Source organism: Xylanibacter oryzae DSM 17970 (assembly GCF_000585355.1).
GTDB lineage: Bacteria > Bacteroidota > Bacteroidia > Bacteroidales > Bacteroidaceae > Prevotella > Prevotella oryzae.
In genome coordinates this window covers 3,225,816-3,283,486 of sequence record NZ_KK073873.1, presented here as the reverse complement: position 1 = coordinate 3,283,486, position 57,671 = coordinate 3,225,816, and the positions used below count along the sequence as shown (strand labels likewise).

Sequence of the window (57,671 nt, the reverse complement as noted above, 5' to 3'; positions counted from 1 at the left end):
TACATACGAATATAGATTGATTGACAGCAGTCTGCAAGAGTCATAAGGACATAGAGGAATTTCACCACAAGGGTTTGTACTTACTGTGCGGAAACCAAGATCAGCATAACAGTCAGGCAGGCTCTCACGAATAATTGTATCCCAAAACAGGACACCAGGCTCTGCGCTCTTCCATGCGTTATGCACAATTTTCTGCCATAATGTCTTAGCTGATATACTTTTCTTAATAAGCGGATTCTTGCCATTCGTAGGGAATTGCTGTATATAAGGTTTGTCTTCTACTGCATCGCGCATAAATTCGTCATCAAGTTTTACAGACACATTCGCTCCTGTAACCTTGCCTTCGGTCATCTTTGCGTCAATAAAAGCCTCACTGTCAGGGTGCTTTATGCTAACCGACAACATCAATGCGCCACGTCTGCCATCCTGGGCTACCTCACGGGTACTATTGCTGTATCTCTCCATAAACGGAACAAGACCTGTAGACGTAAGAGCCGAATTATTTACAGGTGAACCTTTTGGACGTATGTGAGACAAATCATGACCTACACCTCCACGTCTTTTCATCAACTGTACCTGTTCTTCGTCAATACGCAGAATAGCACCATAAGAATCTGCATCACCATCAAGACCGATAACAAAGCAGTTAGACAATGAAGCCACCTGATGATTATTACCTATACCAGTCATCGGACTTCCTGCCGGAACAATATAGCGGAAATGATCTAGCAGATCAAAGACATCCTGTGCTGACAAAGGATTCTTGTATTTTTTCTCTATACGAGCTATCTCATTAGCTATACGCCAGTGCATATCTACAGGACTCTTCTCGTAGATATTGCCCAAACCGTCTTTCATGGCATACTTGTTTACCCACACCCGGGCAGCAAGTTCATCACCGCCAAAATAATCTAATGAAGCCTCGAAAGCCTCATCAAACTTGTATGTCTTTAAATTTTCCATTATGCTTACTATATTAGAATTGTGGATGCAAATATACAATCTTTTTATGGAAACGCATAATCATTTCTGGTATATTTTATCTTTAATTTTCTAATAAAAGTTTCCCAAAACGGATAACTTTTTCATAAATAGCTCAATAGAAGTTTCCATTAAAGAGTAACTTACTACTACTTGAAATGTTCCTTTACAAAATTCATCGACTGTTCTACGATGTCGTCAATCTGTTTTTGAGTTAAGCCTGGAAAAGCATGTACTGCGCCTCTTAATACATACATATCATAAGGTATGCCCATTCGTTGAAGCACTTTCTTCAACTCATATGATTCACCAATCGGTACAAGTTTATCCTTATCTCCATGCTGAATTAATGTCGGTACTGCATACCATCCGGCCATATTTACAGGAGAGTAGCGTGTACAATAGTCATCATGAAAAATTTTCATCATCAGCTGTCGCTCATTATATAATCCGGGCAAAGCAATTCGGGCTATACCTAACCCAAGAGGTGTTAGATCTGTCATAAAGAGACTGTTTAGATTAGCAGGGCCGAAATTATCCATAACAAACCGTATACGGGTGGAGTCGGTAGGCTGATATCCAACCACCATAGACAAATGTGCGCCTGCCGAAGTGCCCCATAATCCTATTTTATTACCGTCGAAGTTATATTTTGCAGCATTGCGTCTCACCCATTTCACTGCATCACGGCAGTCGGCCAGTTCTTCATCAAAAGTACTGTTTACACCGTCAGCCAATCGATAATTTATAGACACGACAGCGCAATGTTCATTTATCAAAGCATTGCATAGTGCCATACGATACGAATTTCTTATCTCATTTTTATTACCATGTATCCAACTGCCACCATGTATGAAGACCACCACCGGTTTCAGTCGTGCGCTGTCATCACGATTAGTATATATGTCAAGTCTGATTGCAGTATCTGCAACCATCTTATACGCAACATCATTTTCTAAAACTGTAGTCTCTGACATTTGCACATTGATCTTTTTCGAAAGAGTAGCTTTCCCGGTAGCACAAGATGTCAACATCACTACCGATATCAGGACAATTAATAAATGCTTTATCTTCATATTCTTTGATTATCTTATTAAAGTCTGCAAATATAGCAAATTATTTTAAGAAAGCCGGATAATAATATTGTATACGCAAATTTTGCACGTACGTTTTTTGCTGTACGCAGATATGCTAATTAATAGATGTTAATAATAGTACGACCGAATGGATTTTTGTAATATATTTGCCATATACTTTATAAAACCGAAAATAATCTCACTTTTTCGTAGGGTATTTGCTATCTGACCTATCTTATCAATAGAGAGGAAAAACAAAGTTAAACCAAAAAAGTTAAGGTCATGAAAACATTTATCAGTAGAGCAATCGGTATTCTGCTTTTCACAATGATAGCAGGTACGCTTACATCAAGCGCTCAGACGGATGACTATTTTACAGTAAGTGGAATAGTAAAAAGTCAGTCTAACAAGAAGGCTGTGGAATTTGCCAATGTATCTGTCAACGGTACTAATATAGGTACTGTTACAAATGAGGACGGAGAATTCACTCTTAAAATTAAGAAATCTACAAAGGCCAACGCCATCGTAGTTTCGCTAATAGGATATTCAAACAGTTGGATGAATATAGGTGAAGAAAACATCGACAATGCTGTAATATGGCTCAAACCAAAGCAGAATCTTCTAGACGAAGTTGTAGTTGAAGCTTCTGTATCACGTAATATTGTAGCACAGGCCATCCGCAACATTGACAAAAATTATGGAACTACACCAACACTTCTGACTGGATTTTACAGGGAGACAGCTCGTAAAGGCAATCATTATATCAATATATCTGAGGCTGTAGTACACATGTTTAAGACAGGATATAATGTACGCAATGCCAACAGCGACCGTGTGCAGGTTATAAAAGGTCGCAAACTGCTCAGCGAAAAAGCCAGCGATACCCTTGCAGTGAGACTAATCGGCGGCCCTAATATGTCAGCATATATGGATGTGGTTAAAAATCCTGATGGATTTCTTGACGAGAGCACACTCAACTACTATAGTTTTATGATGGAGAAACCTGTATATATAGATCATCGTATACAATATGTAATATCATTCAAGCCTATGGTTAATCTTGAATATGCATTGTTTGAAGGTAAATTGTATATCGACAAGGAGAGTCTAGCAGTAACCAGAGCTGAGTTGTCACTTGATATGAGTGATAAGAATAAGGTTACTCAAACCATTCTGAAGAAAAAACCTTTCGGACTCGTATTCAAGCCACAAGAACTTACTTTCCTTATCAATTACGAGGAGCGTAATGGTAAGATGTGTCTCAGTTACATGCGCAATGAGGTCAAATTCAAATGCAACTGGAAGAAAAGACTATTCCATACCAGCTACGGTGTAGTATCCGAAATGGTGGTAACAGACAAGGATGACAATAATGTTGAGAAAATACCATACAGAGAGTCATTCAAAGAAGACGACTCGTTCACTGATAAAGTTAAGGCTTTCTATGATGAAGATTTTTGGGGAAACTACAATATACTGGCCCCGACAGAATCACTCGACAAGGCTGTAACCAAGTTGAAAAAACAACATAAAGACATGAACAACTGACCACTACATTATGCTGAGCGATATACTCTTACTCACAAAAATAAAGAATAGCGACATAGCGGCATTCAAAGAGGTGTTTGACAAATACTACGCACCTCTTTGTATGTATGCTTCCTGCATCCTGAAAGACAAAAATGATGCCGAAGAAATAGTGCAGGAACTATTCTATGTGATATGGAAGAATCGCAGTTCTTTGCCTGTACTACATTCACTTGGCGGCTATCTGTATAATGCAGTACGAAACCAATCAATACAGTATGCTGAGCACCATAATGTAGTAAACAGATATAATGCTTCAGAAAAGAACAATCAAAGTGATGATGACAGTTCGCCCAACCCTCAACAGCAGATGGAAATAAGCGAACTCGAAGGTTTGGTAAAAGAGACTTTGGCTAAATTACCCGATAGATGCAGGCAGATATTCGTCATGCAGCGTACAGAGGGTAAGAAATACAAAGAGATAGCTGAGACTCTACAAATATCTGTCAAAACAGTGGAAGCCGACATCACAAAGACACTTAAGACTCTAAAAGCAGAAATAGAAACATATTTTAATTCGTAAATAATGATGAACAAAGAAAAATATCAAAATAAGACCGGAGCGGCTTGGAATAAGTTGTATGACAGACTTGACCGGGACGGGCTGCTAGTGGAGCATAAACACAAAGCGCGAACTGTGAGTATGGTGGTTTGGAGTGCAGTAGCTGTAGCTGCAGTGGTTCTGTTGGTGGTCATGATACCATGGCAGATTTCAAATAAGACAGGCAGAGCCGACAAACTTTTATCTCAGTATAACGGCGACAGTCGGACAGCGTTGGTAAAGACACTTGAGGATAATTCTACCGTATATATTTCGGGTAATTCAACATTGAGATATCCAACACATTTTACAAGTAATGCGCGTAAAGTAGAACTCGATGGAGAAGCTCTTTTTGATGTCACTCATCATAAATACCATCCGTTTATTATCAATACAAAGGATATGATAATACAAGTTCTGGGAACATGCTTCAATGTAAAATGCAATAGAAACGGAGCTTTTGAACTGGGCGTTTATCGGGGATTGGTGAAAGTTACCGACAAGAAAAATGGTAGCATAGCACTTGTCAAGGCTGGCGAGATGGTGCGACTTGAGAAGAATGAACTGTACAGATACAAATTGACAGACAACAAGGATATGAAAAAATACAATAGCAATATACGGTTCAAAGATGAAAAGTTGTGTAACATTCTAAAAGCAATAAATACGATAAATGATGGCAAGGAAATAAAAGCATCAGAAGAAGCTCAGAATCGCAGGCTCACAGTAGCATTTGCGAATGACAGTCCCAATACGATGGCTATGCTTCTGAGCGAGGCTTTACATCTACAATATATCGAATATGGAAAAGTGATACTTATAAAGTAAAAACAGCATAAATTATGAGATTAGCTGGTCATAGACTTATCCTCACGGCTATAATACTATTGATGACAAACTGCATCATGGTTATGGCACAGCATAATAATCAGATTTTGCACATCGCGAAATCGAAAGGGAAGGTGTATGAACTGCTTGAAATGCTAACTAGGAAGACTAACAAAATGTTTATTTATGACAGTAATGTTATAAATAATGAGAAGAAGGCCAAAATAAGTCGCGGTGATTATACCTTGAAGCAGGCGGTAGAAACAATCATCGGTGAAAACGGAATTGAATTAAAAGAAATAGGTGATCATATACTTATCAATAGGCATATAGATAGGAACAAACCTGAGGCAGTAAAAATCCATGCCGGTTATACGGTACTCGAAGGAAATATAATAGACATGGCGACGCGAAAACCTTTAGCCAATGCATCAGTCAGCATTAAAGGCACATCTATAGGTAGCGTGGCAAATAGCAATGGGGATTACAGATTGTCTATACCCGACTCGTTGAGTCATCAGACTATAAAATTCTCACATATAGGGTTTCAGACAAAAGAAGTGGCGATTGAAGTATTAAAGCAACAGAAATGTACAATAGAATTGCAAGAATATATCACTACGCTGCAAGAGATTGTGATAAGGATGACAAACCCATTGCAACTGCTGAAGGAAATGCGGAGACGAATGAAGCTGAATTATCCTCAGACGCCTTACCGCGAAACCACATTCTATAGAGAAGGTGTAGATAATAACGACCGGTTTGTTAGATTAAGCGAAGGTGTATTCAATATCTATAAGCCGCAATACTTATCACATGAGACAGAACAAGTAAAACTACTTAAAAAACGCAATATTTCTCTGGAAAATAATAAGGACTCTATAGTAGCAAAGATTAAGGCGGGGATAGAAGCATGCATGATGCTTGATATAATAAAAAGTTCGCCCGACTTTATGGAACTGCCCAACAACGACTATAATTACTTTTCGACAGGAGTTACTACTATTGACAACCGAACTGCAAACACAATATATTTTGAGCAAAAACATAACATAACCGATCCTCTATGTTGCGGAGAACTGTACGTTGATGCTGATAACTACGCATTACTAGGTGCCAAATTTGAAATCAACCCACGGTATGTGGAGTCAGCAACAGATATTTTTGTACAAAGAAAGAGCAAATATATAAGCATAACTCCTCAAAAGATATCTTATAATGTATCTTACAAGCAGATAGGCGACCGTTATTATGTCAATTACGTAAGAGGTGATTTGAACTTTAAAGTAAAGAAAAAACACAAACTTTTTGGAACTTCGCATATACACATTTGGTTTGAGATGGCTACATGCAATATAGATACCGTCAATGTCGCAAAATATAATAAGGACGAATTGATTTCAAAGACTAATATCTTTAATGATACCAACTATGTGTATGATGCTGATTTTTGGGAGAACATGAATGTAATCCCTATGGAAAATAATATCAGCGAGTCGATAGGGAAAATAGCACTTAAAGTAGAAGAAATGCTAGGCCAGTAAAAGCATTGACATTCTCAAATATAGCTTCCACAGCTTACTGCATCTAAATTTATTCACAAAAGTTCATTCAATAACATTATACTTTATTTTTATAAAATATTTTATTAACTTTGTAGCCAATGTAAATAAGAGAATTTTATAGCAAATAGAAATATATAATAGAAAGACTTTTAGAGAAAACTCATGCAAGAATCAAACATCATAATATATAAGACCTCAACTGGTAATATCAGCGTACAAGTGCAGTACGAAGACGGAACATTTTGGCTTACGCAAAAGCGAATAGCTGAATTGTTTGGTGTGGATGTTCGTACAGTAAACGAGCATTTGAAAAATATTTACTTACAAAAAGAATTAGATAAATCCGTAACTATCCGGAAAATCCGGATAGTTCAAAAAGAAGGTAATAGGCAGGTTTCTAGAGAATTAGATTTTTATCATCTTGACGCAATTATTGCAGTAGGCTATCGTGTAAACAGTTATCAAGCAACACAGTTCAGAATATGGGCAACCAATACATTGCGTGAATTTATCATCAAAGGATTCGTTTTAGATGATGAACGATTGAAAAACGGACAGGCGTTCGGAAAAGATTATTTTGATGAACTATTGGAGCGTATTCGAGAAATACGGGCAAGTGAACGGCGGTTCTATCAGAAGATAACAGACATTTATGCACTGTCTTCTGACTATGACAAGAATTCACCGATAACAAAAGATTTCTTCACTACTGTGCAGAACAAACTGCATTGGGCGATAACAGGTAAGACCGCAGCAGAAATAATCTATACCTCTGCTGATGCAACAAAACTATATATGGGACTAACTACATGGAAGCAAGCTCCTGACAGAAAAATATTGAAATCGGACGTTACTGTAGCAAAAAACTATTTGAGTAAGGCACATGTGGAAACCCTCAACCGTCTAGTCTCTGCATATTTGGATTTGGCAGAAGATCGTGCAAAAAGAAACACATTGACCACCATGCAGCAATGGGTTGATTTTTTGGATCGTTTTCTAGAACTGTCTGATTATCCTATATTGGCTGATAACGGTAAAGTCACAGCTTTGGAAGCAAAGTTAAAGGCGGAACAAGAATACGAGGTTTTCCGAAAAACACAAGACGATAATTATTTATCTGATTTTGACAAGGAGATTAAAAAGCTAAAGCCATGATAAAACCCACCGCTTCTAAAACAGAAATTTTACTATCAAACAGTTTTTAGAGTCAGGTTACTAATATATGCATTATACATAGCACGTTAGAATGATAATCATATACAATATTCTTTTGAGAATGTTGTAATAAAGAATATATTACGGGATCAGAATAAATGGTATTAATGCTTAAGACTACGCAAACTATAGATTAATTAAATTATGAAATACTTTCAAAATAATATTTTCTGTCTAACTCTATTACTGCTTTCATCGATAACAGTATATGCAAAAGACAGCAATGACATTGCGGCTCTGAGCCAATGGCACGCAGGTGATATAGTATCAATGGAGGGCGTAAACCATTTTGGCATCAATCGCTGTTTCAGCAGCAATTTGATCAGTGATGCAATCTACAAAAGAATCTATAATAAGTCGTATAAGAGTAATTGTACTATACCAAGAAGCAGTCTGAGATATATCAAAGTGCTACATTACACGCTGTCGGGACAGATTCGTATAGGTGAACTGATATGTAACAAAACTATTGCCGCCGACTTGGTCGGAATTTTCAGAGATCTGTTTGCTGCACATTATCCTATAGAGAGAATGATACTCATTGATGAATATCATGCAGATGATGAGCTATCGATGTCACACAACAATACTTCATGCTTCAATTTTCGTGCCATGACAGGTGGAAAAAGTTTATCTAAGCATGCCAAAGGATTAGCAATAGATATAAATCCGCTTTACAACCCATATGTAAAGGTGAGCCATAACGGCATATTCGTGAAGCCGAAGAACGGAAAAGCCTATGCTGACAGATTTCGGAACTTCAGTTATAAGATAGACCGCAAAGACCTATGTTATCGACTTTTCATCAAACACGGATTTCGTTGGGGAGGTGCTTGGCGGAGTCATCAAGATTATCAGCATTTTGAAAAGTAACAATATGCCGTAAATTAATAATCAGCTGATGGTGGTAACAGAAAAACGGAATGTAGAACCGCATCCGGGTTCTGACTCCACTCCTATCCTGCCGCCTAACTTTTCTACTATAGATTTGCATATCGGCAGGCCTAATCCTAAGCCCTGAGAGAACTGGTCTAGTTTTTCGAACTTACCAAATATTTTTTTCTGGTCTTCTGCGGCTATACCTATGCCGGTATCAGTTACTGATACATTAAGAATATCGCCGTCTATATTATAGTCTACTGTTATGGTGCCTGTGGGTGTAAACTTGTCGGCATTTATTATCAACCCTTTTAGTACTCGTCTCAAGCTGTTTAGGTCTAAGCATACATACTGCGGTTCGTGTACATTTACTTTCAATTCTACGCCTGCATGTATATAACCTTGCAGGCTTTCTGTTAGATCGTGCATCAGCGAGCTGACATCAAACTCTATTGGGGATGTGAGGTATTCACCACATTCAAGAGAGGCCATCAGGAGCATATTGTCTATCATATGTACCAGCAGTTCGGTATTCTGATGTATGATACCAACAAAGAGGTCATGCTCTTCAGTGGTTATATCTGTATCCAATAGCTGCATAAATCCTACTATCGAATTGAGAGGCGTACGTATCTCATGATTCATATTGTGCAGAAAGGCATTCTTTATGCCTCCTGCATGCTCCGTTTCTAATGACTTCTCTTTTATTCTCATGATATTTTATTTTAAAAGCATCATGCCGTAATTTATGACCGCTGTAATCTCACGACCACAGGTGACAACACGAATTGTCTCCACCGAGAACTGATTAATCGCCACTGCGAGATAATAGGAATGGGAAGGAATCGAGTCGACCCATATCTATTTCTTCGTTCATCATAATTACATACATGATGCTTGTTATATATTCTCTACAATCGTATAATGATAGAAACTTGGAAATGATTTTGTTCATTAAATTATCACATTCAATAGATTAAAATGCCAAGACTGCTCTAACATAGTTGTTGTAAGCCTTACCATCGTTGTGCAAACTAACGCTCGAACTGTCGAAGAAGAAGCTTATAGCGTTACTACTACTACTCTCACTAGCTGACCAAAAAAAATAGGCACTAGATCCCGGAGTTATTTGATTTCCACCGGCTACTGATAATTTTGTGTTCAATGAAGTAAAATATGTTCCATCTAAACTCTGTATCATATATGCGCCAAGAGTTGTAGTATTGATCTGGCTTGACTTTATGGTTGTTTTCTGTGCATCTGTAAAGACACCTAAATTTGCAGCCACATCCCACCAATCGCCTACGCTTGGAAGATACCAGCCGCTGTTTGCAAAAGACTTTGTTGTTCCATCACTATAATTACGGCAATAATAATAAGCATAGTTTGTGGATGTATTGGCCATACTCTTGTCTATTGTACCTACATAACCACTAGCGATATCTTCGTAAGCCGTCTTTAATGTTGTACTCCATGTTGAGGGATTAATAGATGTAGCGGGATTTGACCAACTAGAATAAATACCTCCATTAGCATTTTTAAGAGCCAAAACCTTGCCATGCCTGTAACCATTTGTGTACTGTTCAGTTGTCAATTCCTTAGAATAAATAACACCAACTATCTGCCCTGATTTAAATGTTGTACCGGATGTCCCGTCTGAATAAAGATAGTTTCCTACAATAGCATCACCTGTATAGATATCAGTTCTTGTAGTGTATGGAGAATACGTTACCCTCGCATCATTTGTTCCGCTACCAGATACTGATATATTGCAGTTATAGTCATAGCCACGATAAATATTAAAATCCGTACAGTCTATAACAGGTATTGCAGCACTTGTTACGCCACCTAGATGTATACGATAGGTTGATTTCCAACCTGTTCCCCAGCCTGTATCTCTTTTTGCATTTATCAATATATAAGAAGCACCGGATGGGGCATTGGCGCTTATTCGCTGTTCTGCGGCTGTTATTGAACTATTCTTACCCGCAATATTCTCAAGTACATAATAAGGCCCTGCAGTAACTACGCTACCCGCAGAGGCTGATGTTGTAACAGAATTATAATTTATACCGCTGTAACCTGTAGTTGGATTACTTGAACTACCCGGTGCGATAAAGCATTCATTAGGGACGTTACACAGCTGATAATCGGTTATTGTTATATCACTTGATGGAGTTATCGTAAATGTGTATCTGCTGTAAATACGTTTAACTAATACAGACTGCGTTGCTGTTGAATTTGTTATTGTCACGTTTGGTGTCTCACCATACATTATACTTAATGTTGATGCAGGATCTGCTACAGGTGTCGTAACCTTTGCTCTCAACTCGGTAAGGGTACTTATACCGTCAAGATATGAACCACTGCCTGTATTTGCTACAGCACATATTGTACAGCCGTTACTAACCCTTACAGGCAAAGTAACAGAAGTTGGACTTGTCAAGGTATAGGCGCTGCCTACAAGATTACCCTGACCATCAAATACAAGTATATTGACATTATCTATGGCATCACTTATGGCTCGTGTTACTATTGTAGGGCTTTGCTTACTTATATTTACGGTTAGCGATACCTGATCAGCTGGCATCTCTGACATATCTACAGTACTGCATGATGATAATAATATCATTGACAGAACCGATAAATATGTTATTAGGATTCTTGCTTTACTTCGCTTACTTACTATATTAAGTGATTCCTTCATCTATATTATTTTCCTATTATGTGATTATGTTATGGGATTACTATACTCCGCGCATATTCATTCCATGGGATAACACTCATTGAGATTTCTTTACGGCCACAGTCTAATATTATTACTTTATTGTCACCTGAGTTTAGAGATACATAGTTACCATCCTTATCACGATCAGTACTCCATATCAAGGTTCCAGTTGTAGGATTAGAGGCTCGGGTATCTGACTTGCCTGCATTGGAGGTTTTATAGACTGATACTGTTACATGCTCGCCTGTCTTGTTGGGGAACGAACGGACATCTTCTGTTACAAGCTGATTGTTGCTATCAAACGCAGACTGTGGACTGTAATCTATTGAATCACCCGTAATCTGACCGGTAAAGGTCATCATACTGCGAAAGCCTGAAATGACGACACTATAAGAGCCATATCCAAAGGTTTCCTTGAGCTGGCGTACAACCACTCTTAATGTTACAGGCTTGTTAAGCATTACGATGCTGGCCTGGGTTGTATTATTTCCCTGCTGGCCTGAAGTATAGTTGTATACTCCATAATAGAGGGATGAGGGCAGGATGTATTTGCCTGTGACTGAGTCCAATTTTACACCGGCCGACATCAGGCCTATATCATCGCCCTCTGACGGGGTATGCATCACGACACTGTCCCTCGCTGAAGTGCCGATCGTTACAAGTGATACCGAGCCCAGACGACTGTCGTAGCTCAGCAGATAGTTGCCATCAGGTTCGGAGGTTACGATACGGTCAAATTTACCATTTATGAATAGATATGCCTTTAGGTTACCACTTAATGCTGTGGGAAGCGGTCTGCCTATACTGTCTCTTGCTGATACACTTACTGAGCATTGTACACAGTTCGAGAAATTCTCGTCTATGCAAGATGTCATTGTAAATAGCAGAACAAGCCAGAACAGCTGTAACTCTTTGCAATACCTTAACTTCATAATCATAATCACTTGATTGTCTATAACTATTTTATTACTACAGTCTGGGTATTGACGGTCCAGTCTGTAACGGTTAATGTTACGGTTGCTGTAGCAGGGGTTATATTCTGGGATGGATCGGTAACACCGCGGCCCTTTAGAGAAACACTCAAAGAATAGATGTTATTGGCTTTTACCACGTCATTGTCTGTCGTTATTGTTTCTTGAGACATCGCAGCATCATTTATTATTATTGGATAATAGAGTATCGTACCCGTATCAGTACCACTTGTCTTGAAACGTCCCTTTATTACTAATTTGGTAGGACTTGTTGCGGAATGTGGAAATACATAGAAGTAATATGGAGTAGTAGATGTCAGGTATGGTGATGTCGATAAGGTAAGGGCACCACTGCTCAGGTATGCATAATTGTTTAAACTGGAATTTATGGCTCCTGTAGCATCTGTCTGTTCACATTTGCCTACTGTTCCTGATTCTGTAAGAGTGGATGACTGACTTGGAGTGCCACCATAGCTGCAGATATCATTGACATTGTACATAAATATTTCATTTACAGCAAATGATGCACTGGGATATGCACTTGATGTAAAATCAGATGTCAATGAATTAAGGTCTATACGGGCTACAAGGCGGCCAAGGGGAACGGTTACGCTGGATGCATTTGAAGTAGCAAAAGAGGCAAAACAATTATCTACCTCACCCGCCATGGGCAGTCCTGTCATTGCCTGAGAGTTTGTTGTGTTACGGGCTGTATTTGACTGACCATTTGTGCTTGTGGTATAGCTTAGATCAGCTGTCAAGGCTTTGAAAGCATTCATGGATGCACAGCCAGAAAAGGCTGTTTTATCACCGGTTGTGTTTATCGTGTTAGCCGCTACAAGTATATTACGAGACTGGGTGGTGGTGGAGATTGAAGTCTCCGACTGGGTGTCTATTGTTACCTTTCCCTGGTTACCATCGAACAGGCCTACATAAAATGCAGCAACCTTACCCTCACCGGTTCCATAAGTAGCGGAACTTGTCGGCATTGCCGAGGTTGAAGAGGCACGGGTTTGCAAACCCAAGCTCAAGTTAACGATAGCGGGGTTACCGCTGGATGTTTTCTCTTCTGTATCAGAAGAGGTGCAGGATGACATCATCAAAAATGACATCAGAACTCCAATAATTAAATAATTCTTATTCATAGTCTCTTGTTTTTATAATTAATTCTTTTATGATATATTTGCTATAATATTTATTGCAGATCAGAAAGCAATAATGGGGCGCACATAGTAAGTATCTGTCTTATTCAGGGTTCCATACAATCCTAAATTTCCATTACTGTCAAATCTCGCATTATATGCCAAATTTGTATTATACTCAGATGAACACCAATAAAATTGGTTCGTTGCTGAAAACGCGTCATATATACCACTACCAGCTTTAGCCATGTATGTATTTATAGCATTAGCACAAGCTACTGATTGACTTAGCCAATAAATATAGCCACTTGTCCTATAGTCTGTAAAAGACGTTGACATTCCTCCCAAATTTATACATATCTGATACCACTGACCAATACTTGGAAGGAACCAACCACTTGTTCCACTAGGAGCAGGAACTGTTGACTTAAAAGATGTGGCCGCTGCATATGCGGCAGGGTATGTACTATTATTTATCAGACTTGTATATGTAAGACCATCATAATCTGTAATGTTCAATGTGGTACTTGCTGCACCTGTTGGAGTACCTGTTTGCGGCCCCCATGCAAGACTTGCACCCGCATTTTTCAAAGCCATGGCATAACCTTGATAATTTTTTGCCCTATCTGATATACTTGGAGTTATACTGAATACGATTGCGACAGGTGTCTTACCTGAAATAAGAGAAACGCTGTATGTACCATCTGAATATAAGATATCACCTATCCTTGGACCTAGATATTCAGGAACGGTTGCACTCGTATAACCGGCTACACTCGTAGTTACGGTAACATTGGTCGGTGTAAGTTCATCGGAGACATTTGCTACACCTGTACCATTTAAAGTTACAGACAGGCCATAAGTTGTATTCGGACTTATCTTTGAATCACCCGTACCGGGTGTTACTGTTGATACAATATTGCCACTTAAATTACTGTTCACTGTTATTGGATAATAAGTAGTGTATGTGCTGCCACTATTTGTCTTGAAGGTTCCCTTAATAACCAGTTTCGTAGGATTAGTACTGCCATGAGGGAATACATAGAAATAGTATGGACCGCTGTAAGTACTTATTGTACCACTGCCCATATATAAGGTATTGGCATTGGCACCTGTATTCTCTCCGCTTACATTACCCGAAACTGTCTGTGTACTCCAATTCGTAAGCTGGTTGCTTGCATTATACATAAAGACTTCTGTAGGCGTAAAGCTGCAACCTGTATATGAACCACTGAAGGTCTGGGCAAGACTTGTCAGTGCAACGCGCGCTACCATACGGGTAAGAGATACAGTTGGATTAAGGACTGTACCAGAAGACCAGTTAAGTGACTGCACTGCTGACATCATCGGCAAAGATTTCATGTTCTGAGAGTTTGCTGTAGTTACACCTGTCTTGCTCTTACCATCTATAGATGTGGTATAGCCCAAATCCTGTGACACTGCATAGAAATCATTAATGGTGTATTTACCCGAAAAGGCACCCTGGGGTACATTGGCAAATACAAGCATCTGGGTAGCATCCTTGCGGGTTGCTATAGTCTCAGTGGAACCAATGGCATAATCATACTCATGAAGGGTAACAAGATTGCCTGATGAATTGAACAGTGCTGCACATATATGATTTAGATAACCCTCATTCGTTCCAGCTGTTCCACCATTATCGGCAGGAAGTGTACCGTTCGCCCTTGTTGTATTACCGGTACTGTCTGACTTATTGGAGGACAGAGCCAGATGGATCAAGGAAGACTCCGAAAAGTCTGCACCGGAGAAAAACGTTTCTGATGAACAAGAGATAAAAAATAAGCATGAAACAACAAGCGGGACAACAGTTTTGAGTGCAAAAATACGGGCACGAAAATAGCTGCCTAAATAGGCTAAAAATGACGAGAAAAAGAAAATTGACCAATTTTTTGAAGATATAAAATATATCTTCTTCAAAAATTTTAAGAGTCTATATAAATTGTGTGTGTGTGTGTGTGTGTGTGTGTGTGTGTGTTAGCAAAATTATTCAACTTTGCAAACATATTAACATATTTAACACAATATTTTATCATAACCTTTAACTGCTTATTTTTGTAATTTCAAAGGTAATTTTAATTTATACTTGAAACAAGTTTTTATCTTGATAAATTAATAAAATACGTAATTTAGATTAACAATATGGAAATAATGAACAACAATAAAACAAAAAACAGGTTTAAAGTAGCATCATTCCACACTTTAAAGCATCTCCATAACTGCTGAAATAGGAAGCTTACCATATCATTGAACTTTACAACATAAGTTTTTTCTAAAAAACCTTCACGGCATCTATAATGTTCTTATATGCAGCTATTTAAGCGTGAAGGTAGCCTTTTTTCCTACGCATTTCCTTCACACTACAGAACACATTAACATTTGTAAATTAATAATCAAGTAATCAAAACAGTAAATTACTTTTCGAAAAAACAAAGGTTGATCAAATAAATAACGTGAAGGAAATGCGTAGGAAAAAAGGTTTCCTTCACGCCCAAATTACTTAAAATCAAGATATTAAGTGAAAACGTGAAGGATTTTAGAGAAAAACTCTCTCTAAACAATAAAAAATTAATGAATTTACCCTTTATTTTCAAAAGCTATGCTCCGAATATGCTAAAGCTATGCTTTGATACTACCGGAGCTATGCCTTGATAGTGTAAAAACTATGCTCCAGCTGCGTAGGAACAGACTCATTTTAATAATATAAAGGTAAGGACAGGAGCATCAAAACGAAAAGGTATACAAAAGAACACTTTTTCTTGTTCGAAATAGTTTATTTTCGTAATTTTGCACGCGACAAACAAATTGAAACTATTATGAAATCGATAAATGAAAGAAGAAGTATACGCAAATACTCAAATAAAGAGGTAAGTGAAGATTTGCTAAACAGACTTCTTACTGAAGCAGAAAGAACTCAGTCAATGGGTAATCTACAACTATATAGCGTTGTTGTAACCAGATCTGAAGAGGGCAAGTCTGCTCTTGCTCCTGCGCATTTTAACCAGCCAATGGTTAAAGGTGCTCCTGTCGTAATAACTATATGTGCCGATTTCCACCGAACATCTGTTTGGTGCGAAAGTCGTAAAGCAGTACCAGGTTATAACAACTTCCTTTCGTTTATGAATGCGGCAACTGATGCCCTACTCTATACTCAGACGTTTTGTAATCTAGCTGACGAGGAAGGATTGGGGTATTGTTTCTTAGGAACAACCATATATTGCCCGCAGATGATAATTGACGCATTACATCTACCAAAACTTGTAATGCCTGTAGCCACTATAACCTTGGGATGGCCTGACGAGAATCCTCCACTATCAGACAAGTTACCACTTGCATCTGTAATACATCATGAAACTTACAAGGAATATACCGGTGATGATATTGACCGTTACTACTATGAAAAAGAGAATATGAAAGAGAATCTTGAGTTCCTTAAAATTAATAACAAGGAAACTCTTGCACAGATATTTACGGATATTAGATATACGAAAAAAGATAATGAAACTATGTCTGCCGGTTTTATGGAGGCGTTGAAGAATCAAGGTTTCATCTAGACCAGAAGACTACTACTATCTGTTTTCATATTCACTAATGCTTATTGATGGCAAACAAAACAAATATAGAACAAACAAAAAAGGAATTTCTTAATTGAAATTCCTTTTTTTATTTCTTGTATAGTAATTAATCCATCACAATTGGTTTGTACTTTGGTACAAGAACCTTCATGAACAACCATGCTACGAGATAAGCAAAAGCACATACTCCGAACATGATAGCATATGCTGTAGATACATCACCATTGTTGGTTGCACGGTAAAAATCCTCTAGGCGACCTGCAGTAATCTGAACAAAGACACCACCAAGACCACCAGCTGCCGCACCAATACCTGTAACAGAACCAACTGCCTTCTTAGGGAACATATCAGATACTGTAGTAAACAGATTGGCTGAGAATGCCTGATGAGCTGCACCGGCAATACTTATAACAGCTACAGCTGCTACAAGACCTGTCATGCCATCAAACTTTGCTACTGTCTGTGTGAAAATCAACAGCAATGGGAAGAAACCTATAATTAACAATGATGTCATACGAGCTTTGTATGTAGCCCATCCTTTATTGATGAACGACATTGGTAAAGCTCCACCATATACAGAACCGATAATTGCGATACCGAATACAACGAATGTTGAAATCATTACTGTATACTTTGTATCATCAGGAGACATTCCTGCACAGAATTGCTGCTTGATGTATGTAGGCAACCAGAAGAGAAGGAACCACCATATACCGTCGGTCATGAACTTGCCCATAACGAAAGACCATGTCTGACGGTAGCAAAGCATCTGATACCAAGGAACTTTCTTTGCAGGAACAACAGCCTCAGCCTTAGCTTCTTCTTTTACAGGTTCGTCATCGCTATTGATATAATCAAACTCCTCTTTATTGATTTTACCTTTCTTCAACATATCTGCAGGAGATGCATACATCTTGTGCCAGAATATCAACCAGATAAAACCCATTACACTAGTTATGATGAAAGCCATCTGCCATCCATGAAGAACACCAAGGAACAAATGATTACCTACATTAGGATTCCAAGCTGCAAGAATTGGAGGTATGATAAGCGCACATATCATTGCACCTACATTAGAACCTGAATTGAATATACCTGTTGCCAAAGCACGCTCCTTTTTAGGGAACCACTCAGCTACAGTCTTGATAGATGCAGGAAAGTTACCTGCTTCACCTGCTCCGAAAAGTCCGCGGGCTGCCAACTGAGCTCCAAGGCTCTTACCTGCTGCTGCACTGAAGAATCCGGCAATAGACCATACTATTAATGATGCGGCAAGACCCAGTTTTGTTCCTATCTTGTCGATAAGGAAACCAACTATGAGTGTAAAACCTGCATAGAATGCTGTAAATACGGATGTAAGAATTGAATAGTCGGTAGATGTCCATCCAAACCCATTAGGGTCGCAGAAATAGTCTTTAAGATAACCAATGACGTTTCGATCCATGTAATTGACAGTGGTAGAGAACAGCAAAAGGGCTGCAATACTCCATCTGTACTTTGACATGACCGAGCCAGAGTTTTTTACGTTAGTATTCATGATTTATTATTTGTTTGTTTCTAATTTTCAAGATTATGTCATTAAGTTGGTTAGTGTACGGACACAATTTCACTTTCGTTCGCAAAGATAATGAAAATAATCCTATTTTTCGTTCAAAAATAGGATTATTCAACGTAAGCGTTTACGTTAGTCTTGGAAATAGACTCTCTTCACTCTATTGCTAATGCCTGTCAGTACTTCGTAAGGGATTGTATCCAGAACATCCGATAATACTGTTACTGGCAGTTCGTTTCCAAATATCTCTACGGTGTCGCCCTCTTTACAGTCTATATCTGTTACATCTATCATAGCGACATCCATGCATATATTACCTACATACTCTGCTTTCTTGCCGTTCACGATGCAATAGCAGTGACGGTTACCCAGATGACGATTCAGTCCGTCAGCATATCCGATAGGTATGGCAGCGATCACGCTGTTACGCGTCAGTTTACCTTTACGACTATAGCCTACTGTATCTTCTTTGGATACTTTACGTATCTGCAATATCGTTGTTTTGAGAGTACTTACGGTATTAAGTATACGATTGTCTATGCTGTCTATACCGTACAGTCCGATTCCCAGACGGCACATATCCAGTTGTCTCTCAGGGAAATGTTCTATGCCTGCACTATTATCGATATGACGGATAATCTTATGGTTGAAGGCACTCTGCAGTTTTTTGCTGCCTTCATCAAAGATAGCAAACTGCTGTGCAGAAAATTCATTAAAGTTTTCACTGTCTGCTCCAACGAAATGTGAGAACACAGAGCGTGGTATTATAGCATTCTGATGCTTCAGGCGGTCAATAAGTTTGTCCATATCATCTTTCGGATTGAAACCGAGACGATGCATACCTGTATCCAGTTTAATGTGTACGGGATAATCTGTTATTCCTTCTTTTTCGGCTGCCTTTATGAGTGCTTCCATCAGACGGAAGCTATATACTTCAGGTTCAAGTTCATAGTCAAACATTGTCTTGAACGATGTCATCTCCGGGTTCATGATGATGATATTGCTTGTTATGCCGTTTTTGCGTAAGGTTACTCCCTCATCTGCTACAGCGACAGCAAGATAATCAACACGATGATCCTGTAGAGTTTTGGCTACTTCTACAGCCCCTGCCCCATAAGCATCGGCTTTTACCATGCATACAAGTTTGGTAGTAGGTTTCATAAATGAACGGTAGAAATTGAGATTCTTGACTACGGCATTGAGGTTAACCTCCAATATTGTTTCATGAACCTTCATTTCCAGAAGTTCTGTCAACTGGTCGAATCCGAATTTACGAGAGCCCTTCAACAGTATCACTTCATCGCGTAATGATGCAAATACATCACTGGCAATAAAGCTCTCACAATCGTCAAAGAAATATTTTTCAGCTACCTTTATAACGTCCTTCTGGGCTGCCAACTCCGGTCCGATACCGATAAATTTCTCTACGCCGCGCTTGCAAGACAAGTCGGAAACCTCTTTATATAAATTGACGGATGATTCGCCACTCTGGTAAATATCACTCAATATAAGTGTGCGCTTGCGTCCGTTATGATCCGGACGGCGATTCATGAAGTCAAGAGCTATATCCAGAGAATTAATGTCTGAATTATATGAGTCGTTGATAAGAGTACAGCCCCGTTGTCCTTCTTTCACCTCAAGACGCATTGCTACCGGTTCAAGGTGCCCCATGCGATCTTTTAGTTGTTTAGGCTGTACACCTAAGTGAAGACAGACAGCAGCACATATAATAGAATTGCGTACAGAAGCCTCATCTATAAAAGGTAGTGAATATTCATCTTCCACACCTTTATAATTATATTTAACGGTAGAGGTAATATCTTTCTTGTCTATAGACTTGATATACATCGGTGCTTTGCTGTCTTTCTCAGACCATGCAATCTTCTCACCTTTAAAATCACGCTCTGCAACGCATCTATCAACTACAGAATCGTCCTCATTATATATAATAGTTTTGGCATCATGAAACAATTGCAGTTTCTCCTTGCATTTTGCTTCCATTGAAGTAAAGTTCTCCTGATGTGCAGCTCCCATATTGGTGAGCACGCCTATTGTAGGCTGGATGATATCATGCAAGGCATTCATCTCTCCGGGCATACTGATGCCTGCTTCGAATACACCTACCTGAGTCTGTTCATTAAGAAGCCATACAGAGAGAGGAACCCCTATCTGAGAATTATAACTGCGAGGTGAGCGTGTAACTACCATTGAAGGTGAGAGCAACTGATAGAGCCACTCTTTGACCATTGTCTTACCATTACTGCCGGTAATACCTACAATCGGTATATTGAATTCGTCACGATGACGCTCAGCAAGTCGCTGCAAAGCTTCTAACGAACTTATTGTCTTAAGAAAATTTGCATCCGGATAAACGGTCTGTACATTGGCCGGAATATCCTCTACTACGAAATTGCGAACACCTCTGCGATAGAGGTCTGATATATATTTATGACCGTCATTACGTCCTGAACGTAAGGCGAAGAAAAGTGTTTCCTCAGGGAAACACAAAGAACGGCTGTCTGTTAGTATCCAACCGATATTAGCGTCTTTATCTCCTATTCTGCGCGCACCAATGAGCGTTGTAACTTTCTCAATAGTATAAGTCATTATAAATGTTATTTTTTATTTGAATGCAAAGATACGGCAAACCATTATAAGAACAAAATAAATAATGATTTTTTTATTCATTCTTCATTCAGTCCGGGATACTTTTTTTTCATCTCTTCAAGTTTCTGCATGGTGAGTGAAATAAAGTCTTTGTACTCTTGTGAATCCGGATTAAATGGACGGTGTGACAGTGCTTCACGTATCGGTTTCCACTCTATAAGGAATTGTTTTGTTACTTCACTGAAGTAATTTTCTTTGATCGTCTCCCAGATATATTCTATAGCCTGTTCGGAAGGATGAAGCATATCTGCTGAGTAAAAACGGTAGTCACGTAGTTCATCATTGAGAATCTCGTAAGCCGGAAAATATGTACATATCTCAGGATAGAGCTTGACAAGATCGTCGGCTGCCAAAAGTAAAACGGATTTTGACAATTGACTGCCGTGATAACCGTATTTTGCATAACGTATCGGACTGACCGTGACTATTACTTTAACGTTTTTGTTACGGCTTTTGAGCATTATCACTGTGTCTGAAAGATACTGCAGACATTCTTCTTGTGAGAGTTCACGCTCCGTAAAAAGATGTTGTGGCATTTTCCGACAGTTGTCTACTATCTCACCGGTCTCGTTGAGTATGTACACGTGATTAGTACCTAGGGTAAGAACCACTATTGATGGTATCATATCTTCAAAACGACTCACTGTATGCAGTATGCTCGCCGGGTTATACATAACACCGTCAGGATTCACGACAGCATGAAATCGCTCTTTCTGAAATCTTTTTCCTATGTTGTCGGCAAAGCACGAACCTACAAAAAGCATCTTTTCACAGGGTGCAATCTCGAAATTAGGTTTTTCTATTTTTACTTTTGTTCTGAATTCCATATCATTTACTGATTATGAACTTCTTCATAGTAGTTCTATTTACCTTGCAAAGATAATATTTTATTTGAAGAAAAGAACAGTAATTAAGTAAATACGTATATTTTTTATTTCGTTGCAAATTTACTCTCAACTGTACGGTATTTGTCAGAAACGGTTGTCAATTTTACTTTACCCGCTTTTCGGCCTGCTCGTATTATGACCAAAGCAGATCCATTGTACAGACGACGGCTATTGCCTACCATTGATTCATCCGAAGCGATGTCTCCATTGCTTACAGCTACTATGCGGGCATCGCCATCTATACTGAAATTCAGCTGATCTTGGGCATCATAGACTCTCCTACCCTTACTGTCTACAGCATATATACGTACGTGCTGAAGATCCATACCATCAGCCTTCCAATTATTATTATCCGGTATTACTTGAAGTGCAACGGCCTTACCTGTCGTCTCTATCTCATGCCTGGCTACGATTTTACCATCCTTTATTGCCACAGCCTCCAGTCGGCCAGGTGCGTATGGTATGTTATCCCAACGAATTTTATCTCTTTGTTTCGGATTAGCAATCTCATTTTTCTTTTTACCAAGACTTTTACCGTTTAAGAATAGTTCTACTTCATCGGCATTAGTATATGTATAAAGACTTACGGTACTGCCCGCCTTTCGGTTCCAACTCTCAGACATGCGTGTTGTACCTACCTGTACATCGTTCCACATCAGGTTAGAGTTTCCATCTTCTATCACACCGATATGAACAGTAGGTTTGTCCAGGAACATGCTCTTCAGGAGATAGGCCATAGGTTTGGGTTCAAGAGAAATATCAAAAGCACCTTGCGACCAACCCTTAGCCGGCCATCCCTGACTCTCACCCAAATAATCGATCATCCCCCAATAGGCCAGTCCTACTACCTTATCAAGATTCATCTCAAAGAAGTTTGGTCCCATCATTGCTGCATTTGCTTCGCTCTGATAGAAGATCATTTTGGGGAAACGGCGACCGTCTCCCGGGAAATACATATAACGGTAGTTGTAAGCTGCTACATCTGTTTGTAGTGCCAACGGTGCCGGCAAAGAATCGCCTAAAGCCGTATGACTGCGACCACGTGGATGCATCGCTACTGTGATAGGACGTGTGGTGTCGTATCTGTGTAGTAATTCGCGCTGCATACGATATGGAGTTACGCCCCAATCAGCATATGGCAAATCCCAATAGGTCTGCAGTTCATTGCCAAGGCTCCACATCACTACCGAAGGATGATTGCGGTCGCGCTTTATAAATTCAGGTACGTCTATCTGCCAAAGGTTTGTCCACTCTTCGCGGCCCCCGGCAAACTGTGTCAGCCATTTGTCGTAGAGTTCGTCTACTACCAATATTCCGTATTTATCACAAAGGTTCAGTAATTCTTTGCTATAAGGATTATGAGAGGTACGTATATGATTAAAGCCGAAAGACTTTAACAGTTGCAGGCGTTTTTCTATTGCTCTTGGATATGCTGCAGCGCCAAGAGCACCCAGGGTATGATGATTGGCGATACCCTTCAACAAAACTTTCTTACCATTGAGTTTGAAACCAAACGATGGTGAATATTCAATTGTTCTAGCGCCAAAATTTTCATTGATACAGTCGGCCACTGTTCCGTCCGGACGGAATAACGTCACTTCTGCATTATATAGGTATGGCGATTCACAACTCCAAAGATTGGGATTGGTCAGTACTATAGAATCCAATGGATGTTCGCACACTTTCTGCGCACGACTGAAAGATACTTTCGTAGTTCTGTCTGCTACGATCTTTCCTGTGGCATCCTTTATCTTAACCTCAACATTAAGCGGCTGACTTTTAGAAATATTAAATGCCATTTCTGCCTGAATCTTCACTACAGCCTCAGTACTTGTTGCTACCGGTGTGGTGATACAAAGACTGTTGCGTGTAAAATACAGTTGAGGGTCTGTAATAATCATATGTACATCGCGGAACAATCCGCCACCTGTATACCAACGGGAATTCTCCGGATTACGTGTATCTGCCTTTACTGCTATAACATTCTTCTGTCCGTATTTCAATTTATCGGTTATATCGACATCAAAGCCCACATATCCGTAATCTGTTCCGCCTACCCTCTCACCATTAAGATAGACATCACCTACCAACATAATACCTTCGAAATCTATAAGCACACGTTTGCCTTTCATTGTATTATCCGGGGTAAAAGAGTAACGGTACCAACCGATGCCCATCTCTTTGAATCCACGACCGCTGAGTCGGCTGCGTGTATTATTGGCTGCGTCTGATCCAGCTTTTTCATTCTTATCAGGAGCAACCCAGGGCTGCTCTATCTGGAAGTCGTGTGGAAGATCCACAGTACGCCAGTCTGTATCATCATAGGATGACAATGCGGCATCAGGGATATCACCCAAATGAAATTTCCAACCGAAATCTATATTTTTTTCTTCTCTGGGACCACCCGCCAACATTGGTAATGCTGATAATATGGTAATGATAATGAGGAATGTCTTTTTCATTATTTAATTTGTTAATAGTTATATGTGCGGCAAAGTTAATAAAAAGACTTCAGTTTATGCTTTTGATAAATGATAAAAAAACATGGAATAATGATAAAACAAAAAATCCTCTCCGTAAAGAGAGGACCTTATATGTTTCGGAATAATATTGACTATTTGATATTACCAACCTTGATGAGGTATTCGGCTATCTGCACTGCATTGAGAGCAGCGCCCTTACGTATCTGATCGCCACTCAACCAGAAAGTGAGTCCGTTTTCGTCTGCAAGGTCTTTTCTTACACGACCAACATATACATCATCTTTACCGGCTGTATCCAGAGGCATAGGATATACAAGATTCTTAGGATCGTCTTCTAATGTCACACCTTGAGCCGAAGCGATTGCTTTCTGTGCTTCTTCTACGCTGATAGGACGTTCAGTCTCTATCCATACGCTCTCAGAATGAGCACGGAGTGAAGATACACGCACACACATAGCAGAGCATTTCACATCACTGTGCATGATCTTACGTGTCTCATTAAACATTTTCATCTCTTCTTTCGTGTAACCATTATCTGTAAAGACATCTATCTGAGGGATTACGTTGTAAGCCAACTGATGAGGAAATTTCTTCACAGTTACAGGTTTATTGTCTACAATCTCTTCATATTGCTGCTGCAGTTCAGCCATAGCTGCCGCACCTGCACCACTGGCACTCTGATAACTTGCGATATGTATGCGCTTGATATGACTTAGTTTCTCTAATGGTTGCAATACCACTACCATCATGATTGTAGTACAATTAGGATTGGCAATAATACCACGCGGACGATTCAAGGCATCTTCGGCATTTACCTCAGGCACTACCAATGGCACATCATTCTCCATACGAAAAGCACTTGAGTTGTCTATCATAACAGCTCCGTATTTAGTGATGGTTTCAGCATAATCCTTAGAAGTGCCTCCACCAGCAGATACAAACGCAACGTCTATACCCTTGAAATCGTCATTATGCTGCAAAAGTTTGACTTCGTAGTCTTTTCCCTTAAAGCTATATTTTCGTCCTGCGCTACGCTCAGAACCAAAAAGAACTAAATCATCCATAGGGAAATTTCTCTCAGCTAGAACGCGAAGGAACTCTTGTCCTACTGCGCCACTTGCTCCAACAATTGCTACTCTCATATTAATATGTTTAAAAATTAAAATAATTTCGGCTGCAAAAATACAACTTTTCGTAATAATATCATGCAAAAGTGATATTTTTTTTGCACCTTTGTACCATCATTTATAAATTGTGCAACTTTTATGCAAAACCTTCCGCATTATTTCCCGATTACAGACCCTACATGGATATTTTTTATTGTCCTGTGCATCATTTTGTTTGCACCTATCCTGATGGGGAAATTGCGCATACCTCATCTCATCGGTATGATACTGGCAGGAGTAATCGTAGGTCCGCACGGTTTTAACATCCTGGCACACGATAGTTCTTTCGAACTATTTGGCAAGGTGGGACTTTATTATATAGTGTTCCTGGCCGGTCTTGAGATGAACATGAGTGATTTCAGAAAGAACCGTATCAGGACGTCGACGCATGGCATTCTGGCTTTTGCGATACCAATGATTATCGGTTTTACGCTCAACACATCGCTATTGAAGTATGGTGTTCTGACGTCTGTACTATTGGCTAGTATGTATGCTTCGCATACGCTTATCGCTTATCCTATTGTTCTGAGATACGGACTTTCTCAGCATAAGAGTGTCACTATTGCGGTAGGAGCTACGGCCATAACAGATACGTTGACATTGCTTGTTCTGGCTATTGTGGGTGGAATTTTCAAGGGTAATATTACCGGCATGTTCTGGTTCTTGTTGATATTCAAGATTAGTCTTGTCTTTTTTATCATCATATATTTTTTCCCGAGGATAGCGAGACATTTCTTTCAGAGATATGATGAGAATGTCACTCAGTTCATTTTCGTTCTTGCCATGACTTTCCTTGGCGCGGGACTGATGGAGATTATAGGCATGGAGGGATTACTAGGTGCCTTCCTTACCGGACTTGTCCTGAACAGGTATGTTCCTAATATATCGCCGTTGATGAATCACGTAGAGTTTGTCGGCAATGCTCTCTTCATTCCTTATTTCCTTATCGGTGTAGGTATGCTGGTCAATGTGAATATCATTTTCAGTGGTCTGGGAACTATCAAAGTGGCATGTGTCATGATTGCTGTAGCTCTCTCAAGCAAGTGGCTTGCGTCTTTCGCTACACAGAAGATATTCAGAATGAAGAGTGTGGAGCGTGAATTGATATACGGTCTGAGTAACGCACAGGCCGGTGCGACACTTGCCGCAGTGCTTGTAGGATACAATATCATACTTCCCGGCGGACAGAGGCTCCTTGATGATGATGTACTTAACGGTACCATCATACTGATACTCGTTACATGTATATTCAGTTCGTTCACAACCGAACGCGCTGCTAAGAAGATAGCATTGACTAAAAAGAATAAACGCACAGAAGAGAAAATAGGTGATGATGAGAAAATCATCATACCGGTAGCACATTATGAGACGGCCGAGGAACTGGTAAAATTGGGCATAATGATGCGCAATTCCAAGTTGAACAGGGGTATTATAGGTCTTAATGTAGTGCTCGATGACCTTAACATATCCTACAATCAGGAGAAAGGCAAAAAGATGCTTGAGCACATGGAGATGACAGCCAATGCCGCCAATGTCAGGATGATTGTACAGAGCCGGATAGCAACAAATATAAGCAATGGCATATCGCATGCTTTCAAAGAATATTCAGCTTCAGAGATAATAATAGGTATGCACGATGAAGATGGTTCATCTAAGAGGGCCTGGGGCAGTATCACTCAGAATCTGTACAACGAAATATCGCGACAGATTATAGCGGTGAGATGCATCCAACCTATCAATACCCTTAGACGTATACAGGTGGCTGTGCCGAAGAAAGCGGAATTCGAACCCGGATTCTACAGATGGCTGGAACGCCTCAGCAGGATGGCGGGCAACCTGAATTGCAGGATACAATTCCACGGCAGTCGTGATACTCTTTCTCTTATAAATGAGTACATATTAAACCGGCATAATAGCGTAAGGGCCGATTATGTAGCTTTTGAGAATTGGGAAGATCTGCCCAAGTTGGCTATCAACGTGAATGAAGACCATCTCTTCGTTGTTATTACCGCAAGAAAGGGCACGATATCATATCAACCATCATTCGATGGCCTGCCGGAACAGTTGAACAGATTCTTCAGAAGTAATAGTCTCATGGTGATATTCCCCGACCAATATGGCGCGCCACAGAATATTATGACATTCTCTGTTATGCAGCAACCACTAGAACAGAATGCATATAAATATATTCATAAGTGGTTTAAGAAAAAGTTGAATGCTAAAATATAACAATTATGATAGATATTAAAGGAATAAAAAAGAGTTTTGGTCCTCTTCAGGTCTTAAAAGGAATAGACCTGCATATAGATAAAGGTGAAGTGGTAAGTATTGTAGGACCGAGCGGTGCAGGCAAGACTACTCTCCTGCAAATTATCGGAACATTAGACAGACCGGACAGTGGTACTATCGTTATTGACGATATTGATGTCAGTAAACTAAGTACAAAGCAACTGTCTGAATTCCGTAATCAGCATATCGGTTTCGTGTTCCAGTTTCATCAGCTTCTACCTGAGTTTACTGCCATAGAAAACATCATGATACCTGCATATATCGCAGGAAAGTCTACAGGTGATGCAAAGAAAAGAGCACTAGAACTACTTGACTTTATGGGATTGTCTGAGCGAGCACAACACAAGCCTAACGAACTTTCAGGTGGCGAGAAGCAGCGCGTAGCTGTAGCTAGGGCACTTGTAAACAATCCGGCCGTGATTCTGGCAGACGAACCGTCAGGAAGCCTTGACTCTAAAAACAAACAAGAACTACACCAGCTATTTTTTGACTTGCGCGACAAGTTTGGACAGACATTTGTTATCGTAACACACGATGAGAATCTGGCTCATATCACTGACCGCACTATAAAAATGAGAGACGGACTGCTGGAAAATGAGACAATAGTGGAAGATTCAGGAATAGCTTCAAAAAAAGATTCGAATGTTGCCGACAACGCAATTATAAATAATGGAGAGTTAAAAACAGAGGAGGAATAATATGGAAGAATTAAAGTTAGGCGACTACAACCGAATGACGGTGGTGAAAGAAGTAGATTTCGGCATGTACCTTGATGGCGGAGAAGAAGGTGAAATATTATTGCCTACACGTTATGTACCTGAAGGATGCAGAATCGGTGATGAATTGAATGTATTTTTATATCTAGATAATGAGGAGCGACCTGTAGCTACAACTCAGAAGCCACTTGCTAAGGTAGGTGATTTCGCCTATCTTGAAGTGTCGTGGGTAAATGAATATGGCGCATTTCTGAACTGGGGACTTATGAAAGACTTATTCTGTCCTTTCCGTGAACAAAAGATGCGTATGGAGATTGGCAACAAATATATCGTTTATGTAACAATTGACGATGAGAGTTACCGCATGATGGCATCTGCCAAAGTAGAACATTTCCTTTCTAAAGAAAGAGTACCTTATAATAATGGTGATGAAGTAGATCTGCTGATTTGGCAAAAGACTGATTTAGGATTCAAAGTCATCATTGATAATGCCTTTGCCGGTTTGATCTACGAAGATCAGATATTCAAGCATATCACAACAGGCGACCGCATGAAGGGTTATATCGCCTGTGTACGCGATGATGACAAAATAGATGCGACTCTACAACCTACCGGCAGACGACAGACAGAAGAATTCGCCGACACACTTCTACAATATCTTAAGGATAATGGCGGCAGTTGCAACCTTGGTGACAAGAGTGATGCAGACGAAATATATAAGCGCTTTCAGGTGAGCAAGAAAGCTTATAAGCGAGCAATTGGCGATCTGTATAAAAAGCATCTGATTACTATCGAAAGCAATGGCATTAAGTTGGCGTGAAGTGTAAATTAAGAGTTTGAGACCTGAGACTTTTGTGACTTTTGTGACTTTTGTGACTTTTGTGACTTTTGTGACTTTTGTGACTTTTGTGACTTTTGTGACTTTTGTGACTTTTGTGACTTTTGTGACTTTTGTGACAAACTTATGATAATGAACTTGTGCAAGAATGCACAAGTTCATTGTTTTTATATAATGTCATTCAATACATGTTTTAATATTAAGTGAACTGTAAAGTCAATCTAATATTTAGAAAGCAAGAATACAAAATACTGAAAACTAGAATCTTGGAAATATTAAAAAAGCAGGCGTTTTATGTTAAAAACATAGAAAAAAGAAACACAATAAAAAAAAATATATACCTTTGCATCAACAATTTTGTTGAACAATTATGACTAAAAGCAAAGACAACAATACAGAAGAAAGAATTTTGGCCGCCGCCAAAGAGATCTTTTTGAGAGATGGCCTACAGGGAGCACGCATGCAAGACATCGCTGACATGGCCTCTATCAACAGGTCTATGCTACATTATTATTTCAGAGACAAAGAAATGTTATCTCATGAAACAATGAAATCTGTTATCTCGCAATTTATCAAGACCTTTAAGGAGAATCTTAACTCTGACATCTCGTTTAAGGAAAAGGTAAGAAACTATATTGCCACTGAGGTGGATTTTGCTTACAACAACCCAAACATGCTGATTTTTGGTCTTCATGAGGCGTCAAAAGATCCCGATTTCTTTAAGAAGATTGTGAATAACAAACGTAGTACTAACTTTAGGAAACAAGTAAAAGAGGCATACGAAAATGGAGAAATAACAACTAAAGATTCAGAGGAGTTCGTCATTACAGTTTCTAGCCTTTGCATGTTCCCTTTCATAGCCGGACCACTGTATATGATGATTTTCAGATGGGATGAAGAGAAATGGGAAAGTTACCGCAACGTTCTGAAAAAGAATTTGCCCAAAATGATAGAACAAGTTATAACCAAATAGGTATAACTTTTTTTTGCCCCAAAATCAACAAAATTGTTGAACAATATAGTACAACATTAATGAGGAGATTGATAAATGAGTACATTTCATAGAAGAATATTTGATGCAGCAATGTTGGCTTTAATAAATGGGATGCAAAAATATTCGTTTCACCGATGTTATCGTATAGGTTCACCGATAAAGTATTGTATAGTAATTGTTTGACATATACCTTTGCATCGTCAAATCAATCGAAACTGAGAGGGTCTACGATCTTTGACTGATGCAAAACAGAATAAAAAAAGGATAAAAAAAATAGTTATAGAAGTGTTATTATAGAAACAAAAGTTATGAATGCGTTAAAAGAAAAAATCATTTTCGGCAAATGGATTGTATTAATCGCCGGGATCATTTACCCCATGTTCGCCTGTTCTCAGGCATGCAGGCACTACACATTAGATGAACTAATTAGTTCGGCATATCAGAAATACCCTTATGCCAATCGGTTGGATTTAATAAAAAGACAAGGCAGCGAGTCGGCCAAAGCCATTGACACAGAATGGCTCACACATGTATCTGCATCGGTCAAGAGTTCTTATCAATCTGAAATTTCGGCTATTAATATACCGCAAGATATTGAAGACAAATTCGGCATTAATATTGATGGTGGTAAAAAGCTGCAATACCAAGGCGGACTGTCTGTATCTCAACTTATTTACGACGGAGGTACAGGTTCTATTAAGAAGAGAATCAACAATTTAGACTATAGTACGAGGACTAATCAGGTAAAATCTCAGATGCTGCAGGTAGAAGATGCTATTGACAATTTGTTTGAGAACATCTTGCTTACCAAGGAACAAATCAAAGCGGTTCAATTCAAACGGACTGATTTGGAATTAAGAAAGAAAGATGTCTCAACGGCCATCCAGAATGGGATATCTCTAAAGACTGATATGCAAGAAATAGAAGCAAATATTATCCAACTAAATCAGCAGGAGACGGAGTATCGCATGTCGCTACGCCAACAGTATATCACACTATCCTCTTTCGTACAGCAACCTATCGACTCTACGGCAGTGCTTGAACTTCCCGGTACAGCAAATATCATTGACCATAATTATTCGGCACGCCCAGATTATGAAATATTCGGTTTACAGCTCAAGAATGCGGATTGCAAACTGAAAGAACTCAATACAGAATTCGTGCCGAAATTATCACTTTTTGCCAACGGATATTATGGGCGCCCAGGTCTGAATATGATGGATTATTCTAATCACTATTCAGGAATCGTAGGCGTATCTATGACATGGAATATTGACGCATTATACAGCAATACACACCAACGAAAGTTAATATCTATTGACAAGGAAATGACTAGAAATCAACAGTCTATCTACGAGATCGACATGAATAGACAAATAGATAATCTGAATGTCGATCAGGCTAAAAACCGAGAGTTGGCCAATAGTGATGATAAGATTATAAACATACGTTCTAACATAAAAGATGTAGCGTCAATACAGTTGAGAAACGGTTCGATAACGCTAACAGATTATCTAATAAAACTGAATGACGAGGCTCAGGCTATGGTCAACAAGTCTATCCATCACATTGAGTACTTAATGGACGGAGCAAAAATGAAAACTTTACTGAATAGGAACAATTAAAAAAAACAATAGGAAGATGAAAGCTTTAAATATGAAATCTAAAAAGATGTTGATGGCAGCAATAGCAGTGGGAGTTGTCGTCTTGTGTTCGGGATCTGTAATAGCATACGACGGCTGGTGCCAGGAGTCGACCGACGATGCCTATATTGACGGGAATATCATTCCATTGCGAACTGCCGTCACAGGATATGTCAGCAAGGTTATGTTTCAGGATAACCAGAAAGTAACAAAAGGAGATACCGTAGTGGTGTTCGACACTGTGGGATTGAAATCTCAGATAATGCAGGCCGAGGCTCAGGTGGTATCTGCCCAGACCGAACTGGAATCATGCAAGAAACAAATATTGGCTTCAAAATACGGTGAGACTACAGCCGATTTCAATGCAGGCTCTGCCAAAGAGAATGTTTCGCAGGTCAAGGTAAAAGTGTGGCAGGCACAAAAGGATTTTCAGCGAATAGAGAAGATGTACAAGTCGGGAGCTGCCACCCAACAGACTTATGATAACATGAAGGCTACATGGCAGATAGCAAAGGCACAGGAGAGGGCTTCCGACAAACAGTTTAACGCCATGGCCACACAAGAGTCGACCACCCGTCTTCAAACTAATATACACTGCACTCAACTAAAGCAGGCGCTTGCTCATATCAAGCAGGCTTATGCCCAACTTACTCAGGCTAAAGACCAGTACAAACATGCTTTTGTAACAGCTCCGTGCAACGGCATTATATCTAAAAAGAATGTTGAACCGGGACAGTTCGTACCATCGGGCACAGCACTGGCTTCACTAATCAGTACATCTGATATCTGGATAACGGCGAATTTCAAAGAGACCCAACTAGACGATATGAAAGCCGGACAGACTGCCGTAATTAAGATTGACGCTTATCCGGGACTTAGACTGAAGGGCAAGATAGAAAGCTTCTGTGCTGCCACAAGCAATAAGTTCTCTTTGTTACCGGCCGAGAACGCAACCGGCAATTTCATAAAGATAACACAGAGGATTCCGGTACGCATCAAAATAGCCAATAATAACGAAAACAAATCACTCTTGCCGGGAATGAATGCCGTGGTATCTGTAAAAACAAAATAAGATGCAAAATAATGTTACAACTTCAAATGCCGAGTACCCAACCGGAATTGTCAGGATTATTATCGTAGGTACATGCATCGTTGCTTCGTTACTGGCCATCATAGATTCGACAGTTGTCAACGTTTCACTACGACATATAGCAGGAAGTATCGGTGCCTCAACTACTGATGTAGCGTGGGTAATCACCGCATTTGCCATCTCTAATGTCATCATTATTCCTCTAAGCGGAATGCTCGCCGAATTGTTTGGAACGAAAAATTATTTTACAGCGTCGATTCTAATCTTCACGCTAGCCTCGTTCATGTGCGGCAATTCAAGCGAATTATGGGAACTCGTATTGTGGCGATTTATACAGGGACTTGGCGGAGGTGCTCTGATGACACAGTCGCAAACCATTCTGGTAGCATCTTATCCTCCTGAAAAACTAGGCATAGCGAGTGTCATTTATGGTATGGGCATTGCAGCCGGTCCTGCTCTCGGTCCTACCCTTGGTGGATTCATAACCGACAATTATTCATGGCATTGGATATTTTATATCAATGTACCTCTGGGCATATTGGCAGCCGTCACATCATGGTTGACGATACCTAACGATAAGAATTACCAACGAAAGGGAAATATTGACTGGTGGGGCATTCTCTTTCTCTCCGTCGGGATAGGTAGTCTGCAATATGTGCTCGAAGAGGGCAACTCAAAGAACTGGTTTGACAGTAATATCATCATCCTGTTCAGCCTCATCGCGGCAGTTGGCCTCATCGCTTTCGTATACACAGAAATGATACAGAAAATACCGGCCGTGAACATCCGACTCTTAAAGCACCGCAACTTGTCTATCGGCATCATGTTCAACTTTATCATAGGTGCCATACTCTATATTGCGGTGTATACATTCCCGCTGATGGCTCAAATCAACCTTGGTTGGACCGCCACAATCAGTGGAATGTCACTTATGCCGGGAGCGATCCTGTCTACCGTAGGAATGATTTTCTCGCAGAAGGCGATCGACCGTGGTGTAGACCCTAAACTACTTATAATATGCGGATTCTTATGTACATTCATCTTCGGCACGTGGATGAGTTTCCAGTCAGAAGGCTCATCATATTCAGGTCTGTTTGTTCCGCTTCTCTTCAGAGGTCTCGGCATAGGTCTGTTTATGCTGCCGGTAATCATGATGTCAATACAAGGTTTGACCGGAGCCGACCTTGGTCAGGGTGCGGGATTGGGCAATATGGCTAAGCAATTGGGCGGAGCTGTAGGTCTGGCGCTTATAGGAACTCACATATCAGATGCACAGGCCATGTATCAGTCGCAGTTGTCGTCTAACATCAACATATATTCTAACAACGCCAACGAAACTATGCAAGGTGTATCGCACATGCTGCAAAGTTCGGGAATGAGCACCGGCACTGCCGACGGCATATGCAACACTTTGTTAGGATCAGAAGTTCTGCGAAATTCAGAATTACTGAGTTATCTCTCATCTTTCAGGATGCTTGCTGTAATCAGTCTAGTGTCATTATTTTTCATGTTTTTCTTAAAAAAGAGGATTAAAACTTCTAAGAATGAAAGCAACGATTAGTCTTTTCAGTTACGCCTGCACGGGATGCGGGAGATGTATTCGTGCCTGTCACAGGAATGTATTAAAAATGGTAGACAATGGAATGTCACGTTTTATAAACACAATCAACGAAGACGACTGCATAGGATGCGGCAGATGCGAATCGGCGTGTAAGAACGATGCAATAAAAATTGTCGGTTATCTGTAAATATCATTATATTAAAGGAATCCCAAGTACTCAATCGTTTTTATTAGCGAATCCGTTCTTGGGATTTTCCATTTTACGATGTTTCATTAGCTGTACAATAATTTACCCTCCGATATATGCCATGATGACTGTAGGTTCGGTTATAAGTAGTGGTAGTTGGCTGCGGTAGTTGGGTGCTTGGTATTTTATCATAGTTGTCGGTTTTTGAGGGGAATGGATTTTTAAATTATATAATGTTTTTTATCACGGATAATCACTTATCCTCCGTCACTTCGTGACACCTCTCTAAAATTGCCTGTTCATTATACTTCAATTATTAGTCTCTGACGTTTAACTTAATAGTCAGCTTTGTGTTTTATTGTCCCATCTGCGTTTTAGATGAGCACCCCGAGGGGAGATGGATAAGTACGCCAGCAATAGCAATAAATCTGTAATAGTAATCAAAAATCATCACAAGAAAGGTAATACAGCTATGCGCTTAAACTTAAATAAATATCAACAGCATAAAGTTTTTTTGATTTTTTGTTTCATGTCCGAAACATATGGTTTTCTCCGTTTGCGGAGCGGTTCTTCTCATCGTGAGAAGTAGTTTGTGTTTTCCAGAACTCGGTTCATTCTTGTCCGATATTGGCAATGTCAGTGAGCTTTGCTTGGACTGTCTGCGGCAGTTGATCAATCTGTCAGACGGTGGCGGCGCGGCTTGTTATCATTAACGTTTGCAAAGGTACGAACTTTCTCGCAATCTTGCAAGAGTTTACCCATACAAACTTCATTTCGGCCGAAAGTAGAGCCTCAAAAACTGCGCTGAAAAGCCTATTTATACAGGTGTTTTCAGCGATACCACAAATTTCATTCCCGGCAGTCTAATCATTCACCGTTTGTTGACGAAAAGTAAAAAGTCTCAAAAGTCTCAGGTCTCAAAAGTTTTTTTCGATAAACCATGTTGCCCACTTTCAAATCGTAAGTAATAATATTATAATTAGGCTTGTTTTGGCTCAATATTGGAAAGTTGATTTTTACCTTTGAGACCTGAGACTTTTTACTTTTCAAGAAGATACAAATAATGCAAAATATTATTACATAGCAAACGTATTAGCGCGAGCTATAATGTAAATTATTTTGATATATTTAAAGTTTCCATGAAACGTGCGATCACTTCAGGTTTACCGGTATGCTTGCCGTCATCTTCGCTCAGCTTGCAGGTATCATTATAAAATGTCCACGCCTCTGTGATTTTTGCAGCCACAAGTTTTATTACGATATTCATCGGTTCAATACCATCAAAATCGTTCGTAAAATGTGTGCCTATGCCAAACGAAGGCAAGCAGAAATCCTTTGCATATTTCTGAATTTCGATAGCCCGGTCAGTATCAAGACCATTACTGAATACCACCTGTTTGGTGCGGGAATCTATGCCTAACGACTGATATTTATTTACAATTTTCTGCAACTCCTCACGATTATCCCCGCTATCAATACGTAGACCTTTAAACAAATTTGCAAAGTCCTCCGAGAAGTTCAGACTGAATATATTCCAACCAAAACTATCATATAGATAAGTCCCCAAAGCTCCACGAAAAGTATTGCGCCATGAGTTCATTGCTATGTGATTAGCCATCTGAGGCCCATACATTCCACCTATAGCACACACGAACTCATGAGCCATCGTGCCAACCGGAGTGAGGTCGTACTTCATCGCCAGATATACGTTGCTAGTGCCAACAAAACGTCCCTTCCACTGTCGACTCGCATAGCAGTCTTTCATCGCTTTTACTATCGTATCTTCAGCTTTAAACGAAGCTCTGCGACGAGTTCCAAAGTCACTGAACGTACATCCTGCCTCTAACAGACGTTCGGCTTTACCCATCGTCTTATCGTAGTAGGCTTCGTAGTCGAGCTTCTCACTTTGTCCTGTCATAATGTAATACAGTTCAGAAATGATGGCCAGCACTTTCACCTCCAATAGTATTGTGTCAGACCAACTACCCTCAAACTCAACGTGTAAGTGTCCTTCGTCATCTTGCCAAGCCTTCACCCATTTGCGGTTGAATCTGAAACCTTTCAGGTAATTATAAAACCAGTGCGGAATATACGTGCACTTACGTACCATGAATTCTGTTTCTTCATCTGTAATAGAAAGATTTTCCAGCATAGCAATCTGTTCTGTCAGTTTTTCTGCAAAACCTTCAGGATAGACAGTGTTGTTTCTGTCGGCAAACGAATATTTCACCTTTGCACGTGGAAAATTGTCTATTACTGCACAGCACATTGTGAACTTATACAAGTCATCGTCTGTGAAGTGGTTTATTATCTGTTTCATAGGTTTATTCTTTGCCTTTTTTATTACATCTCTCGTTCATCATTCTTATTCAGAATGCCAAAGGTAACATGTTTTTTCCGAATACTATAATTTTCATGTATAATTGTACAGATTATGCAGGCAATGAAACTATTGAGACATTCATATTTATAATGTCAGTTCAAAAAGTAAAAAGTCTCAAAAGTCTCAGTCTCAAAAGTTTTTTTTGATGTACAATGTGTCTTTTCCTGATTTCAGTAAATATGGTTATAACTTCGTTTACACAAATTCTAAAAACATAGAACCTCAAGACAAATGAAGTTTTTAAAACATGAAAGGATATTGAACATCATCAATTGTAAAAACAATTTTAAAATGATCCGACTGCTTATATTTGATATTAAAAGATCCCGAATACTCCGTTTGATTCTGAATAGTATTGTCTTTTGCATAGCCATCATTCAACTGTTGTCTAATAGCATTCTGTCCATTTGCATAATTAGAACAAATAGCGCAAGCGTTCTGTTGGGCAACATAAGCAGCAGCACTATTATAAGTAACTGTATTTGCGTATCCATATGTAGATGTATATGCATTGCCATACAATCCACCTACGGTATGAGAATTGGCTGTATATGATGTTGCAGACCTACTATAGCTAGCACTAGCAGCACTAAGACCCTCACCCACTGCCAGTAGTACATTATTCAACGTCTGCCTTGAAGACACTTTTTTGTCATATTCAGTAGAGGTTAGTACCTTCAAGGGATAAGTCTCGTACACAACATCACCAATATAGAAATAGCCTTCAGCCTTGACATGCGAAAGAGAAAAGAGGATACTCTTACCACTAAAATTTTTTACATCTACATTAACATTAAAGTATTTACCATATTGGCTAATTACGTGTACCGATATTGAAACGATTATATTGTTCGAGTTTATATAATATACAGTGTTCCCATTTTTTATATACGATCCGGTCTCTTTTACAGGTGTCGACGAGACAAAATTATTTATATCTTTAAAGCCATCACGTTTCAAAGTATCCACACTTACGCCATAGAAATTTAAAGAATTAGGGTCTTTTTCACTTTCAATAATATCGAAAACTTGAGCAGTCGGTATTTTTTCAAATTCGAGTACAAAGTTATGCTTTTGTCCCACGCTATCAAAAAGCATATAATTCTTTTCGGCCTCAGAGTTTATAGGCAAATTGATACTATGTATAAGACGATACTTCTTATTATTATTTTTTATTTGGATACACGCCCGATCATTAATAGTGCAATATTTCACGCCCTTCTGACTAGTATAGCTTACAAATACCAAAGTACTTGAATCCCTGTAATCCACATGAACGATATTCATTTGAACAGGAAACTTTTCAACACTCACATTCGAATATTGTGCAAAACCAATCAGGCGTCCTATTACCAAAAAGGACATTATTAACATATTCTTCTGTAATAGAGATCTTCTCATAACTATTGCTATTTAAGGTTACAAATCTAGTTATCTCAATTTGTATGCAAATATAACAAGAATAAATTAATATCAACCAATAAAATGACTAAAAAATAACAAAAATATTGTGTTTTTATAATTTCAATCAAAAACGAACAGAAAAATTATGTAATCCCTTTTCGTAAAAATAATTAATAGTCCAATGGTTATAATCACAGATAGACTTTACTATAGCCAAACCTAGCCCATTACCTTTTTGGGTTAAAGAACTACGGTAAAACCTCTCAAAGATATGGGTGGAATCCAAAGACCGCTCTTTGGAAGTGTTAGTAACAGTAAGCGTAGAATTCTCCAAACTGATAACAATTTCGCCATCAGAATAATTGTGTCTGACTGCATTTACCACTAGATTGCTTATCAAACTTTCAAGCAACACTTCATTACAGTCAACCGTCAATTTATCGTTCTTGATTTGTAAACGTATGATAATACCATCTGCTAATAGTTCGAGCGAAGGAATCAACGATTGTATTTTTTCTGCTATATTGACTTTCTCGTTAAGCTTATATTGTGCATTTTCGATCTTGGCAAGGAGTAATAAGTTGCGATTTAACTTTGACATCCTACTAATCTCATGATATATATCTTGCATCAGTGTGGCCTGTTCTTGAGTAAGGTCTTTATCCTGTAAGAGAAGATCAAGTTTACTCTGCACAATTGCCAATGGTGTTTGCAGTTCGTGAGATGCGTTCTCTGTAAATTGCTTTTGCACTTTATAGCTTTGCACATTCTGGCTAAGAATACGCTTTAAAGTAGTATTCAACTCAGCAAATTCTTTTACATTAGAAGTTTCAAACTCAGGCACACTTCCATCTTCAACCTTAAAGTGACTAATCTTATGAAGTGTGTCATAGAAAGGCCTCCAAAGTTTTACAGGCACAAACCTCATAATCAAAAATATGGACATTCCCAATATCATTACCATTGACAGAATTTGTATCACCAAACCTACCACAGTATCCAGTTGAAAATCAAGCCTTGGTTTGGGTATGTGAGCCATTGCCTGCACCCTTATCAGGTCTTCCGCATAATAATGAGTAATGATGAAATAGAACAGCGGAGCTGCCATAAGCAAGATCGTAACCATAAAGATTGTGAACCTTGACATCAGTAAATTAGCAAGAGTTTTCTGTTTCATTCTTCTATCCATTTATAACCCATACCATAAATAGTCTTAATGATTTCTGTACAGCCACATTCTGCCAACTTGGCTTTCAAGTTCTTTATATGGCTGTAGATAAAGTCGAAGCTGTCGAGCATGTCAGCCATCTCGCCACTCAGATGTTCGGCTATAGCAGATTTTGTTATCACCTTACCTCTGTTGCTTATAAAGAAGAGAAGCAGCTCGTATTCCGTCTTAGTCAGTTCGATGGGAATGTCATTAACTGTAGCCTGACGCTCTAAAAGATTGATAGACACAGCAGCCGATTGCAGTATATTGTTGGCTGAAAATTCTTTTCTTCTAATAAGCGCATAGATACGCATAGAGAGTTCAGGCAGCGGAAAAGGCTTTGGCAGATAGTCGTCTGCACCAATTTCCAGTCCTGTAAGTTTGTCATCAAGAGAGTCTTTAGCTGATATTATTATTACACCTACCGGATTATGACACTTTCTTATTTCGCGCAGAATGTCAAGTCCATTCCCTCCGGGAAGCATCAGATCAAGTAGTACACAATCATAATCGTATACACCAACTTTCATTTTGGCATCACTGAAATTGAAAGCCTGTTCGCATAAATATTTCTGACTTTCCAGATAGCTACGTATGCTGTCAGACAATTTTTTTTCGTCTTCAATAATCAATATTTTCATGCTTTGCTCTTGTTGATTACGAATGCAAAGATAGCTTTTTTTATTTATTATCATTTCTATTGACAAATAAAATTAGACATGGCAGTACAATTAATAGTAAAGGCAATCCTGCACAGAAGCCACCAATAACAGCGATAGCAAGCGGTTGTTGCATTTGTGAGCCTACCCCTATCCCTAATGCCAAAGGCATAAGTGCAAGTATGGCGCTAAAAGCAGTCATGAGTTTCGGACGTATTCGAAGAGCAATGGCATAGTCTACGGACTCAGATACAGTGCCGCCCCCCTTCATATTCATATCGTATTGATTAATGGTGAAGATCGCATTCTCTGCAATAATTCCTACAACCATAATAATACCTGTATAACTACTTACGTTTAGAGGAGTACCTGTAAGATAAAGAACTATCAGACTACCGGTTGCACCAATAACTGCAATGAAAAGAATGGATAATGACATAAGCCACTTGCGAATTAGAAACATCAACACGGCAAACACCAATAACACGGCTAGACAGAGAATCAAGGCTAGTTCTTGAAAAGACTGTTGTTGCTCAGAAAAAGCTCCACCAAATTGAACAGTATAACCCTGTGGTAAATTGAGTTTTTGCTTGAAAGACTTTTGCAGATCTTTCACCGCATTACCAAGATCTCGTCCATCAAGTCTTGCTGTCAATGTGATGTTACTCTTCAAGTTTTCTCGTTTCTGTTCTATTTCGCCCGGTATTACTTTCGAAGTACAGAAAAAGTTAACAGGGCGTGTAGTTCCATCAGGCAGGAATATTGGCTGCCGGGATATTCTTTCGGGGTCGTTTTCGGAAAAATTGGTAAACCTAAGCAATATGCGACGCATCTGCTCACCATCCTGAATGGATCCTATCTGCAATCCACCCGTCATTGCCGCTTGCGATGGATCGGGCTCTATAATGTTTGCATTCTGACTGAGAGGCATACCACCTACATAACAAGAAAGCTGCTCACTAAAGTTATCTAATGTGATGCCATATTGCGAAAGAAGTTGCTCATTTGGAGTATAGACAATCGACGAGCCTGCAGGTACTAATCCGTTGTCTATATCTACTATTCCTGTGGTGTTCTTCATTATTTTTTCAGCCTGAGCAGAAAACTGCTGCAATCTATTATAACTATCTCCAAATAATTTTACTTCTATAGGCCTTGGCGTACTTATCAAATCGCCCAAAAGATCGGTAATGCGCTGACCGAACTCTATCGTCATCAGTGGCACCCTACTGCTTATTTCTCTTCTCAGATCACTGATTACAGCCGGAGTAGATTTACGATGGTTAGGTTTCAATTGGATAAGATAGTCACCAAAGTTGGCTGGGCATGTGCTGAAAGCCATATCTACAGCCGTACGGCGAGAATATGTTTCTACCTCAGGATTACTTATTATTATCTTCTCCATCTGCCGGCAGAGGCGGTCGGTCTCTTCGATGTCTGTACCGGCAGGCGAATGATAATCCAACACAATAGATCCTTCATCTAAGTCAGGTAAAAATCCGGTCTGCATATTCTTATAAGCAAAGTATCCGCCAAAGATTATTGCTATCACAAATATAACCGAGAAAGATGGACGTCTGTACACCCATGTGAGCCAACTAACATTGCCGATAGCTGCTTTTTCCATACCCTCTTTGCTCCGACCGGCATGCCTTGGCTTGAAAATGGTATGATTGGTAAGTGCCAGATACAATGTTGGCAATAAAATCCAAGAGATAAAAAACGAAGCAACCAATGTAAGCTCCATCGTGGTAGCCAAATCTCTGAAAAAGCTACCGGCCAGTCCACTCATCAGTCTGAATGGAAAATAGATGACTATAGTAGATAACGAAGACGCCACCATGGCCGGGAACAGATTGTGAATGGAGTCTTTAATCACCATCAGACGGGATTTGCCTGGGTATTCTTCCTGTTCACGATAAATCTGTTCTATGATTACTACAGCATCGTCTAAGATAAGTCCTACTGATGCGGCTATGGCACCTAACGACATCACGTTAACCGTGATTCCGACAAGACTAACCAGCAGAATACTAAAGCCAAAGGTCACAGGTATAGATAGAATTACAGCCAGGCTAGCTCTCCACGATCTGAGGGCTATGACCATCACGATAAGGGCAAGTACCAAACCTTCAAAAATTGTATGCACAACACCTGAAACACTATTGCTGACAAAAGCACTCTGATTGTAGTAAGGTTTCAATTCATATCCTTTTGGCAGGGCTTTTAGAACATCTTTTTGTTTCGCTTCCACATTTTGAGCAAATGTAAGTAGATTGATTCCAGGCTGCTTCACTAAGTCTATCAATACAGCATCATCTCCGTCTGCATTTATTTTAAGAAATTCTTGCTGATTTTGCATTTCTACTCTTGCTATATCAGAGAGCCTGACAGTTCTGTTGCTACCATTGCGTATAATGGTATTCTCCAACTGTCGCATGTTTCTTATTCTTGTGTCTGTAAGAGTCAAATACAATCGATGATAATCAGCCACTTGTCCGTTACCCTCAATGAAATTAGTTTGCTGAAAAGCATTTTTAATATTTTGGGGCGTTAATCCCAAGCTCGACATTTTTATGGCATTCGGAATAATCACGAACTCTTTGGCCTTACCTCCATGCACGACAACATTACTGATTCCATCTACCTGAGAAAACAATGGGCGCACAATAAGATTAGCTACGTCTCTCATCTCTATCTGGCTGTGTGTCTTGCTCTTAAGTGTGTAGCCATATACAGGGTACAACGACTGGTTCATTACTTCTGTAGAAATAACAGTACCGGCAGGAAGAAAATTTTTAATTTCATTCACCCTACTTTCCAATTGTGATTTCTGAGCATATATGTCAAGTCCCCATTTAAAATAGACCTCAATAGTACAGCTGCCTCTACTAGTACTACTCTTTACTATTGTTACACCGGGGACTTTTTTAACAGCACTTTCCAATGGTTTTGTTACCGATATCATCATACGGTCTATCGGTTGTTGACCTGCATCGGCTATCAGTGTTATTCTCGGAAACTCAACTTCAGGAAAAAGCCCTTTAGACATATTTATATAACTGTATACGCCTGCCAATAATAATAGAATACCGACAAATATTATCGGTTTCATATACAGCTGATACATGGATTGTTTCTGCATACTACTCATAATGATTATTTTACATTTACAAGAGCGTCTTCTGAAAGTCCATAGGCTCCACTTAATACAATCCTATCTTTTGAAGAAAGTATTGGTGATATTATTTCTATATTTCTTTTGTCGCGATTACCGGTAGTCACGAAAACTTTTTCTACCGTGCTGTCTGTCTTTAATCTCATTACCCAATATTTAGTCATATTGTCATCACTCTGAACAGCTTCTATTGGTAGAGTCTGACGTTTTTTCGAGCCTTCTGAATTTAAGTTTATCAAAGCTTTGGCAATAAGGCCTGCAGGCAATGAGAGGTTTTTAATCCGCGCTACAAAGTCTATCGTCTGGTCACTTCCGTCTATTTGCATTAATGGTGAAGAAAGTGTTGACTTGATTCGACTACCATCCGGTAAGACAATTGTACACTTAGTGCCTGTATGGATTTTCTTGCTGTATTCTGACGGAATCTTTATCTTAAATACAAGACTTGAGATGTCTGTAAGAGTACAGATTAGACTTCCTTCTGTTACAAAACTTCCTGTCTGTGGCCCTACAGACATTACTATTGAAGGTTTGGATGCTGTAACAGATGTAGGCGCAACATTCATTTTGAGTGCGTGCTGTTCTGCACTAATCATCGAAAACAAAAAACCGCCTCTGTTAATATGCTCGCCTGGTTGAATTATTATTCTTTTGACAAATCCGGTGACAGGAGCAGTAATTTGTGTTGTATGCAGGTAGTCTGTTTCAGCTTGAAACTCTAACTCTTGCTGTATGTGCCCTTGTCCAACTGATGTGATTGTTATTTCTGTGTGTTGCTTTTGCTGAGCATCTTCGTTGTTTTGTGTTTTCTTGCAACCCACCATAAGTATTATTAATGGTAGATAAATCAATAGTTTTTTCATATTACCAGTTCCAATAATTATACGTATTCATCAATATATTTCTGTTAATTTTCAATTCGTTTAGAGAACTAATCTGACGTCTGTAGTTACTGAAAACATTTACATAATCAACAATTGAACGTCTTCCGGCCATAATTTCTTTTTGATAGTCAGAAAGTAACTTACGGTAATCGTCTAATTGCTTACTGCCGTTGCTTATCTGTAGGTCTTGTGAATTAATTAATTGCAAAAGCTCACTGATTCTTGTTCTTCTTACAGTTTCTGCATACTGCTGTTCATTTTGAATAGTATTCTGCTGGATTTTCATTTGTCTACTACGGTTTTTCAATTGTTTACCATCATAAAGTGTCAAACTGAAATGTAAGCCGGCACTCATTCCCCACCTCTTATATAGATCCATATATGTGCCGGTTTGGGTACCCCCACTGACGTATAAGAACAGTTGTGGACGATATTGGTTTAGATAAGTTTTATAGGTAGACTGAGCTTGTAAACTGTCAAGTTTGTATTGTTCAAAGAATTTAGAATGAGTATAATCAGGTAATTGCTCTTTTATATTTACTTGTACAAGTATTGAACTGTCATTGATTCCGCAGATTGTATTCAATTCGGCTCGATGTGTAATATATGATTGCATGGCCGCTTGTCTGAGATTCTCGTTTGTCTGCCGTTCTATCTTTAAAAGCTGAACATCTGTAGGACTTGTTAATCCATTATTTGAGAGTTTGCTAACTATATCTATTTGTTTTATTAAAAGACTGTCTATTGTCAGAAAAGAATGTTCATTCTCCATATCCAGTTGACAGAGCAGATATTGTTCTGTAATTTGTCTGCTCAGGTCATGAGCAGTAAGATTTATATTGTTTTCTGATATGGATTGATTGATCCTAAGTAGTTCCTGCTCTTCTTTAAGTCCTTTGCCCCCAGTCAAAGGTTTCGTCCAGTTTAGTCCTACATTAATATGACTGCTACTTTGTCCGAGGTCATATCCATAAAATTTGCTTGCATTCTGTGCATCAATCTTGAAACTAGTTTTCCCATCGTCAGTAGATATAATTGGTACAAAAAGCAAATCGCCGGTTAACTCCAGATGCGAATGTATGTAAACAGATTTCAACCTTTGCATTTCTTCAGCGTCTATCATTTTCTGATTACGATTAGATACTATAAGAGGACTATTTTTGATTGCTTGTGCAACGAAATAATCTAATGTATGCTGTGAAGATGATGGTATTGCCCAGATTGCAGCGAAAATGGTGAGTATCAACAATTTTACTTTCATAGTTATTATTGCACGTATTTAGAAACTTACCGAGACTCTGGCGCTAAGGGTCATTATGTGCATGTATTCACCGCTATTCTTATTAGCGGGAGACTGTATATTATAATCAAGGAGAAGGCTGCCTACAAGACTGGAGCGTATTTGATAATCAAGAGAAGCCCCTGTACCGATAATCAGTCCATGATTCTTGCCTATTTCTATTTTACCAATCGTTGTCTTGGGATACCAAACCTCTCCGGCAAGAAGTTTACTGCCTATTCGCCAACGTGGAGTAAGTGGCAGAGAGAAATATGGCCCTACAGCCAAAGAATAAAAGTCGAACGTATTATTGGGTGCATCTGTCCCATTTACGATATATTGCAGATTAGAAATAGAAGCTTTACCTCCAAATCCGATATTAGGATTGATAAACCAAGCGCCTTCGAGGCCCAGGGTAGTACCTGTGGAAGTCTGAAAAGCATTCTTTTCATCAAGATCGTATTTACTTAAAGGCAAGTTGAAACCCATATATAGGCCAAGGAAAGAAGGGTTGGTATGATATAGAATCATATTTTGCATTTCATGATCAGAAATATTACGGCCTTTGTCCTTACAGATAACGTCAGCCAGCCAATAACCCATCTCTGTCGAAATGATACCGATTCCTGCTCCAACCATCACATCACTCAACCAGTGCTTGTTGTTAGCCATACGCATCAGTCCTGTAGCTGTTGCCACACTATAAGCGCCAACGCTAACCCAAGGACTCAAATATCCATATTCTTTACTTAGCATAGTAGCTGTCATAAAAGCAGTGGCTGTGTGCCCGGAAGGAAAGCTATGATTGTTTGATCCATCCGGACGCATCTCATTTGTCACATTTTTTAATCCTTGTGTTGTACCGGACATAATTGCAGTGGCAAAAGCATCACTCAACAGCATGCGCCCCCAAGAGCTTCTACTTTTTACACCTGCCGCTTTAAGTCCAACCATCACTGCAGCTGGTGCGAATTGGGTGTAATTATCAAGATTTCGATGGAATTCGGGCATGAAATCATTACGAAGTCTACTGAATTTTGTATCCTGATGTTTCTCTATTAGTCCACCTATGATTAAAGGCACACCCAAATAGATAGCATTAAACCAATGAGTCTGCGAAATATGGTCTAGAAAGCTCTTGTTTTTAATACTGTCAACAAAAAGCGTATCTACATTTTGCGCTTTTAAGAACGTATGCTGCCCAAAAGCAGGGATACTTAGAAAAATAAATACTGTAAGAATAGAATTCTTCATAAAATGAATGTTTTGAGTGTAGAATAAATTGTAATTAGCAGTAATGTCATAAAGAGAACTATCAGTATTAAGTCAGGCCTTTTTTGAGTACCGACAGTAAAATATTTTCCTGTAAATTTGAATGTAAAATAAGCCAACATAAATCCTAAGATAGCACCACATATTATATCGCCAGGATAATGTACTCCTAAATATATGCGCGAATAGCAGGTGAATAATGCAAAAATGACCATACATATCCGGGTCCTTTTATCCTTAAATATCAACCACAGCCACGTAGTAATTGCTACAGTATTAGTGGCATGTCCTGATACAAAACCATGCAAGCCACCATGATAATCATTAACATAATGCAGCATATTATCAATTGCAGGATCATGAGATGGCCGCAATCTACCGACTAGAGGTTTAATAACACCTGATGAAAGTTGGTCTGCAGCAACCAATATGAGCGAAAATATTATTATGAACAGTATTTTGTGTCTAACGGTACCTTGACATGTTTTCCACAGCATAAACAAACAAACAGCAAAAAGCGGAAACCAAATACGCCCGTCTGAGAATGTGTACCAAAATGTATCAATCCATTTACCTCCATCAAAATTAAGCAGCAACATCAAATGTCTATCTAATGAAACAAGTTCTGTCATCATATATTTTCTATCTTATTATACATTTACTAAAAATGAGACCGCATTTGCCGTCATATATTCAAATTAAATCGAATGCAAAATTATGGGCCAACTTTGTAGAAAATCTGTAGCTTTTACTTCATAATTATTAATAAGAGGTAAACATAGTTTAAATATTTAGTATACTTCCTTGATTTTTTGTAATTGGTAATGCATAGACATCCGCCATAATAAAAAAAAGGCTACCTTTGCTTCTGCAAAAATAGCTTTATATTATGTGGAAATTTTATGCTTTGCTGTCAGCACTATTTGCCTCTTTGACAGCAATATGTGCAAAGGTAGGTGTTAAAAACATCAATTCGGATTTAGCAACGGCTATCCGAACTTCTGTCATCTTAACATTAACGTGGGGTATTGTGTTTTTCGGGAATCATCAGACGGAAATAAAAGAAATTAGTCGTAACACTTGGACTTTCCTTATACTTTCGGGTGTAGCTACAGGCTTGTCGTGGCTTTTTTATTTTAAAGCCATACAGCTAGGAAATGTTTCCAGGGTTGCTCCTATAGATAAGTTGAGCGTAGTATTTACTATAATCCTAGCATTCATATTTCTACACGAACGAATAACATTGCAAGTTGCCATTGGCGCGATCCTCATCGCTTCAGGTAGTATACTAATGATAGTATAAATAAACGAAATATAGCATATTGTATTTAGAGTAGCTTATTTATGGAAGCATCCTTCAAGGCAATATACCGTAAGCTTTTCTACACAATTATTGCTCTCACATGTTTTTCTCATATTACATTTATCGCATAAGTCTGCAACTCTTGCGTCCAGAGTTCCATTCTTTTCATGAAGAGAATATAGATACTTCAAATATTTACCTTCTGCTATACGGTTAATATTATCTTTAGATTTGTATCCCATCCATTCGTAAAGTCTTTTACCTCCTTTAGATGAATTGCAACTCTTACATACCCTAACTACATTGTCTGTAATGTCCTCTCCGCCACAGATACGTGGTAAGATATGTTCAGTGGTTAAATCTTTCTTTTCGCCACAATAGATACAAACGTCCGGATTTTCTTTCTCTTTAAGCCACTCCCTAACAGCAGACGACCAATGGATTTCGCCAGAGCATAGTTGTTTACAATAATGCATATCCATTCTGTAATTTTGTTTACCGAATTTTGAAGCGTCTGAGATAATTTTTGCATACTGCCAGTATATGAGCTGGCGTACGGTTTTAATCATTGGAGGTGGCATAGTATATGTATTTATGTTATTACTTTCTTTTAACAAAGATACGTAAATATTCTCAAATTAATAAAGATATGAAGAAATAAGTTGCGTTATAATCACATTTTATAGAATAAAAATAGTCCCGACTCTCAATGAATCGGGACTATTTTTTATTATTATGAAATTCTATTTTTAGAATTCTGCTGTATTAGGCGTTCTTGGGAATGGTATCACGTCGCGGATATTCTGCATGCCTGTAACAAACAGGATGAGACGCTCGAAACCTAATCCGAATCCACTATGAGGACATGAACCCCACTTACGTGTATCAAGATACCACCACATATCCTTCATAGGAATGTTAAGTTCTTTGATACGACCTATAAGTTTGTCGTAGTTCTCTTCACGCTCTGAACCACCAATAATCTCGCCTATCTGAGGGAACAATACATCCATAGCTCTTACAGTCTTGCCATCCTCATTCATCTTCATGTAGAAGGCTTTTATCTCTTTAGGATAATCTGTAAGAATAACAGGACGCTTAAAGTGCTCTTCTACTAAGAAGCGCTCATGCTCGCTGGCCAAGTCGACACCCCAATATACAGGGAACTCAAACTTATGACCTTTCTTTATGGCGTCTTCAAGAATATTTATTCCTTCAGTGTATGGCAGACGTACGAAATCGTGCTCTAATACGAAATGTAAGCGGTCTAGCAATGTCTTATCGATCATGTTGTTGAGGAACTCCAGATCATCCTGACATTTTTCAATGGCCCATTTCACACAATACTTGATAAAGTCTTCTGCCAAATCCATATTGTCTGTAATATCATTGAAAGCTACTTCCGGTTCTATCATCCAAAACTCTGCCAAATGGCGTGGAGTGTTTGAATTCTCTGCACGGAATGTTGGTCCAAATGTATATATGGCTCCAAGTGCAGTGGCTCCAAGTTCGCCTTCGAGCTGACCACTAACAGTAAGACTTGTCATCTTGCCGAAGAAGTCGTCGCTATAGTCTATCTTGCCATCTGCATCTTTTTTAAGATCATACAGATTCTTTGTAGTTACCTGGAACATCTGTCCGGCTCCCTCACAGTCACTGGCTGTAATAAGAGGTGTATTGAAATAAAAAAAGCCGTGCTCGTGAAAATATGAATGGACCGCCATTGCCATATTGTGGCGAATGCGGAATACTGCTCCAAATGTATTAGTACGCAGACGGAGGTTAGCATGCTCGCGAAGAAACTCCATAGAATGACCTTTCTTCTGCAATGGATAATCTGCTCCACAAGGACCAAGAACTTCTATTTCGCGACACTGTATCTCTACCGTCTGGCCTTTACCCTGGCTCTGCACCAATTCTCCATTGATGCTGATACAGGCACCTGTAGTAACATCTTTTATTATATCCTCGTCGAACTTGTCTATCTCAACTACTATCTGAACATTCTTTATTGTAGAACCATCGTTAAGAGCGATGAAATTGACAACTTTGCTACCACGGCGGGTACGCACCCATCCTTTTACATTTACGATAGAGCCATAAGCGGTACTTTTGAGTACATCAATGACTTTTGTTCTACTTATCTTTTCCATTTTCTACTTTTTCTTATCTTGTTGATTTGTGTTTATTCAAATGCTCCCATACGAAGCATTTCTACCTCTTGCTGTGTAAGGTAACGCCAGTCTCCGCGGCGAAGATTCTTCTTCGTAAGACCAGAGAACTGTACTCGGTCTAGTTTGACAACGCGATAGCCCAGGCTCTCAAATATACGGCGAACGATACGGTTCTTACCGCTATGGATTTCAATTCCTATCTGACTCTTATCCATATCATCAGCATAAGCAATGCTATCTGCATGAACTTCACCGTCGTCGAGGGTTATACCTTGAGCAATCTGTTCCATATCATGAGCTGTTACATTCTTGTCAAGATAAACATGATAAATCTTTTTCTTCAAGAACTTAGGATGTGTAAGTTTGCTGGCCAGATCACCATCGTTAGTAAGAAGTAGTACTCCTGTTGTATTGCGGTCAAGACGACCTACAGGGTATATACGTTCTGAACATGCATTCTTTACAAGGTCCATAACGGTCTTGCGCTGCTGAGGATCATCACTTGTAGTAACATAATCCTTAGGTTTATTTAGAAGCACGTAAACTTTTTTTTCCAGACTTACGGGTTGATCGTGGAACTTAACCTCATCTGAACGCTTTACTTTCGTTCCCAATTCGGTTATAATTTGTCCGTTTACAATAACGACACCTGCCTGTATGAATTCGTCAGCCTCACGACGGCTGCAAACACCTGCGTTAGCAAGATATTTATTAAGACGAATCGGTTCGTTAGGGTCTGTATGCTGTTCTTTATATTCTATTCTCTTCTTTAGGCTATACTTTGCATTTGGATCATAGTCGTCTGAATGAGGTCTGTTATAACCACCATTATTATAGCCGCCACGCTGACCGTAGCCACCGCCATTGTTGTAACCACCGCCGTTATTGTAACGCGGACGATAGCCACCACCCTGTGGGCGATCTCCATAGCCGCCTCTTTGCTGATAGCCGCCTGCATTTTCGCCATCTCCACCATTATTATAGCGTGGACGATAACCGCCTTGAGGGCGATTCTGACCATAGGCACCTCTTTGCTGATAACCGACATTTTCGCCATCACCACCTCTTGACTGATAGCCACCTGCATTTTCGCCTTCGCCTCCATTATTATAGCGTGGACGATAACCGCCTTGAGGACGATTCTGACCATAGCCGCCTCTTTGCTGATAGCCGCCATTTTCGCCTTCTCCACCATTATTATAGCGTGGGCGATAACCGCCTTGAGGACGATTCTGACCATAGCCACCTCTTGACTGATAGCCACCTGCATTTTCGCCATCACCTCCATTATTATAGCGTGGACGATAGCCGCCACCATTATTATAATGTGGGCGATAAGGACGCTGCTGAGATTGACCGGACTGGAGTCCTGAGCCAAAACCTTCCGGGCGGAATCCTTCGTCATCACCACCTGTGTTTGGTCTATTTGATGAATAAGAAGACTGCGCATGTATGCGTGGGCGCTGTGAGCGTCCACCATTATTATGATAGTCTCTCGAATAATTGTTGTACTGACCTGTTGGTTGATAGCCTTCACGGCTTTTTTCATTCTGTTCGCCAGATACGTCTTGCTGAGTTTTCTCGTTTTCTAAATCCATGATAGTATTGTTTTGTATTATTTAAGCCTCACGGCCATTTACTAAAAAATTAATTATATAAATATTTATTATATTCCTGTGTATGTATGAGGTGTTATTGCCATAAGTTCGGCTTTAACATTATCTGAAACATTAAGTGTGCTTATGAAGTCGTGTATAGTTTCTTCAGTCATTTTCTTATTTGTACGTGTCAAGGCTTTCAAAGCCTCATATGGATGAGGATAGGCCTCTCTACGTAATATGGTCTGAATAGCTTCTGCTACTACCGCCCATGTGTTATCAAGATCTTCACTTATTTTGTCTTCATTGAGAATCAATTTTCTTAAACCTTTCAGTGTGCTCTGGAATGCAATAAGACTATGTCCGAGAGGGACACCTATATTGCGAAGAACTGTTGAATCGGTAAGGTCACGCTGCAGACGACTAACCGGTAGTTTCTGAGCAAGGAACTGTAACACTGCGTTAGACAGTCCGAGGTTGCCTTCGCTATTCTCGTAATCAATAGGATTAACCTTATGTGGCATTGCACTTGAACCGACTTCGCCTGCTTTGATTTTCTGTTTGAAGTACTCCATTGATATGTACATCCAGAAGTCGCGGTCTAAGTCTAGAACTATTGTATTAATACGACGTAGGGCATCAAAAATAGCGCCCAAATTATCATAATTACTAATCTGTGTAGTATATTGCTCTCTCTGTAATCCTAATTTGTCGGAAACGAATTTATCGCCAAACTTTTTCCAGTCATACTCAGGATAAGCAACATGATGTGCATTATAATTGCCAGTTGCACCACCAAACTTTGCTGTTATCGGTAATGATTTCAACTGTTCTAATTGTACGGTAAGACGATAGACGTATACCATTATTTCTTTTCCAAGACGAGTAGGAGAAGCCGGCTGACCGTGTGTTTTTGCAAGCATCGGAATATCTTTCCACTCATCTGCATATGTTTGCAGCTGATCTATAAGTTCTTGAACCTGAGGATAATAAACTTCATTAAGCGCATCTTTTATCGACAATGGCACAGAGGTATTGTTTATATCCTGAGATGTCAAACCGAAGTGGATAAACTCTTTGAAATCATCAAGATTTCCTATTTTATCGAATTCTTCTTTCAAAAAATACTCCACGGCCTTAACATCGTGGTTGGTTATTTTCTCAATATCCTTAATTCTTTGTGCATCATTCTGATCAAATTTCTGATAGATATCTCGCAATCTTCCAAATAGTTGATGATCAAAACCTTTCAGTTGTGGCAATGGCAATTCACATAAAGTAATAAAATACTCTATTTCTACGCGGACACGGTAGCGAATAAGTGCATACTCTGAAAAGTAATCTGCTAGTTTTTCTGTTTTACCTCTATAGCGCCCATCTATAGGTGAGATGGCGGTTAATAAATCGAGCTCCATACTAATACTTATATAATTATTGGGGCAAAGTTAATAAATTAAATCGACTTACAATAATTTAAACTATTAAAGTTTAAAAAAACAGCATTTTATAACAAAAAAAAGACCTCTCAGAAGTATGAAAGGTCTTGGTGTGGGCGTTGACGGATTCGAACCGCCGACCCTCTGCTTGTAAGGCAGATGCTCTAAACCAGCTGAGCTAAACGCCCTTACATTTTCTGTAAAGCGGTGCAAAGGTATGCGTTTTTTTTGGAACCGCCAAACTTTTGCACCACTTTTTTATTTATAATTCAAAGTTTATACAAATCATTAGCCGCAAGAAGGTCTACTTTTTTCTCTGAAAGTATTTTTTCACAGCTCTCCAAATCTGTAGGACGTATCACGACATTGGCTACATCGCCATTGGCAAAGGAGTACATATATTCTATAAATACGCCATTATCAGACAGATACTTCAGTACTAGGGCAAGTGAGCCTGATGTGTTGGGACAACTGAAACCGATAACGTCTGTAATTTTAACAGCAAACCCTGCATCCTTTAATACTTTGCATGCAAAATCAGGATCGGAAACAATACAACGGAGTATGCCGAAATCAGAGTTATCTGCTATGCTCATGGCTGAAAGATTTACGCCCGAATTGCCCAATACTTCTGTTACCTCTGTAAGTCTACCTGACTTATTCTCGAGGAATATTGATAATTGCTTAGCTAACATATTATTATTTTTTATAAAGGTTATAATTTTCTATTGTCTATTACACGTTTTGCCTTACCGGTACTACGTTCCAGACTCTTTGGCTCTACTATTTTCACTTTAAAGCCTATACCGATAACGCTTTTCAGTTCACCTTCAAGTTTCTTTTGTAGTGCAACCATCTGACTCATCTCGTCGGTAAAATATTCTTCTTTAAGCTCTACTTTTAGTTCGGATGTATCTGTGTTATTTTCACGTCCTACAGTAAGTTGATAGTGTGGCTCAAATTCCTTAAGACTGAGTATCACAGCTTCTATCTGTGTCGGAAATACGTTTACGCCACGGATAATAAGCATATCATCGCAGCGACCCAAGATACGATCCATCCTGACAAATGTTCTTCCGCATGAGCATTTATCGTAATGCAATGCAGTCAAGTCGTGAGTGCGGTAGCGCAACAATGGCATGCCTTCTTTAACAAGGTGAGTAAAGCACAATTCGCCCAACTGTCCCTCAGGCAAAGGATCTCCTGTTTTAGGATCTACAATTTCCGGATAATAGTAGTCCTCATTAAGATGTGTTCCATGCTGACATTCACACTCATAGCCTACGCCAGGACCAGCCACTTCACTCAATCCATATATATCATAAGCCTTGATGCCTAAAGATTCTTGCAATTTCTTGCGCATATTCTCTGTCCAAGGTTCTGCGCCAAAACATCCTACACGCAGTTTAAATTCATCGCGCGAATATTCCGACTCTTTCATTGCTTCGCCCAAGAACAATGCATAAGAAGGAGTACAACACAAGACAGAAGCACCAAAATCATGCATTAACGTTATCTGTTTTTGAGTATTACCAGAAGACATCGGGATTACACTTGCACCAATATTTGTAGCACCATCATGAGCACCCAAACCGCCTGTAAACAGACCATAGCCATAAGAGATTTGGAATATATCATTTTGCGAAGCCCCATATGCAGTGAAAGCACGTGAAATACTCTCTGCCCAGACAGATAAATCCTTACGGGTGTAAAGAACGACAACCGGTTTTCCGGTAGTACCAGAAGATGCATGTATACGTACAATCTGACTCATAGGCACGGCAGCAAGGCCGAAAGGATAATTGTCTCTAAGGTCAAGTTTGTTAGTAAAAGGTAATTTCGAGATGTCGTCTATATCCTTAATATCATCTGGAGACAGATCCATTTCTTGAAATTTTTTACGGTAGAACGGTGTGTTATGATAAACATAATCAACCATTTTTTTCAGTCGAAGGCTTTGTACTTCGCGCAATTGTTCGCGATCCATGCATTCGATACTTTCATTCCAAATCATTGTAGTTTTATCGTTGGTTAGACATAATCGATGCAAATATAGCTATTTTATCGCTAATAGGCATAAATATAATGTCTAAAATAAAATAAAATCCTTGCGATATGATATCACAAGGATTTTATCAGGTGGGCGTTGACGGATTCGAACCGCCGACCCTCTGCTTGTAAGGCAGATGCTCTAAACCAGCTGAGCTAAACGCCCTATAGGCTTTATTATCTTAAAGCGAGTGCAAAGGTATATAAATTTTATTAAACCTCCAAATTTTATATCATTATTTTTTCTTTTATACACAAATTTTGTGCGATTTTTAGTACCTTTGCGGTCATTATAGAATATAACAACTAAATTCAATATAGAATAATGGAAAAAGTAGTAAGTGGTATACGCCCTACAGGTAACCTGCATTTAGGTAATTATTTCGGGGCTGTTAAGAGTTTTGTACAGATGCAAGAGGTATACAAATGTTTATTCTTTATTGCAGATTGGCATTCTCTGACGACAAGACCAAAGCCTGAAGATATACAAGCAAGTTCAAGGACGATAATGGCCGAATATCTAGCTTGTGGCATAGACCCACACAAAGCTCCTATATATGTTCAGAGTGATGTAAAAGAGACTCTTGAACTTTATTTATACCTTAACATGAACACTTATCTTGGTGAATTGGAACGTGTAACAACTTTCAAAGAAAAGGCTCGCAAACAACCGGATAATGTAAATGCGGGACTTCTTACCTACCCTACTCTGATGGCGGCAGATATCCTTCAGCACAGAGTGAACAAGGTTCCTGTAGGAAAAGATCAGGAGCAGAATATGGAGATGGCTCGCAGATGCGCACGCAGATTCAATAATATATATGGTGTTGAGCTATTCCCTGAGCCACAAAATTTCTACTTTAACTCGCAAGCGCTTAAAGTTCCCGGACTTGACGGAAGTGGAAAGATGGGTAAAAGTGAAGGCAACTGCATTTACTTAAGGGATGACGACAAAACAATCAGTAAGAAAGTTATGAAGGCTGTTACTGACCTTGGACCACAGGCGATGAATAGCGAAAAGCCTGAAGTAATCGAAAATCTCTTCACATTCTTAAAAATAGTATCTAGCGAAGAGACTTATAAGTATTTCGACGAAAAATGGAATAACTGTACTTTGAGATACGGTGATCTGAAAAAACAGATAGCCGAGGATGTCTGCAAGACAGTAGCTCCGATAAGAGAGAAAATTCTTGAATACAGTGCAAACACTGAACTTTTAGATAAAATAGCAAAAGAAGGTGCAGAAGAGGCTCGCGAAAGTGCGTCAGCTACACTAAAAGAAGTTAGAAGAATTATAGGTTTTAGGGCTTTCTGATTAATTTACAATAAACACATCTTATGCCGTCTGATAATTATTTATCAGACGGCTTTTTATTAACCTTTACATACTTTCTACCTGTTTATTGAGTATTTAATACAACAATTATATAATAAGAGCCAAAACCTTATACGTAATTCAAAGACAACTGCACATTGATTATCTGATAAAGTCATGACTATTGCCTGCCTTTATAATAATAAAAGCATAGCCATACCTTGTTCACTACGTACATTTACATCCGGTAAATAGAACAATAGGATGTGTATAGAAATATATTCAGCATACAAAAAAAATCTCTCTTATATGCAACCTCAAACAATCAAACACAAAAAAAGCGTCTCA

At 39.2% G+C, this 57,671-nt stretch carries 45 protein-coding genes and 2 tRNA genes (1 of these 47 only partly in view); 17 read left to right on the top strand and 30 right to left on the bottom strand.

Annotated elements, in window-relative coordinates:
• Together XYLOR_RS13140 and XYLOR_RS13135 are read right to left on the bottom strand one after the other, a co-directional pair.
• Nucleotides 1-963, bottom strand: partial view of an adenosylcobalamin-dependent ribonucleoside-diphosphate reductase gene (locus XYLOR_RS13140; RefSeq protein WP_036880360.1) — the beginning only. 1,602 nt of this gene lie to the left of the window's left edge; the window shows 963 of its 2,565 coding nt (coding positions 1-963); it begins with the start codon at nt 961-963; its stop codon lies off the left edge, out of view.
• Nucleotides 964-1,130: 167 nt separating this feature from the next.
• The gene (locus XYLOR_RS13135) at nt 1,131-2,057 is read right to left on the bottom strand and encodes an alpha/beta hydrolase (protein WP_036880354.1); all 927 of its coding nucleotides are present in this window, start codon (nt 2,055-2,057) and stop codon (nt 1,131-1,133) included.
• 282 nt (nt 2,058-2,339) lie between these two features.
• On the opposite strand from XYLOR_RS13135, the gene XYLOR_RS13130 reads away from it, so the two are divergent.
• The 6 genes from XYLOR_RS13130 (at nt 2,340) to XYLOR_RS13105 (ending at nt 8,666) form a co-directional block, all read left to right on the top strand.
• Nucleotides 2,340-3,605: a carboxypeptidase-like regulatory domain-containing protein gene (locus XYLOR_RS13130; protein WP_036880351.1), complete on the top strand. Its 1,266-nt coding sequence runs from the start codon at nt 2,340-2,342 to the stop codon at nt 3,603-3,605.
• A gap of 10 nt (nt 3,606-3,615) precedes the next feature.
• Nucleotides 3,616-4,167, top strand: coding sequence for an RNA polymerase sigma-70 factor (locus tag XYLOR_RS13125; protein ID WP_036880348.1), 552 nt, complete (start codon nt 3,616-3,618; stop codon nt 4,165-4,167).
• 3 nt (nt 4,168-4,170) lie between these two features.
• The gene (locus XYLOR_RS13120) at nt 4,171-5,013 is read left to right on the top strand and encodes a FecR family protein (RefSeq protein ID WP_051509020.1); all 843 of its coding nucleotides are present in this window, start codon (nt 4,171-4,173) and stop codon (nt 5,011-5,013) included.
• A gap of 14 nt (nt 5,014-5,027) precedes the next feature.
• Complete coding sequence (locus XYLOR_RS13115) at nt 5,028-6,557, top strand: carboxypeptidase-like regulatory domain-containing protein (RefSeq protein ID WP_036880346.1); 1,530 nt, start codon at nt 5,028-5,030, stop codon at nt 6,555-6,557.
• A gap of 183 nt (nt 6,558-6,740) precedes the next feature.
• Entirely contained in the window at nt 6,741-7,733 is a 993-nt protein-coding gene (rhuM, locus tag XYLOR_RS13110; RefSeq protein ID WP_036880343.1) for a virulence RhuM family protein, read from the top strand.
• A 204-nt stretch (nt 7,734-7,937) separates the two neighbouring features.
• The gene (locus tag XYLOR_RS13105; protein ID WP_036880340.1) at nt 7,938-8,666 is read left to right on the top strand and encodes a M15 family metallopeptidase; all 729 of its coding nucleotides are present in this window, start codon (nt 7,938-7,940) and stop codon (nt 8,664-8,666) included.
• A gap of 21 nt (nt 8,667-8,687) precedes the next feature.
• On the opposite strand, the gene XYLOR_RS13100 is transcribed toward XYLOR_RS13105, so the two are convergent.
• The 6 genes from XYLOR_RS13100 to XYLOR_RS13080 form a co-directional block, all read right to left on the bottom strand.
• Complete coding sequence (locus tag XYLOR_RS13100) at nt 8,688-9,386, bottom strand: sensor histidine kinase (protein WP_051509018.1); 699 nt, start codon at nt 9,384-9,386, stop codon at nt 8,688-8,690.
• A gap of 94 nt (nt 9,387-9,480) precedes the next feature.
• Nucleotides 9,481-9,627, bottom strand: a complete 147-nt coding sequence (locus XYLOR_RS13875; protein ID WP_154655741.1) for a hypothetical protein — start codon at nt 9,625-9,627, stop codon at nt 9,481-9,483.
• Nucleotides 9,628-9,648: 21 nt separating this feature from the next.
• The gene (locus XYLOR_RS13095; protein ID WP_154655740.1) at nt 9,649-11,379 is read right to left on the bottom strand and encodes a DUF4906 domain-containing protein; all 1,731 of its coding nucleotides are present in this window, start codon (nt 11,377-11,379) and stop codon (nt 9,649-9,651) included.
• 29 nt (nt 11,380-11,408) lie between these two features.
• Nucleotides 11,409-12,332: a FimB/Mfa2 family fimbrial subunit gene (locus XYLOR_RS13090; protein ID WP_245602025.1), complete on the bottom strand. Its 924-nt coding sequence runs from the start codon at nt 12,330-12,332 to the stop codon at nt 11,409-11,411.
• A gap of 26 nt (nt 12,333-12,358) precedes the next feature.
• Nucleotides 12,359-13,516, bottom strand: coding sequence for a hypothetical protein (locus XYLOR_RS13085; RefSeq protein WP_245602024.1), 1,158 nt, complete (start codon nt 13,514-13,516; stop codon nt 12,359-12,361).
• Nucleotides 13,517-13,576: 60 nt separating this feature from the next.
• The gene (locus XYLOR_RS13080) at nt 13,577-15,451 is read right to left on the bottom strand and encodes a fimbrial protein (RefSeq protein WP_245602023.1); all 1,875 of its coding nucleotides are present in this window, start codon (nt 15,449-15,451) and stop codon (nt 13,577-13,579) included.
• 896 nt (nt 15,452-16,347) lie between these two features.
• Between XYLOR_RS13080 and XYLOR_RS13075 the strand changes: the two genes are divergently transcribed.
• Entirely contained in the window at nt 16,348-17,085 is a 738-nt protein-coding gene (locus tag XYLOR_RS13075) for a nitroreductase family protein (protein WP_036880324.1), read from the top strand.
• Nucleotides 17,086-17,212: 127 nt separating this feature from the next.
• Here the strand turns inward: XYLOR_RS13075 and XYLOR_RS13070 are convergent, their stop codons facing one another.
• The 5 genes from XYLOR_RS13070 to XYLOR_RS13050 form a co-directional block, all read right to left on the bottom strand.
• Nucleotides 17,213-18,643, bottom strand: coding sequence for an MFS transporter (locus tag XYLOR_RS13070; RefSeq protein WP_036880321.1), 1,431 nt, complete (start codon nt 18,641-18,643; stop codon nt 17,213-17,215).
• A 147-nt stretch (nt 18,644-18,790) separates the two neighbouring features.
• Nucleotides 18,791-21,265, bottom strand: a complete 2,475-nt coding sequence (locus XYLOR_RS13065; protein WP_036880320.1) for a bifunctional UDP-N-acetylmuramoyl-tripeptide:D-alanyl-D-alanine ligase/alanine racemase — start codon at nt 21,263-21,265, stop codon at nt 18,791-18,793.
• A 77-nt stretch (nt 21,266-21,342) separates the two neighbouring features.
• Entirely contained in the window at nt 21,343-22,152 is an 810-nt protein-coding gene (locus tag XYLOR_RS13060; protein ID WP_036880319.1) for a GSCFA domain-containing protein, read from the bottom strand.
• Between the two features lie 104 nt (nt 22,153-22,256).
• Nucleotides 22,257-24,674: a glycoside hydrolase family 2 TIM barrel-domain containing protein gene (locus tag XYLOR_RS13055; protein WP_036880318.1), complete on the bottom strand. Its 2,418-nt coding sequence runs from the start codon at nt 24,672-24,674 to the stop codon at nt 22,257-22,259.
• A 152-nt stretch (nt 24,675-24,826) separates the two neighbouring features.
• Nucleotides 24,827-25,837 (bottom strand): aspartate-semialdehyde dehydrogenase, encoded by a 1,011-nt coding sequence (locus tag XYLOR_RS13050; protein WP_036880317.1) that lies wholly within the window; start codon nt 25,835-25,837, stop codon nt 24,827-24,829.
• Between the two features lie 123 nt (nt 25,838-25,960).
• Here XYLOR_RS13050 and XYLOR_RS13045 point away from each other — a divergent pair, with 123 nt between their 5' ends.
• The 8 genes from XYLOR_RS13045 (at nt 25,961) to XYLOR_RS13720 (ending at nt 35,179) form a co-directional block, all read left to right on the top strand.
• A complete protein-coding gene (locus XYLOR_RS13045) occupies nt 25,961-28,090 on the top strand; it encodes a cation:proton antiporter (RefSeq protein WP_036880316.1) in 2,130 nt (709 codons plus the stop codon).
• 5 nt (nt 28,091-28,095) lie between these two features.
• Nucleotides 28,096-28,848, top strand: coding sequence for an ABC transporter ATP-binding protein (locus tag XYLOR_RS13040; RefSeq protein ID WP_084608626.1), 753 nt, complete (start codon nt 28,096-28,098; stop codon nt 28,846-28,848).
• A gap of 1 nt (nt 28,849) precedes the next feature.
• The gene (locus XYLOR_RS13035) at nt 28,850-29,686 is read left to right on the top strand and encodes a CvfB family protein (protein WP_036880314.1); all 837 of its coding nucleotides are present in this window, start codon (nt 28,850-28,852) and stop codon (nt 29,684-29,686) included.
• A gap of 388 nt (nt 29,687-30,074) precedes the next feature.
• On the top strand, nt 30,075-30,677 hold the full coding sequence (locus XYLOR_RS13030) for a TetR/AcrR family transcriptional regulator (protein WP_051509017.1): 603 nt from the start codon (nt 30,075-30,077) through the stop codon (nt 30,675-30,677).
• 329 nt (nt 30,678-31,006) lie between these two features.
• The gene (locus tag XYLOR_RS13025; RefSeq protein ID WP_084608625.1) at nt 31,007-32,323 is read left to right on the top strand and encodes a TolC family protein; all 1,317 of its coding nucleotides are present in this window, start codon (nt 31,007-31,009) and stop codon (nt 32,321-32,323) included.
• A 16-nt stretch (nt 32,324-32,339) separates the two neighbouring features.
• Nucleotides 32,340-33,413 carry an HlyD family secretion protein gene (locus XYLOR_RS13020; RefSeq protein ID WP_051509016.1) on the top strand — a complete coding sequence of 358 codons (1,074 nt, stop codon included), beginning with the start codon at nt 32,340-32,342 and terminating at the stop codon, nt 33,411-33,413.
• Between the two features lies 1 nt (nt 33,414).
• Nucleotides 33,415-34,992: a DHA2 family efflux MFS transporter permease subunit gene (locus tag XYLOR_RS13015; RefSeq protein ID WP_036880311.1), complete on the top strand. Its 1,578-nt coding sequence runs from the start codon at nt 33,415-33,417 to the stop codon at nt 34,990-34,992.
• On the top strand, nt 34,976-35,179 hold the full coding sequence (locus XYLOR_RS13720) for a 4Fe-4S dicluster domain-containing protein (RefSeq protein WP_084608624.1): 204 nt from the start codon (nt 34,976-34,978) through the stop codon (nt 35,177-35,179). Before XYLOR_RS13015 ends, XYLOR_RS13720 begins: the two co-directional genes overlap by 17 nt.
• A gap of 1,114 nt (nt 35,180-36,293) precedes the next feature.
• Here the strand turns inward: XYLOR_RS13720 and pncB are convergent.
• From pncB to XYLOR_RS12965, 9 genes are all read right to left on the bottom strand, one after another.
• Nucleotides 36,294-37,499 (bottom strand): nicotinate phosphoribosyltransferase, encoded by a 1,206-nt coding sequence (gene pncB / locus XYLOR_RS13005; protein ID WP_036880308.1) that lies wholly within the window; start codon nt 37,497-37,499, stop codon nt 36,294-36,296.
• A gap of 303 nt (nt 37,500-37,802) precedes the next feature.
• Nucleotides 37,803-38,963, bottom strand: coding sequence for a hypothetical protein (locus tag XYLOR_RS13000; RefSeq protein ID WP_036880307.1), 1,161 nt, complete (start codon nt 38,961-38,963; stop codon nt 37,803-37,805).
• Between the two features lie 127 nt (nt 38,964-39,090).
• Nucleotides 39,091-40,143 (bottom strand): sensor histidine kinase, encoded by a 1,053-nt coding sequence (locus XYLOR_RS12995; RefSeq protein ID WP_036880305.1) that lies wholly within the window; start codon nt 40,141-40,143, stop codon nt 39,091-39,093.
• Complete coding sequence (locus XYLOR_RS12990) at nt 40,140-40,817, bottom strand: response regulator transcription factor (protein WP_036881137.1); 678 nt, start codon at nt 40,815-40,817, stop codon at nt 40,140-40,142. The genes XYLOR_RS12995 and XYLOR_RS12990 overlap by 4 nt, the downstream gene beginning before the upstream one ends.
• Before the next feature lie 40 nt (nt 40,818-40,857).
• Entirely contained in the window at nt 40,858-43,989 is a 3,132-nt protein-coding gene (locus XYLOR_RS12985) for an efflux RND transporter permease subunit (RefSeq protein WP_084608623.1), read from the bottom strand.
• Between the two features lie 5 nt (nt 43,990-43,994).
• The gene (locus XYLOR_RS12980) at nt 43,995-44,876 is read right to left on the bottom strand and encodes an efflux RND transporter periplasmic adaptor subunit (protein ID WP_036880303.1); all 882 of its coding nucleotides are present in this window, start codon (nt 44,874-44,876) and stop codon (nt 43,995-43,997) included.
• A gap of 1 nt (nt 44,877) precedes the next feature.
• Entirely contained in the window at nt 44,878-46,158 is a 1,281-nt protein-coding gene (locus tag XYLOR_RS12975; protein WP_036880302.1) for a TolC family protein, read from the bottom strand.
• Between the two features lie 18 nt (nt 46,159-46,176).
• The gene (locus tag XYLOR_RS12970; RefSeq protein WP_036880300.1) at nt 46,177-47,430 is read right to left on the bottom strand and encodes a phosphatase PAP2 family protein; all 1,254 of its coding nucleotides are present in this window, start codon (nt 47,428-47,430) and stop codon (nt 46,177-46,179) included.
• On the bottom strand, nt 47,427-48,083 hold the full coding sequence (locus tag XYLOR_RS12965; RefSeq protein WP_051509014.1) for a phosphatase PAP2 family protein: 657 nt from the start codon (nt 48,081-48,083) through the stop codon (nt 47,427-47,429). Before XYLOR_RS12965 ends, XYLOR_RS12970 begins: the two co-directional genes overlap by 4 nt.
• Before the next feature lie 254 nt (nt 48,084-48,337).
• On the opposite strand from XYLOR_RS12965, the gene XYLOR_RS12960 reads away from it, so the two are divergent.
• On the top strand, nt 48,338-48,751 hold the full coding sequence (locus XYLOR_RS12960; RefSeq protein WP_036880298.1) for an EamA family transporter: 414 nt from the start codon (nt 48,338-48,340) through the stop codon (nt 48,749-48,751).
• Nucleotides 48,752-48,786: 35 nt separating this feature from the next.
• Here XYLOR_RS12960 and XYLOR_RS12955 read toward each other — a convergent pair whose 3' ends face one another.
• The 8 genes from XYLOR_RS12955 to XYLOR_RS12920 all read right to left on the bottom strand — a co-directional run bounded on the left by XYLOR_RS12955 (nt 48,787) and on the right by XYLOR_RS12920 (nt 56,174).
• Nucleotides 48,787-49,320 carry an HNH endonuclease gene (locus XYLOR_RS12955; protein ID WP_245602019.1) on the bottom strand — a complete coding sequence of 178 codons (534 nt, stop codon included), beginning with the start codon at nt 49,318-49,320 and terminating at the stop codon, nt 48,787-48,789.
• A 180-nt stretch (nt 49,321-49,500) separates the two neighbouring features.
• Nucleotides 49,501-50,904, bottom strand: a complete 1,404-nt coding sequence (gene asnS / locus XYLOR_RS12950; protein ID WP_036880293.1) for an asparagine--tRNA ligase — start codon at nt 50,902-50,904, stop codon at nt 49,501-49,503.
• Between the two features lie 32 nt (nt 50,905-50,936).
• On the bottom strand, nt 50,937-52,523 hold the full coding sequence (locus tag XYLOR_RS12945) for a pseudouridine synthase (protein ID WP_036880291.1): 1,587 nt from the start codon (nt 52,521-52,523) through the stop codon (nt 50,937-50,939).
• 68 nt (nt 52,524-52,591) lie between these two features.
• A complete protein-coding gene (gene purB, locus XYLOR_RS12940; protein WP_036880288.1) occupies nt 52,592-53,938 on the bottom strand; it encodes an adenylosuccinate lyase in 1,347 nt (448 codons plus the stop codon).
• 134 nt (nt 53,939-54,072) lie between these two features.
• A tRNA-Val gene (locus XYLOR_RS12935) sits at nt 54,073-54,147 on the bottom strand.
• An 81-nt stretch (nt 54,148-54,228) separates the two neighbouring features.
• Complete coding sequence (locus tag XYLOR_RS12930; RefSeq protein WP_036880286.1) at nt 54,229-54,654, bottom strand: ACT domain-containing protein; 426 nt, start codon at nt 54,652-54,654, stop codon at nt 54,229-54,231.
• Nucleotides 54,655-54,674: 20 nt separating this feature from the next.
• The gene (locus XYLOR_RS12925) at nt 54,675-55,973 is read right to left on the bottom strand and encodes a phenylacetate--CoA ligase family protein (protein WP_036880283.1); all 1,299 of its coding nucleotides are present in this window, start codon (nt 55,971-55,973) and stop codon (nt 54,675-54,677) included.
• Between the two features lie 126 nt (nt 55,974-56,099).
• Nucleotides 56,100-56,174: transfer RNA gene (locus tag XYLOR_RS12920), tRNA-Val, on the bottom strand.
• A gap of 159 nt (nt 56,175-56,333) precedes the next feature.
• Between XYLOR_RS12920 and trpS the strand changes: the two genes are divergently transcribed.
• Nucleotides 56,334-57,323: a tryptophan--tRNA ligase gene (gene trpS / locus XYLOR_RS12915; protein WP_036880281.1), complete on the top strand. Its 990-nt coding sequence runs from the start codon at nt 56,334-56,336 to the stop codon at nt 57,321-57,323.
• The last annotated feature ends 348 nt before the right edge of the window (nt 57,324-57,671 follow it).

Excerpts from the sequence above, each read along its gene's own strand:
- XYLOR_RS12975 (WP_036880302.1), bottom strand. The coding sequence starts at position 46,158 with ATGAAAGTAAAATTGTTGATACTCACCATTTTCGCTGCAATCTGGGCA.
- XYLOR_RS13045 (WP_036880316.1), top strand. The coding sequence starts at position 25,961 with ATGCAAAACCTTCCGCATTATTTCCCGATTACAGACCCTACATGGATA.
- XYLOR_RS13085 (WP_245602024.1), bottom strand. The coding sequence starts at position 13,516 with ATGAATAAGAATTATTTAATTATTGGAGTTCTGATGTCATTTTTGATG.
- XYLOR_RS12970 (WP_036880300.1), bottom strand. The coding sequence starts at position 47,430 with ATGAAGAATTCTATTCTTACAGTATTTATTTTTCTAAGTATCCCTGCT.
- XYLOR_RS12930 (WP_036880286.1), bottom strand. The coding sequence starts at position 54,654 with ATGTTAGCTAAGCAATTATCAATATTCCTCGAGAATAAGTCAGGTAGA.
- XYLOR_RS12925 (WP_036880283.1), bottom strand. The coding sequence starts at position 55,973 with ATGATTTGGAATGAAAGTATCGAATGCATGGATCGCGAACAATTGCGC.
- XYLOR_RS13050 (WP_036880317.1), bottom strand. The coding sequence starts at position 25,837 with ATGAGAGTAGCAATTGTTGGAGCAAGTGGCGCAGTAGGACAAGAGTTC.
- XYLOR_RS13090 (WP_245602025.1), bottom strand. The coding sequence starts at position 12,332 with ATGAAGTTAAGGTATTGCAAAGAGTTACAGCTGTTCTGGCTTGTTCTG.
- XYLOR_RS13060 (WP_036880319.1), bottom strand. The coding sequence starts at position 22,152 with ATGGAATTCAGAACAAAAGTAAAAATAGAAAAACCTAATTTCGAGATT.
- XYLOR_RS12980 (WP_036880303.1), bottom strand. The coding sequence starts at position 44,876 with ATGAAAAAACTATTGATTTATCTACCATTAATAATACTTATGGTGGGT.
- XYLOR_RS13020 (WP_051509016.1), top strand. The coding sequence starts at position 32,340 with ATGAAAGCTTTAAATATGAAATCTAAAAAGATGTTGATGGCAGCAATA.
- trpS (WP_036880281.1), top strand. The coding sequence starts at position 56,334 with ATGGAAAAAGTAGTAAGTGGTATACGCCCTACAGGTAACCTGCATTTA.
- XYLOR_RS13095 (WP_154655740.1), bottom strand. The coding sequence starts at position 11,379 with ATGAAGGAATCACTTAATATAGTAAGTAAGCGAAGTAAAGCAAGAATC.
- asnS (WP_036880293.1), bottom strand. The coding sequence starts at position 50,904 with ATGGAAAAGATAAGTAGAACAAAAGTCATTGATGTACTCAAAAGTACC.
- XYLOR_RS12985 (WP_084608623.1), bottom strand. The coding sequence starts at position 43,989 with ATGAGTAGTATGCAGAAACAATCCATGTATCAGCTGTATATGAAACCG.
- XYLOR_RS13135 (WP_036880354.1), bottom strand. The coding sequence starts at position 2,057 with ATGAAGATAAAGCATTTATTAATTGTCCTGATATCGGTAGTGATGTTG.
- XYLOR_RS13065 (WP_036880320.1), bottom strand. The coding sequence starts at position 21,265 with ATGACTTATACTATTGAGAAAGTTACAACGCTCATTGGTGCGCGCAGA.
- XYLOR_RS12945 (WP_036880291.1), bottom strand. The coding sequence starts at position 52,523 with ATGGATTTAGAAAACGAGAAAACTCAGCAAGACGTATCTGGCGAACAG.
- purB (WP_036880288.1), bottom strand. The coding sequence starts at position 53,938 with ATGGAGCTCGATTTATTAACCGCCATCTCACCTATAGATGGGCGCTAT.
- XYLOR_RS13055 (WP_036880318.1), bottom strand. The coding sequence starts at position 24,674 with ATGAAAAAGACATTCCTCATTATCATTACCATATTATCAGCATTACCA.
- XYLOR_RS13040 (WP_084608626.1), top strand. The coding sequence starts at position 28,096 with ATGATAGATATTAAAGGAATAAAAAAGAGTTTTGGTCCTCTTCAGGTC.
- XYLOR_RS13000 (WP_036880307.1), bottom strand. The coding sequence starts at position 38,963 with ATGAGAAGATCTCTATTACAGAAGAATATGTTAATAATGTCCTTTTTG.
- XYLOR_RS13105 (WP_036880340.1), top strand. The coding sequence starts at position 7,938 with ATGAAATACTTTCAAAATAATATTTTCTGTCTAACTCTATTACTGCTT.
- XYLOR_RS13120 (WP_051509020.1), top strand. The coding sequence starts at position 4,171 with ATGATGAACAAAGAAAAATATCAAAATAAGACCGGAGCGGCTTGGAAT.
- XYLOR_RS12965 (WP_051509014.1), bottom strand. The coding sequence starts at position 48,083 with ATGATGACAGAACTTGTTTCATTAGATAGACATTTGATGTTGCTGCTT.
- XYLOR_RS12990 (WP_036881137.1), bottom strand. The coding sequence starts at position 40,817 with ATGAAAATATTGATTATTGAAGACGAAAAAAAATTGTCTGACAGCATA.
- XYLOR_RS13875 (WP_154655741.1), bottom strand. The coding sequence starts at position 9,627 with ATGAACAAAATCATTTCCAAGTTTCTATCATTATACGATTGTAGAGAA.
- XYLOR_RS13015 (WP_036880311.1), top strand. The coding sequence starts at position 33,415 with ATGCAAAATAATGTTACAACTTCAAATGCCGAGTACCCAACCGGAATT.
- XYLOR_RS13025 (WP_084608625.1), top strand. The coding sequence starts at position 31,007 with ATGAATGCGTTAAAAGAAAAAATCATTTTCGGCAAATGGATTGTATTA.
- XYLOR_RS13100 (WP_051509018.1), bottom strand. The coding sequence starts at position 9,386 with ATGAGAATAAAAGAGAAGTCATTAGAAACGGAGCATGCAGGAGGCATA.
- XYLOR_RS13030 (WP_051509017.1), top strand. The coding sequence starts at position 30,075 with ATGACTAAAAGCAAAGACAACAATACAGAAGAAAGAATTTTGGCCGCC.
- XYLOR_RS13130 (WP_036880351.1), top strand. The coding sequence starts at position 2,340 with ATGAAAACATTTATCAGTAGAGCAATCGGTATTCTGCTTTTCACAATG.
- XYLOR_RS13035 (WP_036880314.1), top strand. The coding sequence starts at position 28,850 with ATGGAAGAATTAAAGTTAGGCGACTACAACCGAATGACGGTGGTGAAA.
- XYLOR_RS13125 (WP_036880348.1), top strand. The coding sequence starts at position 3,616 with ATGCTGAGCGATATACTCTTACTCACAAAAATAAAGAATAGCGACATA.
- pncB (WP_036880308.1), bottom strand. The coding sequence starts at position 37,499 with ATGAAACAGATAATAAACCACTTCACAGACGATGACTTGTATAAGTTC.
- XYLOR_RS13070 (WP_036880321.1), bottom strand. The coding sequence starts at position 18,643 with ATGAATACTAACGTAAAAAACTCTGGCTCGGTCATGTCAAAGTACAGA.
- XYLOR_RS13075 (WP_036880324.1), top strand. The coding sequence starts at position 16,348 with ATGAAATCGATAAATGAAAGAAGAAGTATACGCAAATACTCAAATAAA.
- XYLOR_RS12995 (WP_036880305.1), bottom strand. The coding sequence starts at position 40,143 with ATGAAACAGAAAACTCTTGCTAATTTACTGATGTCAAGGTTCACAATC.
- XYLOR_RS13720 (WP_084608624.1), top strand. The coding sequence starts at position 34,976 with ATGAAAGCAACGATTAGTCTTTTCAGTTACGCCTGCACGGGATGCGGG.
- XYLOR_RS12955 (WP_245602019.1), bottom strand. The coding sequence starts at position 49,320 with ATGATTAAAACCGTACGCCAGCTCATATACTGGCAGTATGCAAAAATT.
- XYLOR_RS12960 (WP_036880298.1), top strand. The coding sequence starts at position 48,338 with ATGTGGAAATTTTATGCTTTGCTGTCAGCACTATTTGCCTCTTTGACA.
- rhuM (WP_036880343.1), top strand. The coding sequence starts at position 6,741 with ATGCAAGAATCAAACATCATAATATATAAGACCTCAACTGGTAATATC.
- XYLOR_RS13115 (WP_036880346.1), top strand. The coding sequence starts at position 5,028 with ATGAGATTAGCTGGTCATAGACTTATCCTCACGGCTATAATACTATTG.